We start from the raw sequence: 57671 nt of genomic DNA on the forward strand, positions 1-57671 counted from the left end.
GATCATGGAGCCCCACTCGGGCGTCGGCTGCCGCACGCCGATCCCGAGGAAGCCGAGCGAGGCGCCGAGCAGCACGTTGCCGACGGCGTCGACCATGGCGAAGACGATCACCAGCGGCGCCACCGACGGCAGCACGTGCCGCAGCAGGACCCGCGGCGTCGAGTAGCCGAGGACGTTGGCCGCGACGACGTAGCCGTAGCGCCGGGCGGCGAGGGTCTGGCCGTGCGCGATCCGGGCGTAGCCGACCCAGCTCGCCACCCACAGCGCGATGAACATGTTGCGCAGGCTCGGGCCGAGCGAGGCGACGATCGCGATCACCAGGACGATGAACGGGAAGGCGAAGAAGAGGTCGACGACCCGCATGATCACGGCCTCGACCCAGCCGCCCACGTACGCGGCCAGCATCCCGACCGCCGTGCCCACGACGAGGGTGACGATGGTCGCGCCGAAGGCGATGGCCAGGTCGTAGCGCCCGCCGTAGAGCACGCGGGCCCACAGGTCGCGGCCGAAGGCGTCCGTCCCGAGCGGGTGACCGGGCGAGGGCGGGGCGAGCGGGTTCAGCGGGTCGATGTCGAGCGGCGACGCCGAGGTGAAGAGCGGCGCGCCGAGGCACAGCACGGCGATGGCCAGGAGCAGCACGATGCCCGCGACCAGCGAGAACTTCCCGCGCAGCACCTTGGGCAGCGGCAGCCGCAGCCACCGGGCCCGGCTGAGGCCGCGCACGTCGCCCAGCTGGGCGGGGTCGACGAGCGTCGTCATCGGGTCACCGCCACGGCGAGGCGGGGGTCGAGGAGCCGGTGGACGACGTCGGTGAGGACGTTGACCAGCAGCACGAAGACCGCGAGCACGAGGGAGACGGCCTGCACGACCGGGTAGTCGCGGGTGGCGACCGCCCCGACCAGCAGGCTCCCCATGCCGGGGATGGAGAAGACGTTCTCGATCACGACCGTGCCGCCGACGAGGAAGGCGAGGTTCACGCCGAACACCACCGCCACCGGGGCGATCGCGTTGCGGAGCACGTGCCGGGCCAGGACGGCCCAGCCGGAGATGCCCTTGAGCCGCGCGATCGTGACGAAGTCGGACTCCAGCACGTTGATGGTGCTGGCCCGCAGCGACCGGACGAGCACGGTCGAGAACGGGATCGCGAGCGTGATCGCCGGCAGCACCAGGTGGTAGAGGTGCTGGCCGAGACCGGTGCCGTAGCCGCCGATCGGGAACCAGCCGAGCTTGAGCCCGAAGACGAGGATCAGCACGATGCCGATGAGGAAGGCCGGCAGCGCGTAGCCGAGGGTGAAGAAGATCCGCGTCCCCTGGTCGAGCGCCCCGCCGCGCCTGACCGCCGCCAGCACCCCGAGCGGGAGGCTGATCAGCGTGCAGAGCGCGGCGGTGACCGCGACGAGCAGCAGGGAGGGCCCCACCCGGTCGACGAGGAGCTCGCCGACCGGGCGGTGGTACTGGTACGACTCGCCGAACGAGCCCGAGACCGCCGAGCGCAGGAAGATCCCGTACTGGGTGAGGATCGAGTCGTTCAGGCCGAGCGAGTTGCGGATCTGCTCGGCCGCCTCGGGCGTGTAGCGGTTGCCGAGGATCTGGGTCGCCGGGTCGCCCGGCACCAGGCGGATGAGCACGAAGCTCACCAGCGTGATGCCGAACAGCACCGGGACCAGGTTCGCCAACCGGGTCCAGCTCAGGCCGAGCGCGCGCATGCTCAGTGCGTCCCGACGGTCAGGCTGAGCAGGGAGTCGTTGTAGTTGCCGAGCGGGGAGACCTGGAAGCCCTGGACCCACGCGCCGGAGGCGTAGCGGAAGGGCGCGTAGGCCAGCGGGATGAACGGTGCCTGGTCGGCGATCGTCTGCTGGACCTGCTCGTAGAGCTCGCCCCGCTTGGTCTCGTCGGTCTCGGAGCGGGCGTCGTTGATCGCCTTGCTCGTGGCCTCGTCGCCCCAGTAGGAGCTGAACGTGTTCGCCCCGCCCTTGATGTCGGCGCCGAAGGTCGCGACCTCGTCGGGGTCGATGATGTCGTTGGTCCAGTAGCGCAGACCCAGGCCGTTGGTGCCCGACCGCTCGTTCGTGTAGGCGGTGGACTGCTCGTAGGACTGGATCGTCACGTCGATCCCGATCTTGGCGAGGTCGTCCTTGATCACCACGGCCTGCGCCTGGCCGGCCGCGTCACCGCTGACGGTGATCAGGTCGGTCTTGAAGCCGTTCGGGAAGCCGGCCTCGGTCAGCAGCTGCTTCGCCTTGTCCAGGTCGGGCTTGGGCGCCGGGATCGACTCCGCCCAGTGGAGCATCTTGTAGGGGAAGAAGGTGTTCGCCGGGACCGCGTTGCCCTGGTAGGCCAGCGTGTTCATGGCGTCGAGGTCCAGCGCGGCCTTGACGGCCTGGCGGACCCGGACGTCCTCGAACGGCTTCGACTTCAGCGGCACCTGCAGGAAGTCGACACGCGTCGAGGGGAAGAGGTCGACCTTGAGCTTGGGGTTGGCCGAGAGCTGCTTGACCAGGTTGCCCGGCGGGTTCTCGATCACGTCGACCTGGCCGCCCTGCAGCTGCAGGACGCGGGTGTTGTCGTTCGTGACGACGCTGACCTCGACGGTGGTGATCTTGGGCTTCGGGCCCCAGTAGCTGTCGTTGCGGGTCAGCACCAGCTGGCTGTCGGGCTCGAGCTTGGTGACCTTGAAGGGGCCGGCGCCGTACGGGGTCTTGCTGAAGAAGTCCTTGTCGGCCTCGACCGCCTTCTGCGGCAGGATCCCGTACGCGTACATCGCGAGGTCGGCCAGCAGCGGAGCGTGCTTGGTCTTGAGCTTGATCACCACGGTCTGGGGGTCGCTCGCGGTGATCGAGGTGACCGGCGTGATCAGGAAGCCCCAGCCGCCCTCGAGGGCGCGGGCGCGGTTGATCGACCAGGCGGCGTCGGACGCGGTGACCGGCGAGCCGTCGGCGAACTTGGCGTCGGGGTTCAGGTGGAACGTCCAGGTCAGGCCGTCGGCGCTCTGCTCCCAGGTCGACGCCAGGTCGGGGACGATCTTGGTCCCCGTCGGGTCGGTCTGCACGAGCCGGGCGTAGATGTTCTGGTCGAGCCAGATGCTCTCGTTGGCCGCGTTCTCGGCGGGGTCGAGCGTGTCGATGGCGACGCCGTTCGCGATCTTGAGGGTGTCGACCTCGCTGGTCGCGGCCGGGGCGGAGGCGGCGCCGGGATCCGTCGCGGACGAGCCCCCTCCCCCGCAGGCGGCGAGGACGAGCGCGGCGGCGGCCAGGCCGGAGAGCCCGGTCAGGCGCAGCCGGCGCAGGGCCGATCGGGGCTGGACAGGGTGGGCGGGGTGGGGCACGGGCGTCATCGGGTTCCTCCAGGGGACGGGGTGGGGTGCGAGACGGCGGCAGCGCCGTTGACGGGGTGGGCGTGGGGGGTGACGTCGGGGGTCGTCGTGGGCGTCGAGCCCGGGTAGAGGTGGCAGGCGACCTGCTGGCCGGCCGGGGTGGTCGTCATGAGCGGGACGACCTCGCGGCAGACCGCCATGGCGGCCGGGCACCGCGGGTGGAACGTGCAGCCCGAGGGCGGCGTGATCGGGTTCGGCAGCTCGCCCGCGACCGCGCTGGTCGTCGAGCGGCGGCGGCCGAGCTTGGGGGCGGCGGCGAGCAGCGCCTGCGTGTAGGGGTGGGCGGGGCTCGCGAACAGCGCCGCGGCGGGTCCGGACTCGACGACCCGGCCGAGGTAGAGCACGGCCACGTCGTCGGCGATCCGCTCCAGCACGGCCAGGTCGTGGGTGATGAAGAGGTAGGCCAGCCCGAGCTCGGACTGCAGGCGCTGGAAGAGGTTCAGGACCTGCGCCTGCACGGAGACGTCGAGGGCCGACACAGGTTCGTCGGCCACCAGCAGCCGCGGTCCGACGGCCAGGGCGCGCGCGATGCTCACCCGCTGCCGCCCCCCGCCGGAGAGCTGGCCGGGCTTGCGGCCGGCCCAGCCGGACGGGAAGCCGACCTGGTCGAGCAGCTCGGCGACGCGGCGCGGCCGGTCCGCGGCGGGGACGCCGCCGGTGACCTTGAGGACCTCGGCGATGGCGGTGCCGACGGTCTCGTGGGGGTTCAGGGAGGTGTACGGGTCCTGCAGCACCACCTGGACGTCGCGGCGCAGACGGTGGCTCATCGCGCCGCCGCCGGAGGCGACGTCCTGGCCGTCGAGCAGGACCTGCCCGGCGCTGGGGCGCTCCAGGCGCAGCACGAGGCGACCGAGGGTGCTCTTGCCCGAGCCGGTCTCGCCGACGACGCCGAGCGTGCGGCCCGGCATCACCGAGAGGCTGACGTCGTCGACCGCCCGCAGGACCTCGCCCGGCTCCCGGCGGAACCAGGCCCGGGTGCTGCGCTGCAGCGCGTAGTGCTTGCTGAGCCCGCGGGTCTCGAGCAGCGGGGTCCGCATGGTCGCCGCGAGCTCAGCCGCGAGGGCCGTCATGCGCCCACCGCCGCCGGCTTCGGCTCGCCCGGCATCCGGAACCGGCCGGCGCTCGAACCGCCGTCGACCGCGATGACGGCCGCGTTGACGTGGTCGCTCTCGGGCAGGCAGAGGAAGCGGACGGCGTTCGCGATGTCGGCCGGCAGGCCCGCGCGGCCCGTGGGGATCGACGCGGTGAGCGAGGCGCGCAGGTCGTCGCTGGCGCGGTCGGGGTTCGCGTCGCTCGCGCCGCGGACGTCGATGTAGCCGGGGGCGACGACGTTGCTCGTGATGCCCAGCGGGCCGAGCTCCATGGCGAACGTCGCGGAGATCGTCTCGACGGCGGCCTTGGACGACGCGTACGCCGCCCCGCGCGGCCGGGGGCTGCGGGCCGAGCCGGTCGAGATGCTGACGATCCGGCCCGAGGTGAGGCCGGCGTCGACGTAGCGCTGCACGAAGGACCGGCAGGCCAGGAACATGCCGGTGACGTTCACGTCGAACACGTGGCGCCACGCGGCCGGTGTCATCTCGAGCAGCCCGGCGGTCGGGTAGTCGGCCGCGTCGTTCACCAGGATCGAGGCCGGGCCCCAGCGCTCCTCGAGCGCCGCCAGGGCGCCGTCGACCGCGCCCTCGTCGGCGACGTCGGCGACGACGGAGAGCACGTCGGGCCGGTCCAGCGGGAAGGGCGACAGGTCGAGCACGCCGACCTTCGCGCCGCTGTCGGCGAGGGCCGTCACGATGGCCCGGCCCAGCCCGTTCGCGCCGCCGGTGACCAGCGCCACCGAGCCCTCGAGCGCTCCTGCGACCACTGCTGCTCCTCGTGTCCTGGGGCCCCGGAACCGGTGCCCGCTTCTCGTCGGTTGTCGACAATCGACGATGTTGCACCGAGCGGGTGACTGTCAAGACCTCCTGAGGAACGGCCGTGTAACGGTCAGGAGACGGTCGGGAACGGCTGTTCCGGGGGCGGTGCGCCGCTCTGGACGGAGGCCCGTCCGAGGGTCTACGTTCGGTCGACAATCGACGATCCGTTCCGCAGACCCCCCGGGAGCGCCGTCGGTCCCCCCACCCCGGACCAGCCCGGACCCTCACGTCCGGCGCTGGTCCGGGCCCCCGACCACGGACGCCACCGGCGCCCCAGAGGAGCCTCCAGACCGTGCCCGGAACCACCGTGCTCATCGCCTCGCCGCTCGAGCCGGAGCTCGTCGAGCGCCTGGCCTCGGCGGTGCCCGAGGTCGAGGTGCTCTTCGAGCCCGACCTGCTGCCGGTCCCCCGCTACCCCTGCGAGCACGGCGGCACGAAGCCCGAGCTGGACGAGGCCCAGGCGCAGCACTGGTCCGACCTGCTGGCCTCCGCCGAGGTCACCTTCGACTTCGACTGGCGCGAACCGGCGTCAACGGCGAAGAACGCCCCGCGGCTGCGCTGGGTGCAGGCCACCAGCGCCGGCATCGGCGGCTTCATGACGCGCACCGGCCTCGACCAGACGCCGATCACCTTCACCACGGCCGCGGGGGTGCACGCCGTGCCGCTGGCCGAGTTCGCACTCACCGGCGTCCTCGACCTGGCCAAGGGCGTGCCGCACCTGCGCGCCCAGCAGGCCGCGCACCGCTGGGAGCGCTACGCGACCTCCTCCGTCCGCGGTCGCCGCGCCGTGGTCGTCGGCCTCGGGTCCATCGGCCGCGAGACCTGCCGGCTGCTCGACGCCGTCGGACTGGACGTCGTCGGCGTCGGACGGCCGGGGCGGGCGTACGACGTCCCCGCCGGGGTGCGGGTCGTCAGCACCGACGCGCTGGACGACGTGCTCCCGTCCGCCGAGGTCGTCGTGCTGGCCACGCCGCTCACCGACGAGACGACCGGCCTGCTGAGCCGGGCGCGCATCGCCGCGCTGCCCGCCGGCGCGATCGTCGTCAACGTCGCCCGCGGCCAGGTGGTCGACGAGGCCGCGCTCGTGGACGCGCTCACCTCGGGCCACCTCGGCGGCGCCGCCCTCGACGTCTTCGAGGTCGAGCCGCTGCCGACGTCGTCCCCGCTGTGGGACCTGCCGAACGTGATCGTCTCGCCGCACTCGGCCTCCACGCTGGTCAGCGAGAACGCCGCGCTGGTCGACCTGTTCGTCGACAACCTGCGCCGCTACCTCGGCGGGCGACCGCTGCGCAACACCTACGACGCGACGAAGGGCTACTGAGGATGAGGGACGAGAGATGACGACGACGACGGACGGAGCACCCGTGCCGGGCCGGCAGGCGCTGGCCGGCGGGACCTGGTGGATCGCCCCCACGCCCTTCGCGGCGGACGGTTCCGTGGACGGCGACGCCCTCGAGCACGCCGTCCGCACCGCCGTGGGCTGGGGGGTCGACGGCGTGACCGTGCTCGGCGTGATGGGCGAGGTCACCTCCCTGTCCGACGCCGAGCGGGACGTCGTGCTGGGTGCCGTGTCGCGCGGCGCCGGCGACGTGCCCTTCGCGGCCGGCTGCAGCGCGGCTTCGGCCCCGCTCGTCGCCGAGCGCGCCGCCCGCGCGCAGGAGCACGGCGCGGTGGCGGCCATGGTCGCCGCCCCTCCCCTGGTCCGCGACGCCGACACCGTCGTCTCCTTCTTCGGCGCGGTCGGCGAACGCTCGCCGCTGCCGGTGCTGCTGCAGGACGAGCCCGTCGCGACCGGCGTGCAGCTCGCCGTCTCGACGCTCGTGGAGGCGCTCGGGCGCAGCGGCGCCGTGGCGGTCAAGCTCGAGGACGCCCCGACCCCGCCCAAGATCACCCGCCTCCTCGCGAAGGTGCCCGACCTCACCGTCTACGGCGGCCTCGGTGGCGTCTCCGCGTTCGCCGAGCTGTCCCGGGGGGCGGCCGGGACGATGACCGGCTTCGCCTACCCCGAGGTCCTGCGCGCGGTGCGGCTGGCGCTCGCCGCCGGCGACCGGGTGCGCGCCGCGCAGGTGTTCGACGCGTTCCTGCCCCTGATCGCCTTCGAGGGCCAGCCGGGCTACGGCCTGGCCATCCGCAAGGAGGTCCTCCGCCGCCGCGGTGCGCTGGTGTCCGGAGCGATGCGCGGGCCGGTCCCGTCCGCCGGGATCGACCCGGTCACCGCGGCCGAGCTCGACGAGGTCCTGCGCCGCGTGGGGCTCGACCCGTCGCCCGACCGCTTCGACGTGGACGCCTTCCTCGGGGCGGAGGTGGGCGCGTGAGCACCACGACCGACCGCCGGGTCGCCGTCGTCGGCGGCGCGACCTCCGGGCTCGGGGCCGCCTCCGCCCGGGCCCTCGCCGAGTCCGGGCACGACCTGCTGCTCTGGTCGCGCGACCAGGGCCGCCTCGAGGCCACCGCCGCGGAGCTCGAGGCACCGGGCCGTACGGTCCGCACCGTCGTCGCCGACGCGTCGGACCCGGAGGCGGCCGCGACGGTCGCCGCGGCCGCGCTCGACACCTTCGACCGGGTCGACGTCCTCGTCCTCAACGCGGGCGGCCCGCCGGTCGCGCGGGCCGACGAGGTCACGGCCGACGGGATGCGGGCCGCGTTCCAGCTCCTGGCCGTCACCCCCGTCGACCTCGCGAACCGGCTGCTGCCGCAGATGCGCGAGCGGGGGTCGGGCCGGGTCCTCGCGATCATGTCGTCCGGCGTCCGGGAGCCGATCGACACCCTCGCCTACTCCAACGCCGGCCGCGCGGCGCTCGCCGCCTGGCTGAAGACGCTCGCGCGCACGGTCGCCGCCGACGGGGTGACGGTCAACGGCGTGCTGCCGGGCCGCATCGCCACCCCGCGCGTCGCCTCGCTCGACGCCGCCGCGGCGAAGCGGACCGGCCGCGAGGTCGAGGACGTGAGCCGCGACAGCGCGGCGTCCATCCCGGCCGGGCGCTACGGGCGACCGGAGGAGCTGGCCGCCGTGGTCGCGTTCCTGGCCTCCGACGCCGCCTCGTACGTCACCGGCACCACGATCGCCTGCGACGGCGGTGCGTTGAGGTCGCTCCCGTGACCGCGCCCGCCTTCTCGGTCGGCTCGGCCGCAGCGGCAGCGATCGCCCCCTCCGGCATCCGGGCGGTCGCCGACCTGGCCTGGCGCACCCCCGGGACCCTGCAGCTCCAGCTCGGCGAGCCGTCGCACCCCACGCCGCCGCACGTCGTCGACGCGCTGGCGCAGGCGGCGCGGGACGGCAACACCCGGTACGGCCCGACGCCCGGCGTGCCCGCGTTCCGCGAGGCCGCCGCGGCCAAGGTCGTCCGGGTCAACGGCCTGGCCGTCTCCCCCGACGAGGTGACCGTCTGCGCCGGCGGCGTCGAGGGGCTCGGGGCCACCTACCGCGCGCTGCTCGACGTCGGCGACGAGGTGCTCGTGCCCGACCCGGGCTGGCCCAACCTCGGCACCCTGGCCGTCGTGTGCGGCGCCGTCCCCGTCGGCTACCCGCTGCTCTCCGGGGACCGGCCCGGCCCCGACCTCGACGCCCTCGAGCGCCTGGTCACGCCGCGTACGCGGGTCCTCGTGGTCAACACGCCCTCGAACCCCACGGGCGGCGGCTTCGACGCCGGCACCCTCGCCGACGTGCTCGGCTGGGCCGCACGGCACGGGCTCTGGGTGGTCGCGGACGAATGCTACGACGAGATGTGGCTCGACGACCCGCAGCCGTGCGCGGCCCTGGTGGGGCAGCACCTGCGCGAGACCGGCCGGCCCGCGCCCGAGGTCGTCAGCGTCTTCTCGCTGTCCAAGACCCACGCCATGACCGGCTTCCGGCTGGGCTACGTCTGCACCCCGCCCGCACTGACCCCGGTGGTCCGCCGCGTGCAGGAGACGACGCTGTCCTGCGTCAGCACGCCGACGCAGTGGGCCGGTGTCGCCGCGCTGACCGGTCCGCAGGACCACGTCGAGGAGATGCGCGCCAGCTACCGGTCGCGGCGCGACCTCTGCGTCGAGCGGCTCGCGGACCAGGACGTCCTGACCCTGGCCACGCGGCCGTCCGGCGCCTTCTACCTCTGGCTCGCGTACGCCACCGGTGAGCCGAGCACCGACCTCGCGCGCCGGCTGGTCGTCGACCACCAGGTCGCCCTCGCACCCGGCCGGGCGTTCGGTCCCGCGGGCGAGGGCCACCTCCGGGTGTCGCTGGCCTCGGCCGACGACGTCCTGGTCGAGGGGCTGGCGCGCGTGGTCGCCGCCCTCGGCGGCACGTCCTAGCGGAACCGCACCACTAGGGTCGGCGGATGGTCGTCGCCCTGGTCGCCGCCGCGCTCGCCGCGGTCCTGCACGTCTCCATCTTCGTGATGGAGTCCGTGCTCTGGACCACGCCGCGCGTCCGCGCGACCTTCGGCATCACGAGCGACGCGCAGGCCGAGCACACCCGGCCGCTGGCGTTCAACCAGGGCTTCTACAACCTGTTCCTGGCGATCGTGACCGGGGTGGGCGTCGTGCTCGTCGCGACCGGGGGCGACGGTGGCGGCCAGCGTGGCCCCGGGCTCGCGCTCCTGGTCGCCGGCACCGGCTCGATGCTCGCGGCGGCCCTGGTCCTGATCCTCAGCGACCGCAGCAAGGCCCGCGCCGCCACCGTGCAGGGCACGTTCCCGCTGGTGGCGCTCGTCGCGCTGCTGGTCGCCGCGCTGACGCAGCCGTAGAGGGCATGTCGGCGAAATGTTCTTACGTTCGATCCTGATGAGGCTTCTGGCCCAGATGAGCAGGCGACGCCGTATTAGCGCAACTCCTGGCCCATTCTTGGTTCACGAACGGGAGCGAAATAACCAGGATTTGGCCCCCCTTGCGGGTGAGCCCGGACGAGTAGTCGAGGCGCAGTTCCTCGACCTCCCTAACGCGACCGGGTCATACCTGCCCCAGCGAGGCGGCAAGGCCAGATCACATCGCCTACCTAGAGCAAGGACCCTACCCGAGACGGCGAAGAACATCCACAAGGTCGGAGACATCGTCCGCCCCCGGCGCTTCGTGAGACTTTCCTTGCTCTTAGAAGCCTCGCTCCGCTGCGGGGCGAACACCGCTGCGCTCTCCTATCGGGGGCTCTCGCTGTCTCCCTGGTGCCACCCCTCTGTTTCGCCTCGGCGAGCGACTCGCGAGAATGCACCACCCGTGTATGCGGCGAAGTGATCGCGAACGTCGTCATGGCGGAATTGGTATGCGAGACCGGATGGCCGAGTAAGACCAAGGCGACTATTCCGCCTAAGCATCGCAGCCGGGCGTAATGGCACGCTAAGCGGAGAAGATATTATCAGGGCAACGTATCTTCGCCACAGGGCAGACGCCACCAGCTCTCCAACCAGTAGGCAGTACAGCAATGCGCTGACGAGACCAACTCGAAGACCCCACGTCGAGATAAAGCCGGCAGCAAGTAACGGGAGCACCACAATCGCGGATAGCCGTGAGATTGTATGTTCATGTTGCAGTACCGCCTCTGGCCCCATGACTCGGGCTTGATTGTCGGTAGTCAGCGTTTGACCAAACCCAACCGTTAGTCCAATCGCTAGCCAGGCGGTCAGGAAGGCTGATACGCCAATTGGTGGCGACAGAACCCAGGTTGCCACGATTCCAATTAGTAACGCAGCGCCGAGCTGAGGGAGCATTACCCTTGGTTGGGCAAGGCGCCCCCAGTCTGGAGTTGCCGGCCGAACCCACGCCTTCGTACTGGTTCGAACCAGAAGACCAGCCCAGAGTGCGGCTCCAACGACGATGCTAACTCTAGCTACCGGGCCACGACTCCAGAAGAACGGAAACGCCCATACGAACCCTGGAACCGAGAACAAGGCGCACAACATGAAGTCAAAAAGTCGCGGCTTAATGCGCCCTCCGATCGGCCAGAACCTATGCAGCACGATATTTCGCGACGATAGCGGCTGTCCCTCGAGCGAAGCCTCGCCGATAGAATTGGTTACCAGATACTGAGCGATCAGACTGAGGCGCCAGACATCGATTGAACACCGTAATCGGACCCAGATAGCGCCGCTCGAAGGCAGTGACGCTTGCACGAACTCGCTCACCAGCCGTCCGGTACTGACCGTCTGTACAACTGCCTCCCGAAGTTCCGCGTTGAGCTCACCTTCCGCTGCCCTAAGCGTGCCGGCGACGCGTGCGATCATCGCCGCACTCCATGGAGCTGCAATGACGCCTCGGAGACCTCTCGCCAGGAGGAGCTCGACCAGTTTCGATGCCTCCTCAGATTCATCTCGACCATTCAAGGTCCGTGAGATGTATGCGGTGACCGCGTCAATACTCACTGGCTGTATCTGATAAGGGATAACACCTTCGTGTTCGCGCAGATCTTCCGGTAGCGCGTCCCAGGTGTCTGTCCGAGTTGTAAGTAGAACTGGAACAGGTCGAGCCAATTCTCGCCATCGAAGCAAGGCATCAATAAAATCCGCCGCGGCCTCTCGGTCGCTATCTGTTTCCACTTCAAGCTCGTCTAGACCGTCAATTATCGGCACGACTTTTTGAGAACCAATGAGGTCAGCACTCGTGCCAGGCGATACGTTAAACTGTTTCTCCACATACTCGCGAAACCATGCTCCAACCTCGGGCCGCCCATCCCACTGGCTAGCGGGCACAATCACAGGCATCCTTCCGATGTCGGCCAGTGCTAAGCGGAGCGCCGCATCGGTTGCGGCATAAGACTTACCCGATCCAGCTCGTCCTACTAGTACGACTTGTCCACTGGAGGCCAGCAGACGACGAATCAGTTGCTCTAACGACGCATCCCCTCCTCCTCGCATGCTGCGGAATGTAAGTGGCATCGAGGTCCGTTGCTCCTGATTAAGTATCGCCATCCTTCTGGCAATCTCGGATCGCTGAGTTTCGGCCACCGAGGCTAAAGCGCTTGCCGGTCGCTTACGGACCAGTCGCCAAGCGATACCGAGAAGTGCCGCCGAAGCGGTTAGGCCAGCGAGGAGTGCACCTAGATATGTGGCGCCGTTAGCCGAAGTGGGATCATTAATCAAAGGAGGAACGTACACGAGGGTTGCAACACCGCAACCAATTCCGATTGACGCAACAATCGCGCCTGCGATCCACCTCAAAACACCTCTCACGCTAGTAGCGTAGAGGACAAGCACCCCTCTGCGGAAGTGGCCTCCGACTGTTCCTGATTACGAGCCTTTGATGCGCATTCGCTGTGACAATAATCCCTCGATGCAGCAGCTCGATAGCTGTCGCTCGCAGGCTAAACCTTATGCACACGGAGGCCTGATGGCGGCGGCTTCCTAACACGCACCAATAGCACGATTTTAATTGCCGTCAGTCCGCCCATGAAGAACGCACCTCGGCGGGGCACCACTCAAACTTTGGCCTCGGACAGGAGCCCGGCTGGTCCTATAATTCGACGATGCGGAGTTCAGTATCTTCGCGACTGCGAGGTCCTGGATGCGGGAGGCGAAGGAGTAGGCGGCAGGGTCGCCTCTCGGGCGCCCAACTAACACGTCCACTTCGACCTGGTCATCGCTTAGGACCCCGGAGCTGCCACCGCCACCTATATCGTTCGTCGGACGGTTCACAGTTAAGCGCCTTAGGCCCGGCGAGACGGTTCCCTACCTCCGAGTGCGCCGCTGAATGTCGCAGGTCCGTCGAAGCGGCGGTCAGCCGGCAGGCTGGAGGTCGGCCCGCAGGACCGCGTACAGGTGGCCGTCGTGGTAGGCGCCGTCCCGCCACTGGGCGCCGCGCGTGGTGCCCTCGCGGGTGAAGCCGGCGGCCTCGAGCGCGCGCTGCTCGGCGACGTTCTCGACGTCGGTGTGCGCCTCGACCCGGTTGGCGCGGGTGTGGGTGAAGAACATCTCGACCAGCCGACGCTGGGCGAGCCGGCCGAGCCCGCGGCCACGGTGCTCGGGACGGAGCCAGATGCCGATCATCGGGCAGCGGGAGCCCGCGTTCGGGCCCCAACCCCGCCAGTGCCAGCTGATGTCGCCGACGACCTGGCCCGCCTCGTCGACGACCGTCAGCGCACCGGCGTCGTCGAGGCGGGACGGGGCCGGGTGCGTGCCCACCGCGATCGGGCCGAAGTCGTCGAACGGCGAGTCGCCGCCCACCAGCAGGGGCAGGTCGGACGGGCGCTGCGGCCGCAGCGTCACGGCGGGATCGGGCACGGGCGGATCGTAGTCGGTGTGCACAGACGAAACGCCCCCTGAGGTCGTCGAAGGGCCTCGAAGAGGTCGGCGCTCCTGCACGGCACTGGTGCCGACGCTGGACCGACCCGTTCCGGGCCCTTCGACGAGCTCAGCGGGCGTTCTCGTCGGACTGGGCTCAGACGTTGAAGCCGAGGGCCCGGAGCTGCTCGCGGCCGTCGTCGGTGATCTTCTCCATGCCCCACGGCGGCATCCAGACCCAGTTGATGACGAAGCGCTCGACCAGGCCCTCGAGGGCCGTGTCGGTCTGGTCCTCGATGACGTCGGTCAGCGGGCAGGCCGCGGACGTGAGCGTCATGTCGATGGTCAGCGAACCGTCGTCCTCGAGGTTGAGGCCGTAGATGAGGCCGAGGTCGACGACGTTGATCCCGAGCTCGGGGTCGACGACGTCCTTCAGCGCCTCCTCGATGTCCGCGATCGTCGCGCGGGCGGCCGGGGAGTAGTCACCGGCACCGTTCACGTCGGGCAGGTCGTCCTGCACCAGCTCGGACGGGCGCATGCCCTGCTGCGGGGTCTCCGTGGTCAGCTCGCTCGTCATGCCGCTCCTTCGGTGGTGTGCTGCTCGTGCTCGGAAAGGGCCCGTGCGGCCGCGTCCTTGAACGCCGACCAGCCCAGCAGGGCGCACTTCACGCGCGCCGGGAACTTGGCCACGCCCGCGAAGGCGATGCCGTCCTCGAGCCGGTCCTCGTCGGGCTCGACGGTGCCGCGCCCCTGCATCAGGGTCAGGAACTCGGCGTGCAGGTCGAGACCGTCGGTCACGCTGCGCCCGATGACCAGGTCGCTCATGACCGAGGTCGACGCCTGCGAGATCGAGCAGCCGAGGCCCTCGTACGAGACGTCGGCGACCGTGTCGCCCTCCAGGTGCAGCCGGAGGGTCACCTCGTCGCCGCAGGTGGGGTTCACGTGGTGCACCTCGGCCTCGTACGGGTCGCGCAGGCCGCTGTGGTGCTTGGCCCGGTAGTGGTCCAGGATGATCTCCTGGTAGAGGTCCTCGACGTTCACCGCGCACCTCCTTCGGTGGTGGTCCGGCCACGACGCGCGGGGCGGGTGCCGGCGGGACGGCTGAAGAAGCCGACCGTGTGGTTCAGGGCGTCCACCAGGACGTCGATCTCCGAGGTCTTGGTGTAGAGGTAGCTCGACGCGCGCGTCGAGGACTGCACCCCGAAGCGCTCGTGCAGCGGCCGCGCGCAGTGGTGCCCGCCGCGGACGGCGATCCCCCGGGCGTCCATGAGCTGGCTGACGTCGTGCGGGTGGATCTGCTCCCCCGCGTGCGTCTGCATCGTGAGCGAGATGGCCCCGCCGCGGTCGGCCGTGGTCGTCGGGCCGAGGATCCGCAGACCCCGGACCGTGCTCAGGCCCTCCAGCATGTACGCGGTGATCAGGCGCTCGTGCGCCGCGACCTGGTCCATCCCGAGGGCGGTGAGGTAGCGCGCCGCCGCGGCCAGGCCGACGGCCTGCGCGATCGGCGGCGTCCCCGCCTCGAAGCGGTGCGGCGGCGGGGCGAAGGTCGACCCGGTCATCCGGACCGTCTCGATCATCTCCCCTCCACCCAGGAAGGGCGGCAGCGACGCGAGCAGGTCGTAGCGGCCCCAGAGCACGCCGATGCCGGTCGGGCCGACCATCTTGTGCCCGGTGAAGGCGACCAGGTCGGCACCGAGCGCCTGCACGTCGACGGGCATCTGCGGGACGGACTGCGAGGCGTCGACCACGACGGTCGCCCCGTACGCGTGCGCCGCCGCGGCGACCTGCGCGACCGGGTTCACGGTGCCCAGGACGTTCGAAACGTGCACGAGCGAGACGATCCTGGTGCGCTCGTTGATCAGCCCGGACGCGAGCCCGCCCTCGACGTCGAGGCGGCCCTCCTCGGTGACGTCGAACCAGCGCAGCGTGGCGCCGGTCCGCTCGGCGAGGAGCTGCCACGGGACGATGTTCGAGTGGTGCTCCATGACGGAGACGACGATCTCGTCGCCCGGCCGGAGCGCGGCACCGAGCGTGTGGGCGCAGAGGTTGAGCGCCTCGGACGCGTTCTTGGTGAAGATGATCTCGTCGCTGGACGTGGCCCCGACGAACTCGGCCAGCACGGCGCGCGAGGACTCGAACGCCTCGGTCGCCTCGGCACCGAGCAGGTGCATGGCGCGCGCGACGTTGGCGTTGTGGCTGAGGTAGTGGTCCTCGATCGCCTCGACGACGCACCGCGGCTTCTGCGAGGTGTTCGCGCTGTCGAGGTAGACCAGCGGCTGCCCGTCGGCCGTCGTGCGCTCGAGGATCGGGAAGTCGGCCCGGATCGCCTCGACGTCGAAGGGGATCGGCTCGTCCGTCCCCGCGAGCGACTCGGCGCCGTCGAGCTCCCGGGGCTCGATGACCTCCGGGTACTCGGCGGCGCTCGACGAGCGCCCGTCCAGCTGCGTGGTCATGGTCAGACCGCCGCCGCGGCCGCGCGCACGTACTTGTCGTAGCCCTCGGCCTCGAGCTGCTCGGCCAGCTCCTGGCCGCCCTGCTCGGCCACCTTGCCGGCGACGAACACGTGCACGAAGTCCGGCTTGATGTAGCGGAGGATCCGCGTGTAGTGCGTGATCAGCAGCACGCCGCGGTCGCCCTGCGCGGAGAAGCGGTTGACGCCCTCCGAGACGATGCGCAGCGCGTCGATGTCGAGGCCGGAGTCGGTCTCGTCGAGGATCGCGAACTGGGGGTTCAGGAGCTCGAGCTGGACGATCTCGTGGCGCTTCTTCTCGCCACCGGAGAAGCCCTCGTTGACGCTGCGGTTCGCGAACTCGCGGTCCATCTGGACGCGGTCCATCGCCTCGTTGACGTCCTTGACCCAGGTGCGGAGCTTGGGCGCCTCGCCGTCCATGGCCGTCTTGGCGGTGCGAAGGAAGTTCGCGACGCTGACGCCGGGCACCTCCACCGGGTACTGCATCGCCAGGAACAGGCCGGCGCGGGCGCGCTCGTCCACGCTCATCGCGAGCAGGTTCTCACCGTCGAGCGTGACGCTGCCCGAGGTGATCTGGTACTTGGGGTGGCCCGCGATGGAGTAGGCCAGCGTGGACTTGCCGGACCCGTTCGGGCCCATGATCGCGTGCACCTCGCCGCTGGCGATGGTGAGGTCGACCCCCTTGAGGATCTCCTTGGCGCCGGACTCGGTGTTGACCGAGACGTGCAGGTCGCGGATCTCGAGAGTGGACATGCGTTACTCCTGGCTGAGGGTGCGCGGGGTCGTCCCCGCAGCGGATGTGGTGGTCGGTGCGGCGCCGGTCGAGGCCGTGTCGTCGGGGTCGGGTGCGGCGCCGAGGTCGACCAGGACGTCGTCGCCCGAGACGCGGCAGCGGTAGACCGGCACGGGCTCGGTCGCGGGCAGCCCGAGGGGCTCACCCGTACGGAGGTCGAAGCGCGAGCCGTGCAGGTAGCACTCGAGCGTGCACCCCTCGACGTCGCCCTCGGACAGCGGCACCGCCGCGTGCGAGCACTCGTCGGCGATGGCGTAGAACCGGTCGCCCGTCCGCACGATCGCGACGTCGGTCCCGTCGACCTCGACGGCGAGGGCCGTCTCGGGGGCGACGTCGGCGACGGAGCAGACCCGGACCAGGCCGGTCTCGCCCGACGCGACGGCGCTCACGACTGCTGCCTGGCGATCGCCGCCAGGTCGTCGTCGGCCGCGAAGGCGTGGTGGCCCGCGTCGTCGGCGTCGCGGCCCTCGATCTGCTCCGGGGCGACGATCGGCGCCTCGGCGTCGGTGCCGGCCTCGGTCGCGTCGTCCCCGGCGCTCAGGCTGGACGACGCCGGTGCGCCCACGGTCACGGCGAGCTCCGCCTCGACCGCGGCGAGGAGCCGGGACTCGACGGCCGGCACGCCGATGCGGCGGATGATGTCGGCGAAGAAGCCGTGCACCACCAGGCGGCGGGCCTCGACCTCGTCGATGCCGCGGCTGCGCAGGTAGAAGAGCTGCTCGTCGTCGAAGCGGCCGGTCGTCGAGGCGTGGCCCGCCCCGGCGATCTCGCCGGTCTCGATCTCGAGGTTGGGCACGGAGTCCGCGCGGCAGCCGTCGGTGAGGACGAGGTTCCGGTTGGACTCGTACGTGGTGATGCCCTCGGCGACCTTGCGGATGAGCACGTCGCCCACCCAGACCGAGTGCGCGCCCGCGCCCTGCAGCGCCCCGCGGTAGTCCACGTTGCTCGTCGTACGCGGCGCGTTGTGGTCCACGAACAGCCGGTGCTCGAGGTGCTGGTCGGCGTCCACGAAGTAGAGGCCGAGCTGCTCGATCTCGCCGCCGGGTCCCGCGTAGTCGGCCGTCTCGACGAGACGGACTAGGTCGCCGCCGAGCGAGGCGGTGAGCGTACGGACGTGCGCGTCGCGGCCGACGCGGATCCCGACGTGGCCGGCGTGCACCGCGTCGTCGTCCCAGAGCTGGAGACCGGCGAGGTCGACCCGCGCGCCGTCGCCGACGAGCAGGACGACCGAGCTGCCGAGCACCGCGGAACCGTGGTGCTCGAGCACGATCGTCGCCTTCGCGAAGGCCCCGACCCGGACGACGAGGCTGCGGAACGCCGCGGCGTCCGTGCCCTGCCCGGTGACCGTGATCATGATCGGCTCGTCGAGCTCGACCTCGGCCGGCACGTCGACGAGCGTCGTCTCACCGGCGTTGGCCACGGCCAGCGCCGCGATCCGGTCGACCGGCGCGGGCCCGCCGAGCGAACGGGCCTCGGCGCCGTCGATGGTCGAGACCCGGACCTGCTCGGGCGCGTCGACGGTGACGTCGATCGCGCCGGAGGGCAGGTCCTCGGCGTCGAGCAGGCCGCGGAGCCGCTTCACCGGCGTGAACCGCCACACCTCCTCGCGCCCGGTCGGGCGGGGGTGGTCGGCGAGGTCGTACGAGGCGACCGGGTGCAGGTGGGACGAGATCGTCTCCACCGCACCGGCCACCGCCGCGACCGAGTCGTCGGGGGCAGCGTCCGGCACGACCTCGAGGGGCGCGTCGATCTGGACGGACAAGTCAGGTTCCTTCGGGTGGTTCGGCAGGGACGGGGGCGGCGGTCAGCCGACCGCGCCCTCCATCTGCAGCTCGATGAGCCGGTTGAGCTCGAGGGCGTACTCCATGGGGAGCTCCCGGGCGATCGGCTCGACGAACCCGCGCACGATCATGGCCATCGCCTCGTCCTCGCCCATGCCCCGGCTCATCAGGTAGAAGAGCTGGTCGTCGCTGACCTTCGAGACCGTGGCCTCGTGCGCCATCGACACGTCGTCCTCCCGGACGTCGACGTAGGGGTAGGTGTCCGAGCGGCTGATGTTGTCCACCAGCAGCGCGTCGCACTTCACGATCGACGCCGAGTGGTGCGCGCCGTCCTGGACCTGCACGAGGCCGCGGTAGGACGTGCGGCCACCGCCGCGGGCGACGGACTTCGAGATGATCGAGCTCGACGTGTACGGCGCGCAGTGGACCATCTTGGAGCCGGCGTCCTGGTGCTGGCCCTCGCCCGCGAAGGCGATCGACAGCGTCTCGCCACGGGCGTGCTCGCCCATCAGGTAGACGGCCGGGTACTTCATCGTGACCTTGGAGCCGATGTTGCCGTCGATCCACTCCATCGTCGCGCCCTCCTCGCAGGTGGCGCGCTTGGTGACGAGGTTGTACACGTTGTTCGACCAGTTCTGGATGGTCGTGTAGCGGCAGCGCGCGCCCTTCTTGACCACGATCTCGACGACCGCGCTGTGCAGCGAGTCGGACGAGTAGATCGGGGCGGTGCAGCCCTCGACGTAGTGCACGTACGCGCCCTCGTCGACGATGATCAGCGTGCGCTCGAACTGGCCCATGTTCTCGGTGTTGATCCGGAAGTAGGCCTGCAGCGGGATCTCGACGTGCACGCCCTTGGGGACGTAGATGAACGAGCCGCCCGACCAGACGGCCGAGTTGAGCGCGGAGAACTTGTTGTCGCCGACCGGGATGACCGTCGCGAAGTACTCCTGGAAGAGCTCCGGGTACTCCTTCAGCGCGGTGTCCGTGTCGAGGAAGATGACGCCCTGCTTCTCGAGCTCCTCGTTGATCTTGTGGTAGACCACCTCGGACTCGTACTGCGCGGCCACGCCGGACACGAGGCGCGCCTTCTCCGCCTCGGGGATGCCGAGCTTGTCGTACGTGTTCTTGATGTCGGCGGGCAGGTCGTCCCAGGTCGCCGCCTGCTTCTCCGTCGAGCGCACGAAGTACTTGATGTTGTCGAAGTCGATGTCGTTCAGCTCCGCGCCCCAGGCCGGCATCGGCTTGCGGTCGAAGAGCTTGAGGCCCTTGAGGCGGAGGTCGAGCATCCACTGCGGCTCGCTCTTGAGCGCGGAGATGTTCTCCACGACGGCGGTGCTCAGACCGCGCTTGGCGATCGAGCCGGCGGCGTCGGAGTCGGACCAGCCGAAGCGGTAGCGACCGAGGGCGTCGAGGTGCTCGTCCTGGCTCTGGCCGGTGCCAGGAGCCACCGGGGCGGTGGTGGTGGCGGTCTCGTCAAGGATGTCGGTCATGTCGCGTGCTCCTCGTGGTCGGGGCCATGCATAAGTGCGTGCGTCTTCAGGTTCAAGCCGACGGCGGGACCGGATGTTCCGGTCGTCGCCTGTGATGTCGGCCCGGCTGCCCGTGGTGGCGGAGCCGGTGGTGGTGGAGCCGGCGGTGCGGCCGTCTGTGTGCTTCGGGGGATGTGGGTCGTGCAGACGCCGTCCCCGTGCGCGATCGTCGCCAGGCGCTGGACGTGGACCCCGAGCTGGCGCGAGAACGCCTCGGTCTCCGCGTCGCACAGCTGCGGGAAGCGCTCGGCCACGTGCGCGACCGGGCAGTGGTGCTGGCACAGCTGCTCGCCAGCTCCGGCGGGCCGCAGCGAGGCCGCGTAGCCCTCGGCGGACAGCGTCCGCGCCAGCGTCTGCGTGGCCGACTCGGTCGGCTCCGCCGTGCTGAGCGCCTCGCGGTAGTGCTCCTCGAGGGGAGCGAGCCGGGCCTGGGCGAAGCGGTCCACCGCGTCCGCCCCGACCGTCGACGCCAGGAACTCCAGCGCCTGCACGGCGAGGTCGTCGTAGCCGGCGGTGAAGGTGCCGCGGCCGACGTCGGTGAGGACGAAGACGCGGGCCGGGCGACCGCGGCCGCGGGTCCCGTAGACCCGCTGCTCGCGCGAGGTCAGCAGGCCCTGCTCGGCCAGGCTGTCGAGGTGGCGCCGGACGCCCGCGGCCGTCAGGCCGAGACGGGTCGCCAGCTCGGCCGCCGTGGACGGACCGTGCTCGAGGATCGAACGGGCGACGCGCTGCCGCGTCGGGGCGTTCGGGTCGACGTCCGACTGGCTGCCGGACACCTCCCGGGTCGCCTGATCCGCTGAATACACAATGCCAGTGTGCTCTTATTCGGCAGGTGATCAAGCGAGGCGAGCCTTACCCCGCCCCGGGGCCTCGTGCCGGAGGCGACCTGGTCGTAGTGTCCGATCAGGCACCCCCCGTTCGTCCTGTGGGTAGACCGGGCGACGGGCCCGGCAGGATCCCAGGAGGAACGCATGACCCAGTACGCGCTGCTGATCTACGGCCGGGACGTCGACTGGTCCCAGCCGGAGTACGCGACGGAGATGAAGGACTACGACACCTTCGGCCGCGAGAACGGCGCCTCGTTCCGCGGCGGTGCCGCCCTGCACCCCACGAGCACGGCCACGACCGTCCGGGTCACGGGGGCGCGCGGCGGCGACGTGGTGACCACGGACGGGCCCTACGCGGAGACCAAGGAGGCCCTGACCGGCTTCTACCTCGTCGAGGCGGCCGACCTCGACGGCGCCCTCAAGATCGCGCAGGAGTGCCCCGGCGCCTGGGACGGCGGGGTCGAGGTGCGCCCGGTGCTCGAGCTCGGTGCCTGAGCGAGCCGAACCGGCGTGAGGGGCACGGGCGAGCAGGTCGCCGAGGTGGTGCGGCTCGAGGGGGCCAGGGTCCTGGCCGTCCTCGTGCGCCACCTCGGCGACTGGTCGCTCGCCGAGGAGGCCGTGCAGGAGGCGGCCCTCGCCGCGCTCCAGACCTGGCCGGAGCGAGGCGTGCCGGACGAGCCGCGGGCCTGGCTGACCGTCACGGCCAGGCGCAAGGCGATCGACCTGCTGCGACGCGAGCGGGCGCGCGGCGACAAGGAGCGGGCCTCGGTGGCGCTGGCCGCGCTGTCCCGGCCCGAGCCGCCGGAGGGCGACGAGGAGGAGGCCGTGGACGACGACCTGCTGCGGCTGGTCTTCACCTGCTGCCACCCCAGCCTGGCGCCCGAGGCGCGGCTGGCGCTCACGCTGAAGACGCTCTGCCAGCTCACGGTGGCCGAGGTCGCGGAGGCGCTGCTGACCACCGAGACGGCGATGGCCCGCCGGCTCACCCGCACCAAGCACAAGATCGCGGCGGCCCGGATCCCCTACCGGACGCCGGGCGCCGCCGAGCTGCCCGAGCGGCTGACGAGCGTCTGCAGCGTGGTCCACGCGATGTACACCGCCGGGCACGCGCCCCACGGCGGGGAGCTCGTGGTGGCGACCGACCTGTGCGCCGAGGCGGTCCGGCTGGCCCGCCAGCTGGTCCGCCTGATGCCCGGCGAGGCGGGCCCCGCCGCCGTGCTGGCCCTCCTGCTGCTCACCGAGGCCCGCCGTCCGGCCCGGGTCGACGCGGTCGGCGACCCGGTGCTGCTGGCCGACCAGGACCGCAGCCGCTGGGACGCCCGCCTGGTGGCGGAGGGCACCGCGCTGCTCAGCACGAGCCTGCGCCGCAGCGACGGCATCGCCGACCCGTTCCAGCTGCAGGCGGCCGTCGCTCTGGAGCACGACCGGGCGCCGAGCTACGCCGGCACGGACTGGACCGAGGTCGTCCGGCTCTACGACCTGCTGGTCTCGGTGGCGCCCAGCGCTCCCGCCCGGCTCGCGCGCGGCGTCGCCGTCGCCGAGCGCGACGGACCCGAGGCCGGGCTGCGCGCGGTCGCCGACCTCCCGGCTGACGTACGCGTCCGCGGGGTCCGCAGCGAGCTCCTGGCCCGCTGCGGGCGCTACGGCGAGGCCCTCGCCGCCCTCGAGCCCCGACCCGGTGACGTCCTCACCGAGCCGGAGCGGCGGTTCCGCGACGCCCGCCGCCGGACCTGGACCGAGCAGGTCCGGTCGGGCGGCACCTGACGGTGCCGCCTCGCCGGACGTCCAGGCCGAGCGGTCGCCTCAGCGGTCCTGCGGGACGTCCTGGGGGCTCGAGCCCCAGTCGCGGTCGGGCTTGCTCCCGACCCTGATCTCGAGCTTCCCGCCGCGGTTCAGCAGGGACGCGGGGGCCCAGGAGCGGGTCCAGGTGCGACCGTCCAGCTCGGCGCCGCGGACGTAGACGGCCTTCGCCGAGGCACCGGGAGCGGTCACCGTGGTGGTGGGTCCCCCGGCGCGCTTGATCCAGACCTTGCGGAAGGTGGGGCTCGACAGCAGCATCTCGCCGCGGCTGGGGGTCTGCGGGTACATCCCGAGGGCGCCCCAGACGTACCAGGCCGACATGGTCCCGAGGTCGTCGTTGCCCGGCAGCCCGGTCGGCCCGGTGCCGTAGACCAGGTCCATGTAGGTCCGGACGGTCTCCTGGGTCTTCCACGGCCGGCCGAGCGCGTTGTAGAGCCAGGGGACGTGGATGCCCGGCTCGTTGGTCGGGTCGTAGCCGTCCGGGGTCGGCGTCACGGCCCAGGACCCGTCGTCGGCGCGGAAGAAGTCGTCGAGCCGCGCCGCGGCCACCTTGTCCCCGCCCATCAGGGCGGACAGCCGGTGCACGTCGTGCTGGACCATCCAGGTGTAGGTCGCCGAGGTCCCCTGGGCGAACCCGACCCCGTCCGCCAGGTCGAAGGGCTCCGACCAGGAGCCGTCCGCGAGCCGGGGCTGCTGGTAGCCGGCGTCCGGGGTGGCCTCCGGGTTGAAGGTGTTCTGCCAGTAGCCGGCGCGGGCCGTGAACAGCCGCGCCTCGTCGTCCCGGCCGAGCTTCTTCGCCCACTGGGCGAGGGCGTAGTCGGCGGTGGAGTCCTCGAGGGTCTCGCCCGCACCGCCCCAGCAGTGGCACTCGTCCTGGGGTGCGTAGTGCAGCCGCTCGTACGCCGCCAGGTTGGGCCGCATCCCGGCGCACTGACCCGGGCACCCGTAGTCCGACAGCCCGGCCGGGTTCGGCACGGTGGCCTGCCGCACCAGCGAGTCGAAGGCCGCGTCGACATCGAAGTTGCGCACGCCGAGGGCGTACAGCCCGGCCACCGTGACGGCAGCGGGGTCGCCGGCCATCACCCGCGTCGGGCTGTTGACCTGCAGCCACCGGTCCCAGACCCCGCCGTTCTGACGCGAGGCGTTGAGCATCGACTGGGCGAAGTCCCCCGCGATCCCGGGCTCCAGCAGGGCCAGCAGCTGGGTGTGCGCGCGGTACTGGTCCCAGCCGGAGAAGTTGCCGTACTGGGCCCCCTGGCCCGGGGCGAGCCGGTGGACCTGCTGGTCCGGCCCGCGGTAGGTGCCGGCGACGTCGCTGTTCACGTTCGGCTGCAGGAAGGCGTGGTACATCGCGGTGTAGAAGGTGGTGAGCGTGTCGCGACGACCGCCGGCGACGTCGATCCGCCGCAGCTGCGCGTTCCAGACCTTCCGACCCGCGGCGGCGGTCTTCTTCACCGTGTCGCCGGGGCGCAGCTCGGCGGCGAGGTTGGCCTCGGCCGCCTCGCCGCTCGTGTACGACAGCCCGATCCGCATGGTCACCGGCTGGTCGGAGGTCGTGGCGAAGCCGACGTAGCCGCCCGAGCCCCGGCCGGCGCGGGCCGCCCCGGTCTCGTAGCCCTCGCCGCCGCTGGCCGTCGTCGTGCCGGGCCGGACGGTGCCGTCGACCCAGGTGCCGGTGCGGACGAAGGCCTGGTCGAAGTGGGCGGTGAAGAAAAGCCGGTAGGAGGAGAACTTGTTGCTGCCCCCGCCGTTCGCGCGCCGGCCGCAGAAGCCGCCGGTGAGGACGGAGCCGGAGACGGTGCGGGTCGCCGGGTCGATCGTGACGTCGGCGTCCTCGCTGCCGTTCAGGGAGTTCGAGGTGCGGAAGAGCAGGTTCGCGGTCGATCCGCGGGGGAAGGCGACGGTGCCGATACCGGCCCGCGTGGTGGCCGCGAAGTCGGTCTTCACCCCGTTGGCCAGCCCCAGGCGGTAACGGCCGGGCTCGGCCACCTCGTCGGCGTGGCTGAAGTCGCTGGCGTAGACCTCGTCCTTGGTGTCCGCGCTCGGCGAGGTCGCGACGTCGCCCACGTGCGGGAAGATCGGGACGTCACCGGCGGCCCCGGGGAAGCAGCCCGCTCCGTTGACGTGGGTGAGCGAGAAGCCCCGGATCCGGGTGGTGTCGTAGGCGTAGCCGTTCGAGGCCCCGGTCCCGGTCTGGTCTCCTTGGGTCGAGGTCGGCGACCAGGAGAGCATCCCGAACGGCCGGACGGCCCCGGGGTAGGTGTTGCCCCCGTTGGCCGTGCCGATCAGCGGGTCGACGTAGCGCACCACGTCCTTGTGCGGCTTGAGCGACGCGGCGTCCACCGGCAACGCCCCCAGGGGGCCGACCAGCCCCACGGTCAGGATCCCGGCCAGCACCCAGCGTCGCATCGACATCGATTCGTTCCCCTCGACCCCCGCGCCGACCGGCGCGGACCCGCATTGTGCGCACAGGCCACTGACAGGTCGACGAACAGGTGGTGAACGGGGCGCGCGGGCCTCAGCCGCCCGACGGGGCCCGCAGCACGTCGGCGAGGTCGTAGCTCACGACCTCCTCGAGCTGCTCGTACGTGCACGAGCGCGGGTCGCGGTCCGGGCGCCACCGGTTGAACTGCGCGGTGTGACGGAACCGCTCGCCCTCCATGTGCTCGTAGCGGACCTCGACGACGAGGTCGGGACGCAGCGGGGTGAAGGACAGGTCCTTGCCGTTGTTCCAGCGGCTGTAGGCCGAGCTCTGCGGCGTACGGGCGCCCTCCTCCTGCTTGGCCCAGGCCCAGGGGTGGTCGTCGAAGGTCGTGACCAGCGGCTGCAGCTCCGCGAAGAGCTCCTTGCGGCGGGCGGCGGGGAACGCGCCGATCACGCCGACCGAGACGAGCGAGCCCGCGTCGTCGTACAGGCCGAGCAGCAGCGAGCCGATGCTGTCGGGCCCGCTCTTGTGCACCCGGTAGCCGGCCACGACGCAGTCCGCCGTCCGCTCGTGCTTGATCTTGAACATCACGCGCTTGTCCGGGGAGTAGCGCAGGCCGTTCGGCTTGGCCACCACCCCGTCCAGGCCCGCGCCCTCGAACTGGGTGAACCACCGCGTCGCCACTGCGGCGTCGTCCGTCACCCGGGTCAGGTGGATCGGCGCGCGCGCGTGCGCCAGCGCCTCCTCGAGCGCGGCCCGGCGTTCCGCGAACGGGCGCGGCGTCCAGTCCTCGTCGCCGAGGGCGAGCAGGTCGAAGGCCACGAAGCTCGCGGGCGTCTCCGCGGCGAGGCGGTTCACGCGGCTGACGGCCGGGTGGATGCGCTGCTGCAGGGTCTCGAACTCCAGCCGCTCGCCCGCCGGGTCGACGACGACGATCTCGCCGTCCAGCACCGCGCGCTCGGGGAAGTTCGCGCGGACCGCCTCGACGACCTCGGGGAAGTAGCGCGTCATCGGCTTGCCGTTGCGGCTGCCGATCTCGACGTCGTCCCCGTCGCGGAAGATGATCGAGCGGAACCCGTCCCACTTCGGCTCGTAGGTCAGGTCGCCGGTCGGGATGGTCTTGACCGCCTTCGCCAGCATCGGCGCGACCGGCGGCATCACAGGCAGGTCCATCCGAACATTGTGGGTGCCGCCCCGCCCACGACCGTGACGACCCTCACGCCGTCGTCCGGGGACGCTCCGGCGACGGTCCGCGACCTAGACTCCACCCGTGCCCAGCCCGACCCCGTCAGCGCTGGAGGTGCGGGACCTGACGGTCCGCCTCGGCGGGACGCCGGTGCTCGACGGGCTGAGCCTGACCGCCCGTACGGGTGCCCTCACCGCCCTGCTCGGACCCAACGGGGCCGGCAAGACCACCCTGCTGCGCTGCTGCACCGGCCTCGTGACGCCGGACGGCGGCGCGGTGCAGGTCCTCGGCCGCGCCCCCGGCTCGCCCGAGGTGACGGCCGCGGTCGGGCTGATGCCGCAGAGCACCGGCGCCTGGTCCGGGATCCGCGCCGGCGAGCTCCTGAACTACCTCGCCTCCCTGTACGCGCACCCGCTCGACGTGCCCGCGCTGATCGCGCGCCTCGGCATCGGCTCGTACGCCCGCACCCCCTACCGCCGGCTCTCGGGCGGGCAGCAGCAGGCCGTGAACCTCGCGGGCGCGCTCGTCGGTCGACCGGAGCTGGTGTTCCTGGACGAGCCGACGGCCGGCATGGACCCGCACGCGCGCCGCGCGACGTGGGACCTGCTGCGCGAGCTGCGGTCCGCCGGCGTCTCCGTGGTGCTGACCACCCACGCGATGGACGAGGCCGCGGCGCTCGCCGACCAGGTCTGGATGATCGACCGCGGCCGCGTCGCCGCGTCCGGGACCGTGGCAGAGCTGACCGCCGACGGCGAGAGCCTGGAGAGCGTGTTCCTGGCCCGCACGCACGGGGTGCTCGGATGAGCACCCCGAGCCTCGGCGCCACGCTCGACCTCAGCCCCGCCCCGGGTGCCGCCCCGGCCGGCCGGCGGGTCGTCCGGCACGCGCTGACCGAGGTGCGCCTGCTCGTCCGCAACGGCGAGCAGCTCCTGCTCGCCCTCGTCATCCCGCTCGCGATCCTCGTCCTGGCCGCCGCCACCCGCGGCCGGTTCGTCCCCCTCGCCTCGGCCGCCCCGTCGGTCCTCGGGCTGGCCGTCTGGTCGTCGGCGTTCACCTCCGTGGCGATCGCCACCGGCTTCGAGCGCCGCTACGGCGTGCTCGAGCGGCTCGCGGCCACCCCGCTCGGCCGCGGCGGGCTTCTCGCGGGCAAGGCGCTGGCCGTCGGCCTGGTGCTGCTCGGCCAGCTCGTCGTGCTGGTCGTCGCCGCCCTGCTGCTCGGCTGGCGACCCGCGTACACGGCCGGCTCGCTGCTCGCGAGCCTCGCCCTCGTGGTGCTCGCGGGCGTGACGTTCGTCGCCCTCGCGCTGCTGCTGGCCGGCCGGCTTCGCGCCGAGGCCACGCTCGCCGTGGCGAACCTGGTCTACGTCGTGCTGCTCGTCGCCGGCGGCCTGGTGATCGGCGTGTCCCGCTACCCCCGGGTGCTGCAGCCCGTCGTGGAGGCGCTGCCGACCGCTGCGCTGGGCGAGGGGCTGCGGGTCGCGGCGAGAGGAGCGGTACCCGGCTGGCCGTTCGGCGTGCTCGTCGTCTGGTTCGTCGTGGCCGGCCTGCTCGCCCGACGCACCTTCCGCTGGACCGCATGATGGACGCCATGAGGAGCCGACCGTGACCACGCAGACCCCGGTCCGACCGACCCCCGACGAGCGACCGGCCGCGCCGCCCTGGGCCCCGCTGCTGCGGGTCGTCACGGGGCCGGTGGCCCTCCGTCGCTGGGCCGTCGCCGCGCTCGCCATCAACATCCTCATCGTCGTCACCGGCGGGCTCGTCCGCCTGACGGCGTCCGGCCTCGGCTGCCCGACCTGGCCCCGCTGCAGCGAGAACTCCTTCGTCAGCCACCCCGAGCTCGGGGTGCACGGGGCGATCGAGTTCGGCAACCGGCTGCTGACCTTCGTGCTCGTGGCCGTCGTCGCCCTCACCTGGATCACGGCGCTGCGGTTCCGGGACGCGACCCGCGCCGACGTCCGCGACGGTCGCCGCCGGGACGTGCGCTGGCTCGCCGGCGGACTGCTGCTCGGCATCCCCGCCCAGATCGTCATCGGCGGGATCAGCGTGCTGACGCACCTCAACCCGTGGGTCGTCGGCCTCCACTTCGTCGTCTCCATGGCCCTGGTCGGGCTGGCCGTCGGCCTCGTCCGCTCCACCTGGGCCACGCCGGTCGTCCGGGTGGACCGGCAGGTCACCGTCGTCTTCGCCCGGGTCGCCTTCGCCGCCATGGTCGCGGCCGTCTGGCTCGGCACCGTCGTCACCGGCAGCGGACCCCACGCCGGCGACCTGAACGCTGTCCGCAACGGCCTCGACGGCGGTGTGGTCGCGCACGTGCACGCCGCCGCCGTCTGGGTCACCATCGCCTTCACGCTCGCGACGCTGGTCCTCTGCCGGAGCCGGGCCGTGGTCCTGCTCCTCGCGGTGGAGGTCCTGCAGGCCGTCCTCGGCCTCGCGCAGTACCACCTCGGCGTGCCCGTCGGGCTCGTCGCGCTGCACCTGCTCGGGGCGTCGATCTCGGTCGCCGCCGCGACGAACGTCCTGCTCGCCGTCCGGCGTCGTCGCGTCCCCGTCGCCGCCTGAGCGGCCGTACGGGCGGCTGACTCAGGTCTTCGGGTTGCGGGCCCAGACCAGGCAGAAGACGCCGAACGCCGCGAAGCCGAGGGCCAGCGCGGTCAGCAGGACCGCGCCCGCCGGCTGCGAACCCACGGTGTGGAGGGCCTCGTCGAGGCCGCCGGCCTTGTCGGCGTCGTAGCTCAAGGCGGCCCAGCCGAAGAGGCCCGCGACCACCGCGAGGGCCACCCCCTTGGCCACGTAGCCGACCGTGCCGAGCACCCGCACGGCGAGCGTCCGGTCGCCGCTCAGGTCCTCCGTGAACTTCTGCCGCACCCCGCGGACCACCTGGCTGACCGCGACGGCCAGCACCGCGGCGGCCACGAGCGCGACGAGCACCCGGCCGAGCGGCGCCTCCATCAGGCGCGAGGTCACGCCCTCCTCCTGGCCGCCCGACGAGCCGGCGCCGAGGACGAGCCGCAGGGCGCTGACGCCCAGCGCCAGGTAGACCAGGGCACGTCCGGCCGAGCTCAGCCGCTTGAGGGTCCGGCGCCGTTCGTCGTGCTGCTCGGCGACCCGGCCCTGGCCGAACGCCGCCTCCGCCGCCTGCCACACGGTCAGCGCGAACATCCCGACCGCGACGACCGCCAGCAGGACGGGGCCCGCCCCGGTCCGCGCCAGCGTCTTCAGCGCCCCCTGCTGCAAGGCGTCACCGCCTCCGCCCCAGGCGACGCGGAGCGCGAGCCAGGCGATCAGCAGGTGCACCGCGGCCCAGCAGACCAGCCCCGTGCGCACCAGCGCGCGGTAGCCGCGCGTCCCCCGCAGCCGCTGACCCTGCTGGCGGACCTCCGCCCCTGCGCCCGAGGCGCCGGCCCCCGCGTCGACCATCCGGTCACTCTAGGGTCGCGGGCCGCCCCGCGGACCCCCTTCGAGCCAGGGCCGCAGCCGGGCGGTGACGAACGGCAGCACCACGTACGTCATCACCGGCGTCAGGACGATCGTGGTGATCAGCACCCGCAGCGCCAGCGGCACCGCTCCCCACACGGGCAGCAGGGACACGAGCAGGGTGAAGACCAGGTTCGTGGGGAAGAAGCCGAGCCAGATGGTCACGGCCTGCTTCCACCGGGGCGGCGCCTGCCCGGCCGCCGGCGGCTCGTCGACGTCGAGCAGCGACGACGCCGGGACGTCGAACCAGCCCTCGATGCCCGTACGCCGCTCGACGCGCGCGTCGTGGACGAACTCCTCGCCGGTCCGCAGCCACCAGTGCCGTTCGGCCGACGACTCCCACGCGGCGAGGGAGCCGGCGTCGGCGAAGCGGTAGAGCGTGTACCAGAGCGACGACGACCCGCTCGCCCGCACCCAGCCCGAGCCGAGGTAGCCCGGCATCCGGCTGGCCAGGCTCGTGCCGGTCTGCACCCAGGCGAGCGCCTCCGCCTGCCGGTGCGCGTCCACCCGCCGCTCGATGGCGACGGTGATGGGCTCCTGGGACGTCTCGTGGTCGTGCTGCACACCCCCAGTGAAGCGCCGGCAGATGACGGCCGCGTGACTCCGGAGAGGTGGTTGCTGCTTCAACAGCACATCGACCCGCTATGATGAGGACATCAGCTTGCTTTCGCTCCTGCCGCAAGCAGTCCGTACGTCGTAGCCCACCGTGGCTCCGTGCGTGGCGCCTCCGAGAGACCTCGGCCGGTGTCGGCGGGACATCATGGACGGAACTCCTTGACCCAGCACGACTTCAGCACGCTCGGCGTGCCCGCTTCGCTCGTCGACGTCCTCGCGGCGCGCAGCATCACCGAACCCACCCCCATCCAGGCGGCCACGCTGCCCGACGCCCTCGCCGGGCGCGACGTGCTCGGCCGCGGCCGCACGGGCTCCGGCAAGACGTACGCGTTCCTGCTCCCCCTGGTCGCCCGCCTCTCCGCGACCTCGCCCCGTCGCCGCCCCGGTGCCCCGCGGGCGCTGATCCTGGCCCCGACGCGTGAGCTCGTCGGCCAGATCGAGGCGGCCCTCGCACCGCTCGCCGCCACCACCGGCCTCACCTCGCGCACGATCTTCGGCGGCGTCGGCCAGGGCCCGCAGGTCTCGGCGCTGCGTCGCGGCGTCGACATCGTCATCGCCTGCCCCGGGCGCCTCGAGGACCTGATCAAGCAGGGCCACGGCAACCTCGGCTCGGTCGAGATCACGATCATCGACGAGGCCGACCACATGGCCGACCTCGGCTTCCTCCCGGTCGTCCGCCGCCTGCTCGACCAGACCCCGCGCGACGGCCAGCGGCTCCTCTTCTCCGCGACGCTCGACGCGCAGGTCGACGTCCTCGTCCGCCGCTTCCTCACCAACGCGGTCGTGCACGAGGCCGACTCGGCGCAGTCGCCCGTCTCGACGATGACCCACCACGTGCTGCACGTCGAGCGCGACCAGCGCCTGCCGGTGCTCGTCGACCTGGCCAGCGCGCCGGGCCGCACGGTCGTCTTCACCCGCACCAAGCACGGCGCCAAGGCGCTGGCCCGCCAGCTCAACGCCAAGGGCATCCCGACGGTCGACCTGCACGGCAACCTGAGCCAGGGCGCCCGTACGCGCAACATGGACGCCTTCCACAGCGGCAAGGCGACCACGCTCGTGGCCACCGACATCGCCGCGCGGGGCATCCACGTCGACGACGTCGCGCTCGTCGTGCACGCCGACCCGCCGGTCGAGCACAAGGCGTACACGCACCGGTCCGGCCGGACCGCCCGTGCGGGCAGCGACGGCACCGTCGTGACCCTCGCGACCGCCGACCAGCTGCGCGAGGTGCGTTCGCTGACCAAGGCGGCCGGGATCAACCCGACCACCACGCGTCTGCAGGGCATGTCCGACCCGGTCCTCACCACCGTCGCCCCCGGCACGCGCGAGCTGCCCGGCGGCCTCGAGACCCCCGCCCCTTCGCAGGGCTCCGGCTCCGACGGCGGCGACTCCCGTCCCCGCAACGGCGGTGCCGGTCGGCGCCGTGGCGCGGGTTCCGGGACGGGCACCAAGGCCCCGGCGCAGGCCGACGGTCGTACGGGCTCGCGCGGCGGCGGTTCCGGTCGCGGTCGCGGCCAGGGCCCGGCCACCAAGTCGGGTCGCGGCCCGGCCCGCCCGGCCAACGGTCGTCGCCCCTCGGGCGGCGGCGGTGGCGGCAACTCCCTCGCCTACTCCACGAGCACCTCGGGCGGCGCGGCGACGGGCAGCCACTCGGCCGCCGGCTTCAGCACCGGTCGCCGCTGACCCCAGCCGTCCACCGGCTCAGGCCTGGTGACCCGGTCCGACGAACCGCTCCTCGGGGGCGGTTCGTCAGGCCAGGTCCCAGGCCTTCTTCACGTCCCCGTCCCAGCGCCGGCAGACCCGGCTCGTCGCGCTGACGTCGGGCACCGCGCCTAGAGTCCCAATCACCGCTCCGAGCTGGTCGACGGCGACCCGGCGGGCGACGGTGACGTGCGGGCTCCAGCGGCCCGCCGCGAAGTGGCTGTCGGCCTGCGTCCCGCAGAGCGTCGCGACGCGCGCCTGCAGGTCGAGCAGCGCAGCGCTGGCCACGACCTGACGCACGAGGACCACCTGGCCGCGCCGGGGCCCGAAGACCAGCAGGGACCCGAGCAGCAACGGCAGGTCCAGCCCGGCGACCACCGCCGGGAGCGTGGCGTCCACGTCGGCCGGGATCGCCGGGCCCGCCCAGAGCGTGACGTGCGGCCGGTGGGTGGGGCTCGGCACGATCCGCTGCTCGGTCGGCAGACCGGCCTCCGCCAGCCGCGCCCACTCCCCCAGCACGACCGCCTCGGACGCCTCGTCCAGCAGCAGCTCGACGGACTGGGTCACGGGGTCATCCTCGCTCGCGCACCCGCGCGAGGGCCTGCGGGAACGACCGCGCCGGCGTCAGCGCAGGAGCGGGTCCACCGCGGCGGCGACGAACACCAGCGCGAGGTACGAGTTCGACCAGTGGAAGAGCCGCATCGGCCGCAGGGCGGCGTCGGTGAGGCCGGCGCGGGCCCGGGCGTAGAGCTGCACGGCCTCCACGAGGAACACGAGCCCCGCGACGCCGGCGACCGAGGGGTAGAGCCACCCGGTGTGCGCGACCGGCCACAGGGCCAGGGAGACGGCGACGGTGACGACGCTGTAGATGAGGATCTGGCGCGCGACGACCGGGGCCGAGCGGACCACCGGCAGCATCGGGACCTGGGCGGCGGCGTAGTCCGCGCGGTAGCGGAACGCCAGCGCCCAGGTGTGCGGCGGCGTCCAGAAGAACACGATCGCGAACAGCACGAACGGGGCCAGCGCGATGTGCCCGGTGACGGCCGTCCAGCCGATCAGCGGGGGGAAGCAGCCGGCGATGCCGCCCCACACGATGTTCTGCGAGGTGCGGCGCTTGAGCAGGAGCGTGTAGACGAAGACGTAGAAGGCGTTGGCGCCGAGCGCGAGGAACGCCGACAGCCAGTTGACGCCGTACCCGAGGACGAGGGTCGCGGCGACGCCGAGGACCGCGCCGAACGCGGTCGCCGCGCGCGGACCGACCATGTGCCGCGGGAGCGCCCGACGACGCGTACGCCGCATCTGCTCGTCGATGTCACGGTCGAGCACGCAGTTGAAGACGTTCGCGCTCGCGGCCGCGAAGCAGCCACCCACCATCGTCAGCAGCACGAGGAGCAGGGGCGGCACGCCACCCGCGGCCAGGAACATGGCGGGCACCGTCGTGACGAGCAGCAGCTCGATGATGCGGGGCTTGGTGAGGTTGACGTACGCCGAGACGACGTCGCGGGCCGACACCGCGGTGCCGGTCCGTTCGTCCGTCGCTGTCCCACGGTCCGCCGCTGAGGCGTCGCCGGTCAGGTCCAGGGCGGTCACAGGCTGCACTCTCTCACGTCGGGCACCTCGGGCCCAGCGACGAGCGCGGGGCGCGCTGCGGCTGCGCGGGGGTGCGACCTCCAGGCTAGTGCGCGCCCGCCCGCGGACGGTCGTGGCGCCGCGTGACCCGCGTCCCACGACGCCCGGACGCACGCGTATGTGACGCCGACGTGAATGGTCGGTGCCCACCACGGGTAGGCCCTGTCGGGGAGCACGCTCCGCTCGATAAGGTCAAGAGGTCGGAGCCGTCGGCGCAACCGCGGTCGGCGCTCCCCGCCTGCACCCCGGAAGGACTGCCTGTGACCAGCTCTGCGACCACCTCCCCCACCGAGGACGACGTCTTCCCCGAGGGGTGGACCGACCTCGACACCAAGGCGGTGGACACGGTCCGCGTCCTCGCCGCCGACGCGGTGCAGAAGGTGGGCAACGGCCACCCCGGCACCGCGATCAGCCTGGCGCCCGTCGCGTACCTGCTGTTCCAGAAGGTCATGCGCCACAACCCGGCCGAGCCGCACTGGCCGGGCCGCGACCGCTTCGTGCTCTCCTGCGGCCACTCGAGCATCTCGCTCTACCTGCAGCTCTACCTCGGCGGCTGGGGCCTCGAGATCGAGGACATCGGCGCGCTGCGCACCTGGGGCTCGAAGACCCCGGGCCACCCGGAGTACGGCCACACCGACGGCGTCGAGATCACGACCGGCCCGCTCGGCCAGGGCATCGCGAACGCGGTCGGGATGGCGATGGCCGCCCGCCGCGAGCGTGGCCTGCTCGACCCGGACGCCCCCGAGGGCGAGTCGGTCTTCGACCACCAGATCTACTGCCTCGCGTCGGACGGTGACATCGAGGAGGGCATCAGCTCCGAGGCGTCCTCCCTCGCCGGCACCCAGCGGCTGGGCAACCTGACGCTGATCTACGACCGCAACTTCATCTCGATCGAGGGTCACACCGACATCGCGCTGACCGAGGACACCGCGGCCCGCTACGCCGCGTACGGCTGGCACGTCGCGACCGTCGACTGGCTCGAGGGCGGCGAGTACAAGGAGAACGTGAAGGCCCTGCTGGACGCGATCGAGGAGGGCAAGCGCTACACCGACCGCCCCACCTTCATCCAGCTGCGCACGATCATCGCCTGGCCCTCGCCCACCAAGCAGAACACCGAGGGTGCGCACGGCAGCGCCCTCGGCAAGGACGAGGTGGCCGCGCTCAAGAAGGTCCTCGGCTTCGACCCCGACAAGAGCTTCGACGTCGACCCCGAGGTGCTGGCCCACACCCGTGGCCTCCGCGACCGCGGTGCGGCCGCCCAGGCCGAGTGGCAGAAGGGCTTCGACACCTGGGCCTCCACGCGCTCGGACGAGAAGGCCCTCTACGACCGGATGGTCGCCGACGAGCTGACGCCGGGCTGGGAGGAGGCGCTGCCGACCTGGGACGCCGACCCCAAGGGCGTCGCCACCCGCGCCGCCTCGGGCAACGTGCTCACCGCGCTCGCCCCGAAGCTGCCCGAGCTCTGGGGCGGCTCGGCCGACCTGGCCGGGTCGAACAACACGACCCCCAAGGGGCAGCCGAGCTTCCTGCCGTTCGACCGGCAGAGCGAGGAGTTCCAGGGCAGCCCGTACGGCCGGGTGCTGCACTTCGGCATCCGCGAGCACGCCATGGGCGCCATCCTCAACGGCATCAAGGTCCACGGCGGGACGCGTCCCTACGGCGGCACCTTCCTCACCTTCTCCGACTACATGCGCGGTGCGGTGCGGCTGTCGGCCCTGATGCGGGTGCCGGTCACCTACGTCTGGACCCACGACTCCATCGGCCTGGGCGAGGACGGCCCGACCCATCAGCCGATCGAGCACGTCTCGTCCCTCCGGCTCATCCCGGGGCTCGACGTCGTCCGTCCGGCCGACGCGAACGAGACCGCGGCCTCCTGGGCCGCGATCCTGCACAACAGCGACCGGCCGGCCGCGCTGATCCTCAGCCGGCAGAACCTGCCGATCGTGCCCCGCGGGTCCGACGGCTACGCCACCACCGAGGGCGTGGCCAAGGGCGCGTACGTGCTCAAGGACTTCGGCGACGTCGGCTCGGAGAAGACCGTGATCATCGTCGCGACCGGCTCCGAGGTCCAGCTCGCGGTCGCCGCCGCCGAGGCGCTGGCCGGCGAGGGCGTCGCGACCCGCGTGGTCTCGATGCCGTGCCGCGAGTGGTTCGACGAGCAGGACGACGCCTACCGCGAGTCGGTCATCCCGGCCGCCATCAAGGCGCGGGTCAGCGTCGAGGCCGGGGTCTCCGGCAGCTGGCGCGACATCGTCGGCGACGCCGGCCGCGTCGTCAGCATCAACCACTACGGCGCCAGCGCCGACGGGGCGCTGCTCTTCAAGGAGTTCGGCTTCACGCCCGAGACCGTGGCCGACGCGGCCCGGGAGAGCCTGGCCCACGCGGCCGAGACGGGTGCCCCGCTGCACGCGGCCGCCGCCGGTCCGAAGAACACCGGCGACCACACGCCCGACGCCGGCGCCACGATCAGCTGAGCACCACCCACCACCCATCTAGGGAACGAAGGACGACCATGAGCGATCGACTGAAGGGCCTCTCCGACGAGGGCGTGTCCATCTGGCTGGACGACCTGTCCCGCGAGCGCCTGAACACCGGCAACCTCGAGGGCCTGATCAAGGACTCGTCGGTCAGCGGTGTCACCACCAACCCGACGATCTTCGCCTCCGCGCTGTCCAACGGCGCGGCGTACAACGACCAGGTCCGCGAGCTCGCGGCCCGGGACACCGACGTCGCCGACGCCATCAAGGCGCTGACCTCCGACGACGTCCGCAACGCCTGCGACCTCTTCAAGGGCGTCTACGAGGCCACGAACGGCGTCGACGGCCGCGTCTCGATCGAGGTCGAGCCGGGCCTGGCCATGGACACCGAGGGCACCAGCGCCCAGGCGACCGACCTGTGGAAGATCGTCGACCGGCCGAACGTGCTGATCAAGATCCCGGCGACCAAGCCCGGCCTGCCGGCGATCACGAACGCGATCGGCGAGGGCATCAGCGTGAACGTGACGCTGATCTTCTCCCTCGAGCGTTACCGCGCCGTCATGGACGCCTACCTGAGCGGGCTCGAGCAGGCCGCGGCCAACGGCCACGACCTGAGCCGCATCCAGTCGGTGGCGTCGTTCTTCATCTCCCGCGTGGACTCCGAGGTCGACAAGCGCCTCGACGCGATCGGCAGCGACGAGGCCAAGGCGCTCAAGGGCAAGGCGGCCATCGCCAACGGCCGGCTCGCGTACGCGGCGTACGAGGAGGTGTTCGCCTCCGAGCGCTTCGCGGCGCTGCAGGAGAAGGGCGCCAACCGGCAGCGTCCGCTGTGGGCCTCGACCGGGGTCAAGAACCCCGACCTGCCGGACACGCTCTACGTGACCGAGCTCGTCGTCGCCAACACGGTGAACACCATGCCGGAGAAGACCATGCAGGCCTTCGCCGACCACGGTGAGCTCCTGGGCGACCGCGTGAGCGGCGCCGAGGAGGAGTCGGCCGAGGTGTTCTCGCAGCTCGAGGCCGTCGGCGTCGACCTCGACGACGTGTGGGACGTCCTGGAGAAGGAGGGCGTGGACAAGTTCGACGCCTCGTGGGCCGAGCTCGTCGACACGGTGCAGACCGCGCTCGACGACGCCAAGAAGGGCAAGGAGCCGGGCGAGTCGACCGACGTCGACGGGCCGGGCGACCAGATCTCCTGATCCTCACGAAGCACCACCGTCCGGCCGGGCGCACCTCCGGGTGCGCCCGGCCGTGCGCGTTCTGCCCCGGCACCGCCGGACCCGTCCACGAAGGAGCCCCACCGCATGCCCACCCCCGCTGAGATCGTCGTCCACGACGGCCCCGACGACGTCGCCGAGGCCCTCGCCGCCCGGCTGACCGCCACGCTCGCCGACGTCCAGGCCCGCGGGCGCACCCCGCAGGTCTGCCTGACCGGCGGCGGCATCGCCACCAAGGCGTACGCGCGTCTCGCTCAGGACGGCCCGGGCGACGTCGACTGGTCGCGGGTCGACCTGTGGTGGGGCGACGAGCGGTTCGTGCCGACCGGGGACGCCGAGCGCAACGCCGACCCGACGCTGGCGGTCCTGCGCGGCCCGCTGCGTCTCGACGACGCGTTCGTGCACGTGATGCCGGCCTCCGACGCCGGCCTCGACCTGGACGAGGCCGCCGCGGCCTACGCCAGCGAGCTCGGCGACACCGTCTTCGACGTCTGCCTGCTCGGCATGGGGCCCGACGGCCACGTGGCGTCGCTCTTCCCCGGGCACCCGGACCTGGCGACGCCCGGCACGGTCATCCCCGTCCGGAACTCCCCCAAGCCCCCGCCGGAGCGCATCAGCGTCACGATGGACGTGATCAACCGGTCCCGTCAGGTCTGGTTCTGCGTGAGCGGTGCCGAGAAGGCCGAGGCGGTCGCCCGGGGCGTCCTGGGCACCGGGGCCGAGCCCGTGCCGGCCGCGCTGGCGTCCGGGACCGAGGCGACCGTGTGGCTGGTCGACACGGCCGCGGTCGCGGACCTGACGGACCGCGTCGAGAGCGACGAGGCCGAGGTCTAGACCTCGACCGGGAGGCGCGAGGGCCGCAGGCGCCGGTCGAGGTGGCGGAACGCGACCGCGAACAGGAGGGCCAGGACGATCACCAGGCTCGTGACGCCGATCGCCCTCGGGTAGCCGAGCGTCGCCGCGTCCATGAACGGGTACGGGTACCAACCGGTGACCGCGCCCCGGACGAACGTGTAGACGACCCAGGCGATCGGCCACACGAACGCCCACGCGATCGCACCCCAGCTGATGCGCGGCCGCGGCCCGACGAGCAGCCACACGCCCACCGTGGCGACCGGCGACACGATGTGCAGGGCCGCGTTCGTCCAGAGCGCGAGGCCCTCCACGTGCACGAGGCGCGCGAGCAGGGTGTTGTAGACGACGCCCGTCACCGCGATCGAGAGCAGGGAGTCCAGCCGCAGCACCCGCCACACGCGTCCGTCCCGCGCCGGGGCGACGAGCAGCGTGAGCGAGGCGGCCAGCACCAGGACGTTGCTCTGGATCGTGAAGTAGCTGAACAGCCGCACCAGACGGGTCCCGACCGGGACGTCGGCCGCGCTGTCCCCCGTGTTGACGTCCGTGCCGCCGACCAGGATCAGCACGAGCTGGGTGATCAGGGCGACCCCCACCACGAGGGCGACGGCTCCGTGCAGGTAGCGGCCCAGGGCGTACGGCCGGGCCGGGATCGTGTCGTTCAGCGCAGGTCCACCCCGTCGAGGAGCTCCCGCACGGTGCGGTAGGGGTCGGGCGAGCCGAGCACGCCCTCCCCCCGCTTGAGCAGGCAGCAGACGGTCCGGGCGTGGTCGCCGCCCGTCGTCCGGGTGGAGGCGATGCGCGTCTGCTCCCAGACGCAGACGCTCTCGAGCACGTACGGCTGCAGCAGCTGCCACGTGCGCGGCTCGACCGTGCCCAGGAGGCCCGTGTTCAGCGGGACCCCGGCCAGCCAGGCCACGACCTCGTCGACCCGGCCGCCGTCGCGCACCGGCGCGCCGACGGTCGCGCCCGCGAAGACGGAGAGGAAGGAGGCCGTCGCCAGCTCGACGGCGTCCGCCCGGTAGAGACCCTCGAACCCGGCGTAGCGCGGAGGTTGCGCCGGCGCGGTCAGTAGATGACCTCGCCGCGGGCCCGGCGGTCGCGCAGCGACTGGAGCGCCTCGCTCAGGATGGTGGCGGCCTCGTGGTCGCTGCGCCGTTCCTTCACGTAGGCCAGGTGCGTCTTGTAGGGCTCGATCTTCGGCGGCGGGGGCGGGTTCTTGGCGTCGAGGTTCGACGGCATCCCGCAGCGCGGGCAGTCCCACACGGCCGGGACCGCGGCGTCGGCCGCGAAGGCCGGACGGGTCTCGTGCCCGGACGAGCAGAAGTAGGAGACGTAGACGCGGAGCGCGGTGTCCCCGCGCTCGGCCTCGCCCATCGGACCTGCGCCGACCCGGCTACCCCGGATCGCACTTCCTCCACCAGCCACCGTCTGATCCCCCGATCATTGCTTGCCAGGCGAGCACATCGTGCACGTCGTACGACCGTGCACATCTTCAGGTGTGCAGTTGTGAGACTCCCCGCCGACGCGCCGCCGCCGGGGCCGTCGACCTAGGAACCGAGCTTGTAGAGCAGACCCAGGGCCACGATGCAGGCCAGCCAGATCACCGCGATGATGATCGTGAGCCGGTCGAGGTTGCGCTCGGCGACCGAGGACCCGCCCATCGAGGAGGAGATGCCTCCACCGAACAGGTCCGAGAGGCCGCCGCCGCGACCCTTGTGGAGCAGCACGAACAGCGCGAGCGCGACGCTGGTGATGACCAGCACGATCGTGAAGATCAGGATCGGGGTGGTCATGAGGGGCACGAGCACAGGCACGGGCTGAAGTTTAACCCCAGCCCGTGCGGATGCAGACCCGTCGAACCGCCTCCGCCGCTCCCCGCCTCGGCCTGCCCCGCCGTAAGCCCGCGGCTCAGGCGCCCCAGGTCTTTCACGTAAACGTGAAAGACCCCTGCTCTGCACGGCAGATCTGCCGTGGTGAGTAGAGGTCTTTCACGTAAACGTGAAAGTCCTGGGACAGGAGGGACGGGCGACCGGCGCCCGTCCCCTGCCGGTCAGGACTGGAGGCGGAGGGTCAGAGGCTCGGCAGGTCGTAGAACCGGGCCACGGCCGCGAACTCGTCGACCTTGAGGCTCGCGCCGCCGACGAGGGCGCCGTCGACGTCGGGCTGGGACATGATCCCGGCGACGTTGTCGGCCTTGACCGAACCGCCGTAGAGCACGCGGACGGCGTCGGCGACGCTGTCGGAGTAGAGCTCGGCGACGACGCCGCGGATGGCGGCGCAGACCTCCTGCGCGTTCTCCGGGGTGGCGACCTCGCCGGTGCCGATCGCCCAGACCGGCTCGTAGGCGACGACGACGGTCGAGGCCTGCTCGGCGGTCACGTCCGCGAACGCCGCGTGCACCTGCGCGACCACGTACGCGACGTGCTCGCCGGACTGGCGGACGTCGCGGCCCTCGCCGACGCAGACGATCGGCGCGATGCCGGTCGCCAGCGCCTTGCGCGCCTTGAGGTTGACCAGCGCGTCGTCCTCGTGGTGGTAGAAGCGGCGCTCCGAGTGGCCCACGGTGACGTAGCGGCAGCCGAGCTTGGCCAGCATGCCCGCGGAGATCTCCCCCGTGTACGCGCCCGCGTCGTTCGCGGAGACGTCCTGCGCGCCGTAGACGAGCTTCAGCCGGTCGCCGTCGATCAGCGTCTGCACCGAGCGGAGGTCGGTGAAGGGCGGCAGCACGACCACCTCGCAGCGCGCCGGGTCGTGCTTCTTGTCCTCGAGCGTCCAGGCCAGCTTCTGCACGAAGCCCACCGCCTCGACGTGGTTGAGGTTCATCTTCCAGTTGCCGGCCATCAGCGGCGTGCGGGGCACAGGGTTCCTTCTTCTGCTCAGCTCGGGTGGTGCGTGGGTGCGTGCGGTGGTGGAGCGGTGCTGCGGTGCCGACGGCCTCAGCCGAGGACGTCGAGGCCCGGCAGGGTCTTGCCCTCGAGGTACTCGAGGCTGGCGCCGCCGCCGGTGGAGATGTGGCCGAAGTCGTCGTCGGCGAAGCCGAGGTCGCGCACGGCCGCGGCCGAGTCACCGCCGCCGACGACCGACAGCCCGTCGACCTCGGTCAGCGCCTGGGCCACCGCACGGGTGCCCTCCGCGAAGGCCGCCCACTCGGCGACACCCATCGGACCGTTCCAGAAGACGGTCTTCGCGCCGCGGACGACCTCGGCGAACGCGGCCGCGGACTCCGGGCCGATGTCGAGGCCGAGCTGGTCGGCCGGCATCGCGTCGGCGGCGACCACCGTCGGCGGGGCGTCGGCCTTGAACTCCGGAGCCACGACGATGTCGGTGGGCAGCACGATCCGCTTGCCGGTGGACTCCGCCTGCTCGAGGTAGCCGCGGACGGCGTCGATCTGGTCGCGCTCCAGCAGGCTGGTGCCGACCTCGTGGCCCTGGGCCGCGAGGAAGGTGAAGAGCATCCCGCCGCCCACGACGAGGGTGTCGGCGGTGCCGAGAAGGTTGGCGATGACCGCGAGCTTGTCGGAGACCTTCGCGCCGCCGAGGACGACCACGTACGGGCGCTCGGGAGACTCGGTGAGGCGGCGGAGCACCTCGACCTCGGCCAGGACGAGCCCGCCGGCCGCGTTCGGGAGCAGCTGGGCCACGTCGTACACGCTGGCCTGCTTGCGGTGCACGACGCCGAAGCCGTCGGAGACGAAGACGTCGCCGAAGGAGGCGTACTTCTGGGCCAGCTCGGCGCGCTCGGCGTCGACCTTGGACTCCTCGCCCGGCTCGTAGCGGACGTTCTCGAGCATCGCAATCTCGCCGTCGCCCAGGCCGGCGACCAGCTCGGCCGCGGAGGGGCCGACCACGTCGGCCGCCAGCCGGACCTCGGAACCCAGCAGCTCGCCGAGCCGCTTGGCCGCGGGGGCGAGGGAGTACTTCGGGTTCACCTGGCCCTTGGGGCGGCCGAGGTGCGCCATCACGACGACCCGGGCACCCGCGTCGCGCAGCTGGGTCAGGGTCGGGACGGAGGCGCGGATCCGGCCGTCGTCGGTGATCGTCTCCCCGTCGAGGGGGACGTTCAGGTCGCAGCGGACGAGGACGCGCTTGCCGCGCAGGTCCCCCAGGTCGGCGACGGACTTCATCGGGACTCTCCTTGGATGGCGTGCTCGATGGTGCGTGGGGTGCCGGACGTGGCCTGAGCCCGCCGAAGGAGGTCCTTCGACGGGCTCAGGCTCGACGTGCTCGGGTCAGAGCGACTTGCCGACCAGCGTGACGAGGTCGACGAGGCGGTTGGAGTAGCCCCACTCGTTGTCGTACCAGCCGACGACCTTGACCTGGTTGCCGATGACCTTGGTCAGGCCCGAGTCGAAGATGCAGGAGCTCGGGTCCGTCACGATGTCGGACGAGACGATCGGGTCGGCGGTGTACTTCAGGAAGCCCTTGAGCGGACCCTCGGTGGCCGCCGCCTTGAAGGCCGCGTTCACCTCCTCGACGGTGGTCTCGCGGCCGACCTCGACGGTCAGGTCGGTGGCCGAGCCCGTGGGCACCGGCACGCGCAGCGCGTAGCCGTCGAGCTTGCCCTTGAGCTGCGGGAGCACGAGCCCGATCGCCTTGGCGGCACCGGTCGACGTCGGCACGATGTTCAGGGCCGCCGCGCGGGCGCGACGCAGGTCGGAGTGCGGGCCGTCCTGCAGGTTCTGGTCCTGGGTGTACGCGTGGATCGTCGTCATAAGGCCCTTGACGATGCCGAACTCGTCGTCCAGGACCTTGCCCAGCGGCGCGAGGCAGTTCGTGGTGCAGGACGCGTTGCTGATGATGTTCTGGGTGGCGGGGTCGTAGTCGCCGTCGTTGACGCCCATGACGACGGTGAAGTCGTCGTTCTTGGCCGGCGCCGAGATGATGACCTTCTTGGCGCCGCCGTCGAGGTGCGCCTTGGCCTTCAGGCCGTCCGTGAAGAAGCCGGTCGACTCGATGACGACGTCCGCACCGATCTCGCCCCAGGGCAGGTTCGCGGGGTCGCGCTCGGCGTAGGACTTGATGACCTTGTCGCCGACCTTGATACCGCCGTCGACGACCTCGACGTCCTGGCCGAGGCGGCCGAGGATCGAGTCGTACTTGAGCAGGTGGGCCTGGGTGGCGTCGTCACCGAGGTCGTTGAAGGCCACGACCTCGATGTCCGCCCCGGAGGTCTGGACGGCGCGGAAGAAGTTGCGCCCGATCCGGCCGAAGCCGTTGATTCCGACACGCACGGTCATGAAGCGATCTCCTCATCGATGGTCCTCAGCCCCTCGACGGGGCCACACGCCACGATAACGAAGTCGACGCACGCCCGTTACGACCGATCGCAGACTGGTCTGATACCAGTACGACCAGTGGTTTACGTCGCCGTAACGCAGGGCGGCCTTCAGCGTCGGATTATAACGGGGCTCGTCTTTAAAGGTGCGGGCTTGCTCAGGTCCTGACCTGAACCTGGGAGACGGGCAGCGGTGCTGAGCGACTCCTGACCGTTCGCCGCCCTCGTTGCTTGGGCGGTCCCGCGCTGGTCGACCGAGGGTGGTGCCTCCCCCGAAGAAGGACCCAGAACATGCTCAACAGCTCCTCCCCCGGCCTCGGCGCCAGCCTCAGGGCGCACGTCACCGCGTGGGTCAGGCGTCACCTCGTGGACGTCGACCCGAACCCCCTGCCGTCCCGGCTCGACCTCCTGGACCGCCCGGCCAGCGGCGCGACCGGTCGGGCCCTCCCGCACCGCGACCGGGACCGCCAGCCGGTGGAGGGCTACCAGGACATCGCTTCCTGAGGCCTCAGTCGTCGAGCATGTCCGAGGTCAGCGAGGCCTCGGTGCTCGGGATGCCGAGCTCGGCGGCCTTCTTGTCGGCCGTCGCCAGCAGCCGCCGGATCCGGCCGGCGACCGCGTCCTTGGTGAGCTGCGGCGTGTGCAGCTGACCCAGCTCCTCCAGGCTCGCCTGCTGGTGCTCGACCCGCAGGGTGCCCGCGATGCGCAGGTGCTCGGGGACGTCCTCGCCGAGGATCTCCAGCGCACGCTCGACCCGCGCGCCGGCGGCGACCGCCGCGCGGGCCGAGCGCCGCAGGTTCGCGTCGTCGAAGTTGGCGAGCCGGTTGGCGGAGGCGCGCACCTCGCGGCGCATCCGGCGCTCCTCCCAGGCCATCAGGGAGTCGTGCGCCCCGAGGTGGGTCAGCAGCGCGGCGATCGCGTCGCCGTCGCGGACGACCACGCGGTCGACCCCACGGACCTCGCGGGCCTTGGCCGGGATGCCGAGCCGGCGGGCGGCGCCGACGAGGGCCAGCGCGGCCTCGGGCCCGGGACAGGTGACCTCGAGGGCCATGGACCGGCCGGGCTCGGTGAGCGAGCCGTGCGCGAGGAACGCGCCCCGCCACGCCGCGATGCAGTCGCACGTGCCGCCGCTGACGACCTGGGCGGGCAGCCCGCGGGCGGGACGGCCGCGGGAGTCCACGAGACCGGTCTGGCGGGCCAGGGCGTCGCCGTCCTTGACGACGCGGACGACGTAGCGCGTCCCGCGGCGCAGACCGTTGCCGTTCACCACGACCAGGTCGCTGCTGTGCCCGAAGACGTCGGCGATGTCGGTGCGCAGCCGGCGGGCGGCCGCTCCGGTGTCGAGCTCGGCCTCGATCACGATCTTGCCGCTCACCACGTGCAGCCCGTTCGCGAAGCGCAGCGTGGAGGCCACCTCGGACTTCCGGCAGCAGGGCTTCGTGACCTTGATGGTCGCGAGCTCAGCCTTGACCTGCGCCGTCATCGCCATGCTCGGAATGATGCCACGCGTGTCACGCACCCCCTGGTGCTCCGGAGGGCGTGAACGTCGACCGGAACCGGCTCAGGACCTGCTACGGGCGGAGCCCGCAGGCCTCGGGGTCGGCTCCGCTCACACGCCCATGATCTCGGCGTACGCGGACGCCAGCCGCAGGGGGTCGTGGCGCGGGGAGCCGTCGCGGGCGGCGAGGTCGGCGACGGCGAGGTCGGCACCGAGGGAGTCGGCCCAGGAGACCAGGTGCGGGTCGTCGGAGGCGAAGGCGCTGTCGGCCAGCACGACGTCCAGGCGCAGCTTGGGCGCGTGGTCGGCGAGCAGCTCGATGTGCTTGGCGGCGGAGAAGCCGGCGGTCTCCTCGGCCGGCTCGAGGTTGAGCACGAGGATTCGCCTGGCCGTGGTCGCCTCGATCGCGTCGGCGAGCTGCGGGACCAGCAGGTGCGGGATCACCGAGGTGAACCAGGAGCCCGGGCCCAGCACGACCCAGTCCGCGTCCAGCACGGCCTCGACGGCCTCCGGGCTGGCCGGCGGGTCCGTCGGGATCAGCCGCACCGAGGAGACCTCGCCGGTCGTCTTGGCGACGCGCGCCTGACCGCGTACGGACGAGATCTCGTCGGGCCGCTCGGGGGCGGCGCCGATGACCTCGGCCTCGATCTCCAGCGGCACCGACGCCATCGGCAGGACGCGCCCGGTGCAGCCGAGCAGCCGGGCGACCATGTCCAGCCCGGCCACGGGGTCCCCGAGGCGTTCCCACAGGCCGGCGATGAGCAGGTTCCCGATCGCGTGGTCGCCCAGGGGGCCGGGTGAGACGAAGCGGTACTGCAGGACGTCGGCCCACGTGCGGCCGGACTCGTCGTCGCCGCAGAGCGCCGCGAGCGCCATCCGCAGGTCACCGGGCGGGAGGCAGCCGAGCTCGTGCCGGAGCCGCCCCGACGAACCGCCGTCGTCGGCCACGGTGACGACGGCCGTGAGCCGGTCGGTCACGCGACGCAGGGCCGAGAGCGAGGCGGACAGGCCGTGCCCGCCGCCGAACGCCACCACCGCCGGGCGCACGTCCACCATGGGACGGCCCTGCAGGCGGATGGGCGTCCGCGCCTCGCCGGACGGCCTCATTCGCGCCCGAGGTCCCGGTGCAGGACGGTCGTCGGCAGCCCGTCGGCGCGCAGGCGGCGCGCGAGCTCCTCGGAGATGGCGGTGCTGCGGTGCTTGCCGCCGGTGCACCCGATCCCGATGGTCGCGAAGCGCTTGCCCTCCTGCAGGTAGCCGGAGGCGACGGTGGTGAGCACCTCCTCGACCGAGGCGAGGAAGGGCGCCGCGCCGGGCTGGCCGAGCACGTACGCGCTCACCGGCGCGCTCAGCCCGGTCTGCGGGCGCAGCTCGGGCACCCAGTGCGGGTTGGGCAGGAAGCGGACGTCGAAGATCATGTCGGCGTCGAGCGGGATGCCGTTCTTGAAGCCGAACGAGAGCACCGTGACGCGCAGGGCGTGGTCCGGGCCGCCGTACGCGTGGCTGATCCGCGAACCCAGCTGGTGGACGTTGAGCGAGGACGTGTCGATGACGAGGTCGGCGGCGGCGCGCAGCGTGGCGAGCTGCTCGCGCTCGCGGTCGATGCCGTCGAGCAGGCGGCCGTCGCCCTGCAGCGGGTGCGGCCGGCGGACCGACTCCTGGCGGCGCACGATCACCTCGTCGGACGCCTCGAGGTAGACGATCTCGGGCAGCGTCCCGGAACGCTTGAGCTCGGCGAACATCGCCGGCAGCTGCTCGAAGAACGAGCGCGTCCGCACGTCCAGCACGACGGCCAGCTGGCGGATGCCCGTGCGCCGGGCCTCGTCGCAGACGTCCGGCAGCACGCTGGGCGGGAGGTTGTCGACGACGTACCAGCCGAGGTCCTCGAGGTTGTCCGCGGCGGTCGAACGACCGGCGCCGGACATGCCGCTGACCACGACCACGCGCAGGGGCGGCACGGGGACGGCGGTCGCGTCGACCTCCTCCTCCGTGGGCTCGGGGGCGGTGGGCGTCGTCGGGGCGGTGGCGTCGAGGTCGTCGACGGGCGGCGTGGGGGCGGTCGCCGTCTCGGTGGTCACGCGGCCATTATCCGCAGGCGGTCCCAACCGCGCAGGCGGACGACCCCGCGAGCCGCTCTCCGGTGTCCTCGCAGGGGTGCGTGCCGGGCCGTCGGCACCGGTCCGGCGGCGGGTCCCGGCGGGTCCGCGGCGCTGGGGTTCAGCGCGCGAGCTCGTCCTCGACGAACGCGGGCCGCGACAGCGTGACGGCCGGGACGAGGGCCACCAGGGCGACGGCGAGCAGGAACAGCAGCGGCAGGGTCCACCCGCCGCTCGCGTCGTGCAGCACCCCGACGAGGAACGGGCCGAGCGCCCCGAGCCCGTACGCCACGCCCTGCGCGAAGCCGCTCAGCGCGACCGTGCCGCCGGGGGTGCGCGTGCGGGCGTTGATGAGCACGAGGCTGACCGGGAACAGGATCGACCCCGACCCGATCAGCAGCACCCACAGGAGGGTGAGCGTGCCGGGCGCGAGCAGCAGCCCGAGGTAGCCGAGCACGAAGCCCGCCACCCCGGCGGCGACCAGCCACCCGACGTTCCGCAGGCGCGGGACGAGCAGGGGCGCGACGAGGGCGCCCGGCACGCTGACGAGACCCGTCACCGCCAGCAGCAGCCCGCCCTCGGTCGGCGTCGACCCGGCGACGTCGCCGAGGATCTCGGGCAGCCAGGCGAACCCCGCGTAGGTGCAGACCGCGCTGGTCGAGAAGAGCACGGTGATCGACACGGCCGTCCGGGAGCGCCAGAGGCGCCCGACGAGGGCGGGCGGTCGTGGCCCGGCGCCGACCGCGACGGCCGGGGAACGACGTCGACGCCGCTCCCGCGCGATCACGAGGAGCCACGGGACGAGCGCGGCGGCCGAGGTCAGGGACCAGACGCCGAGCGAGAAGCGCCAGCCGAGCCGGTCGGCCACCGGTGCCGCGAGGGCGGCGGGGAGCGCGGTGCTCACGCCGACGATGCACGCGTAGACCGCCGTGAGGAGGGCGACGCGGTCGGGGAAGTACCGCCGGACGACGGACGGCAGCAGCACGTTGCCGATGCCGGTGCCGGCGAAGGCCACGACGCTGCCGAGGAGCAGCACCGCGAACCCCGGGGCGAAGGCGCGGACGAGGTGACCGGCGGTGATGAGCACCAGGGCGAGCACGATGCCGCCGTCGAGCCCGGTGCTCCGGGCCACCCGCGGCGCGAGGAACCCCGACACCGCGAACAGGACCGGCGGCAGGGTGCCGAGCAGCCCCACGCCGATGATGGGGACCGGGACGTCCACACGGATGGCGTCGAGGATCGGCGAGACCGCCGCGACGGCCTGGCGCAGCGTGAGGGCCACGAGCACGATGCCGACCAGCGCGGCCCCCCGTCCGGCCCAGACGGGGAGGCGACGAGCATCGAGCACCCGGCGAGCCTAGGGCCCGGCCCCGGGCTCAGCGCTCGGCGAGGACCTCACCGGTCGCCATGTCGATCGCGTCGCCCGCGGGCTTGGCGTCGAGCGCGATCTTGACCGCCAGCGCGGTCTTGGTCCCGAACCCCGGGACGGCCGCGATCTCCTCGACCGTCGCCGCCCGGAGCTTGCGCAGCGAACCGAAGTGGTTGAGCAGCGTGCGGCGCCGCACCTCCCCCAGCCCGGGCACCTGGTCGAGCACGGACTCGACCATGGACTTGCTGCGGCGGCCGCGGTGGTGCGTGATGGCGAAGCGGTGCGCCTCGTCGCGGACGCGCTGCAGGAGGTAGAGGCCCTCACTCGTGCGCGGCAGGATGACCGGCACCTCGGAGTCGGGCAGCCAGACCTCCTCGAGCCGCTTGGCCAGGCCGCAGAGGGCCACGTCGTCGACGCCGAGCTCGTCCATCGCCTGCGCGGCCGCCGCGACCTGCGGCGGTCCGCCGTCGACGACGACGAGCTGCGGGACGTACGCGAACCGTCGCGGCGCGCCCGTGTCCGGGTCGATGAGCAGAGGCCCCTCGCCGTCCGCCCCGTCGGTCGCCGTGGTGGCCGCCCTCCGGTCGTCGATCATCCGGCGGAACCGTCGCGTGATGACCTCGTGCATGGACGCGACGTCGTTCTGGCCCTCGACGCCCCGGATGACGAAGCGGCGGTACTCGCTCTTGCGCGGCATCCCGTCCTCGAAGACGACCATCGACGCCACGACCTCGGTGCCCTGCAGGTTGGAGATGTCGAAGCACTCGATCCGCAGCGGCGCCCCCGGCAGCTCGAGCGCTTCCTGGATCTCCTCGAGCGCCCGGTTGCGGGTCGAGAGGTCGCTCGCCCGGGTCGTCTTGTGGCGGATCAGCGCCTCGCTGGCGTTCTTGGCCACCGTCTCCATGAGCGTCCGCTTGTCGCCGCGCTGCGGGACACGGATACCGACGTGGGAGCCACGGCGCTCGCTCAGCAGCTCGGTCAGCGAGTCGAGCGACGTCGGCAGCTGGGGCACGAGGATCTCGCGGGGCACGGCGTCGCGCGGGTCGGGCTCGTCGTCGGCCTCGGCGTAGAGCTGGAGGAGGAACTGCTCGACCAGCTCGGGCGTGCCGCCCTCGTCGAAGCGGTCCGCGACCCAGCCGCGCTCGCCACGGATGCGGCCGCCCCGGACGTGGAAGATCTGCACGGCGACCTCGAGCGGGTCCTCGGCCAGCGCGATGACGTCGGCGTCGGTGCCGTCGGCGAAGACCACCGCGTTCCGCTCCAGCGCCCGCTGCATGGCCTGGGCGTCGTCGCGCAGCCGGGCGGCGCGCTCGAAGTCCATCTCGTCGCTCGCCGCACGCATCTTGCGCTCGATCGAGCGGATCATCGGCGTCGCCTGGCCGCCCATGAACTGGCAGAAGTCGTCGACGATCTCGCGGTGCTCCTCGGGGCTCACCTTGCCCACGCAGGGCGCCGAGCACTTGTCGATGTAGCCGAGCAGGCAGGGCCGGCCGAGCAGCTGGTGGTTGCGGAACACCCCGGACCGGCACGAGCGCATCGGGAAGACGTGCAGCAGCTGGTCGACCGTCTCGCGGATCGCCCAGGCGTGCGAGTACGGGCCGAAGTAGCGGTTGCCCTTGCGCTTGGCGCCCCGACCGACGGTGACCCGCGGGAACTCCTCGCTCAGCGTCACCGCGAGCCAGGGGTACGACTTGTCGTCGCGGTACTTCACGTTGAAGCGCGGGTCGTACTCCTTGATCCAGGAGTACTCCAGCTGGAGGGACTCGACCTCCGTCTGGACGACGGTCCACTCGACCTTGGTGGCCGTCGTGACCATCTGCCGGGTGCGCTCGTGCAGCCCACGCGGGTCGGCGAAGTAGGAGTTCAGCCGCTGGCGCAGGCTCTTGGCCTTGCCGACGTAGATGACCCGGCCGTTCTCGTCGGAGAACCGGTAGACACCGGGCTGCTCGGGGATCGATCCGGGTGCCGGGCGGTAGGACAACGGCGCGCGCCGCGTACGAGAAGGTGGCACGCGCCCCAGGTTAGGTGCCGCCTCCGACAGAACCCGGCTCCGCGCTGCGCCCTCCCCCACCCCCGCCGGAAAGTGGTCGCTCCGGGCGGTTCCGGAGGTCTCCGGAGGCGCCGGGGTGACCACTTTCCGGAGAGGAGGGAGGAGACCAGGCGGGGTCAGCCGGTGACGTAGACCTTGGAGCCGGAGACGGTGGTCGCCGACTCCGCCAGGGGCTTGCTCGCCGGCGACTTCTTGACCGAGCCGTCCTCGATCGAGAACTGGCTGCCGTGGCACGGGCACCTGATCACGCCGTCGGCGACCGACCCGACGGGGCAGCCGGCGTGGGTGCAGATCTTGCTGAACGCCTTGTACGTGCCCTTGGTCGGCTGCGTCACGACGTAGTCGGCGTCGGCGAGGATCACGCCGCCCCCGACGGGGACGTCGGCGGTGGCGACGCTCGGGCCGCTCGGCGCCTTGCTGCCGGCGGCCTCGGACGGCGACGCCGAGGCGCTGGCGGAGCTGCTCGCGCTGGGCGAGGCCGACGCCGCGCTGCTGCTCGGGGCGGCCGACGTGGGGACCGGGTCACCAGCCTGGCCCTCGGCGCCGCAGGCCGCCAGGGTCAGCGCCGCACCACCGGACAGGGCGACGATGCCGGCGGTCCGCAGGACACCGCGACGGGTGGGCTGGCCGCCCCGGCCGCTCGGGGGTGCCGGGGTCTGCGCGTCGGTGAGGGTCGGGTTCATCGTGCCTCCGGGGGTTCGCACGACGGCGGGAGCCGGTCGTTGAACGGCCAACGACCCGCTGCGGCCGCCGGTTCCCTCGCGGCCCTGCCCGGCCGGACCTCAGTGCGCGGCGGCGACCCGGCGCGCGACGTCGTCGAGGGCGGTGGCGACGAGCTCGTGCACCCCGTGGGCCCGCACGTACGTGCGGACCTGCTCGTTCAGGCCGCCGGGGGTCGCGTGATCGCTCGCCAGCAGCGCCAGCTCCCGGTCGGGCTCCTCGGCGAGGGCGTCGCTCAGCCCCCGGATGAGCTCGCGGACGTAGGCGCTGGCGTCGGGGGCGGGCACGCCGCGACCGACGAGCCAGGCCTCGACGGTGGCCAGGAGGTCGAGCTGGGTGGCGGCGAAGGCCGAGGCCGCGCTGAACGAGTCGAAGGCGGTCTCGTCGTCGAGCGCGACGACCGCCCCCAGCTCACGGAACATCGCCAGCGCCGCCGGCTGCGGCGGGAACACCGGAACCAGCCCCTGCCGCGCGGCGACCGAGGGCAGCGGGATCGCGCGGGCGACCTCGTGAGCCGGCGCGACGGCGCCGGTCAGCTCCGCGACGGAGAGGCCGGCGACCACGCTGACGACGACCTGGTCCTCGCCGAACGTCAGGTCCGCGAGCACCGTACGGGCGTCGTCGGGCCGGGTGGCCAGGACCACGCAGGCGGCGCCGTCGACGACGGCCTGGTTGTCGGCCGCCACCCGGACGTTGCCGAAGCGCGCGGTTAGGCCCGCGCTGACCGCCGCGCTCCGCGGCGACACCACGATCTCCGGGGCCGGGTCGGCGGCGCTCAGCCCCTCGACCATGGCCCGGGTGATCGCCCCGGTCCCGACGAACCCGTACGCGGCACGCCTGCTCGGGACGCCGACCTCGTCGAGGCCCTTCGACAGGCTCAGGGAGCGTTCCTCAGCCGCCATGAGGGTCAGCTCGCCTTGCGGGCGGCCGCGACGGCCTTCTTGGCCACGGCCTTCTTCGCCGGTGCCTTCTTGGCCGGCGCGCGGCCGTTCGTCGGGATCTCGCCCGGCAGGCGCTTGTTTGCCGCGGCCTTCTCCGCCTGGGCGGCGCGCTTGACCGCCGCCTTGGTCATCGGCGCGGCCACCCGGGCGGCGAACGCCTCCTGGACCAGCCCCACCGGGACCTCGCGGCCCTCGAGGAGCGGCTTCAGGAACTCGCCCGTGTACGACTCGGGCGTCGCCGCGATCTGCTCCGGCGTACCCTCGGCGACGAGCGTCCCGCCGCGCGAACCGCCCTCCGGGCCCATGTCGATGAGCCAGTCGGCCGTCTTGATCACGTCGAGGTTGTGCTCGATGACGACGACGGTGTTGCCCGCGTCGACGAGCCGCCCGAGCACGCCCAGGAGCTTGCGGATGTCCTCGAAGTGCAGACCGGTCGTGGGCTCGTCCAGGACGTAGAGCGTGCGGCCCGTCGAGCGCTTCTGCAGCTCGCTGGCGAGCTTGACGCGCTGCGCCTCGCCGCCCGACAGCGTCGGGGCGGACTGGCCCAGGCGGACGTAGCCGAGGCCCACCTCCTTGAGCGTCACCAGGTGCCGCGCGATCGCCGGGATCGCCTGGAAGAAGTCGGCGGCCTCCTCGATCGGCATGTTCAGCACGTCGGCGATCGTCTTGCCCTTGTAGTGCACCTCGAGCGTCTCGCGGTTGTAGCGGGCGCCGTGGCAGACCTCGCACGGGACGTAGACGTCCGGGAGGAAGTTCATCTCGATCTTGATCGTGCCGTCGCCCGCGCAATTCTCGCAGCGACCGCCCTTGACGTTGAACGAGAACCGGCCCGGCTGGTAGCCGCGGACCTTCGCCTCCGGCGTCTCCGAGAAGAGCCGGCGGACGTGGTCGTAGACGCCGGTGTAGGTCGCGGGGTTGGACCGCGGCGTCCGACCGATCGGCGACTGGTCGACGTGGATGATCTTGTCGATCTCCTCCGCGCCGGTGATCGAGCGGTGCCGGCCGGGCACCTCGCGGGCGTTGTAGATCTTCTTGGCCAGCGCCGTGTACAGGATGCTGTTGACGAGCGTCGACTTGCCCGAGCCCGAGACGCCGGTGACGGCGATGAGCTGCCCGAGCGGGAAGCCGATCGTGACGTTCTGCAGGTTGTGCTCGGTCGCGTTGTGCACGACGATCTCGCGGCCCTTGACCCGCGGGCGGCGCAGCGCCGGCATCGGGATGGACCGACGGCCCGACAGGTAGGCGCCGGTGATCGACTCCTCGCTCTCGAGCAGCTCGGACACGGGTCCGGACACGACGACGTGGCCGCCGTGCTCCCCCGCCCCCGGGCCGATGTCGACCGCCCAGTCGGCGACGCGGATGGTGTCCTCGTCGTGCTCGACGACGATCAGGGTGTTGCCGAGGTTGCGGAGCCGGATCAGCGTCTCGATGAGGCGCCGGTTGTCGCGCTGGTGCAGCCCGATGCTCGGCTCGTCGAGCACGTAGAGCACGCCGACCAGGCCGGAGCCGATCTGGGTGGCGAGCCGGATGCGCTGGGCCTCGCCGCCGGAGAGGCTGGCGGTGGGCCGGCTGAGCGAGAGGTAGTCGAGGCCGACGTCGAGCAGGAAGCGCAGCCGCTCGTTGATCTCCTTGAGGACCCGCTCGGCGATCTGCAGCTCGCGCTCGTTCAGCTCGAGCTCGCGCAGGAACGTGGCGGCCTGGTCGATCGACAGCGCCGCGATCTCGGCGATGTTCAGCCCGCCCAGCGTGACCGCGAGCGAGGTCGGCTTGAGCCGGGCGCCCTTGCAGGTCTTGCAGGGGACCTCGCGCATGTAGCCGGCGAAGCGCTCGCGGGAGGTGTCGGTCTCGGCCTCGGAGTGGCGGCGCTCGATGTAGGCGACGACGCCCTCGTACTTGGCGTTGTAGCTGCGCTCGCGGCCGTAGCGGTTGCGGTAGGTGACGTGCACCTGCCCGGGGACGCCGAAGAGCAGCAGCTTCTGGATCGTCGCCGGCAGCCGGTGCCAGGGCGTGGTCGTCTTGAAGCCGTGCTCGGCCGCGAGCGACTCGATCAGCCGCTGGAAGTAGTCGGCGACGTGCGCCGACGCCCAGGGCGCGATGGCCCCCTCGTCCAGGCTCTTCTCGTCGTCGGGGACGACCAGCTCGGGGTCGACCTCCATGCGCGTGCCGAGGCCGGAGCAGACCGGGCAGGCGCCCCAGGGGCCGTTGAAGGAGAACTGCCGCGGCTCGAGCTCGTCGATGGCGATGTCGTGCCCGTTGGGGCAGGCCATCTTCTCCGAGTAGGTCCGCTCGCGCTCCGGGTCGTCGGTACCGCGGTCGACGTAGTCGACCGTGACGATGCCCTGCGCCAGCCCGAGCGCGGTCTCGATCGAGTCGGTGAGGCGCTGCTTGATGGTCGCCTTGACGGCGATGCGGTCGACGATGACGTCGATCGAGTGCTTGTACTTCTTGTCCAGCACCGGCGGGTCGGTCAGCTGGACGATCTCGCCGTCGACCCGGGCGCGGCTGAAGCCCTGCGTCGCCAGCTGGCGGAACAGGTCGGCGTACTCGCCCTTGCGGTCGCGGATCATCGGCGCGAGGACCTGGAAGCGGGTGCCCTCCTCGAGCCCCATCAGCCGGTCGACGATCTGCTGCGGCGACTGCTTGCTGATCGGCTCGCCGCAGACCGGGCAGTGGGCGCGGCCGGCGCGGGCGTAGAGCAGCCGGAGGTAGTCGTAGACCTCGGTGATGGTGCCCACGGTCGAGCGCGGGTTGCGGCTCGTCGACTTCTGGTCGATCGACACCGCGGGCGACAGGCCCTCGATGAAGTCGACGTCGGGCTTGTCCATCTGGCCCAGGAACTGGCGCGCGTACGCGGACAGCGACTCGACGTAACGGCGCTGGCCCTCGGCGAAGATCGTGTCGAAGGCGAGGCTGGACTTGCCCGACCCGGACAGGCCCGTGAAGACGATGATCGCGTCGCGGGGCAGGTCGAGCGAGACGTTGCGCAGGTTGTGCTCGCGGGCACCCCGGACGACGAGACGGTTCTCCGGAACAGGCACGGACGAAAGACTAGATGTGCTCACTGACAGTTCCGAACGGCGCGAGACCGGGCCGTTATTCCCCGGCCGACCGCGTCCGGGCGGGCGCGTCGCACGAACGCGCGGGAGTCGCGACGGGGCGCCGCCACTACCTTGAGCCGGTGAGCGAACCCTCCCCCGACGCCCGCCTCGCCGAGCTGCGCGTCCTGCTGACCACGGCGACGCAGCGGCTGCTCGGCAGCACGATCGTCGTGACCGACGCGGAGTGGGCCCTGCCCAGCCGGCTGCCGGGCTGGAGCCGCGCGCACGTCGCCACCCATGTCGCGCGCCAGGCCGACGGGTTCGCCCGGCTGGTGGAGGGTGCGGCCGCCGGCGAGCGCCGGGCCATGTACTCCTCGCCCGAGGCCCGGACCGCCGAGATCGAGGACGGCGCCGACCGCACCGGGCTCGAGCTGCAGACCGACCTCGACACCAGCGCCGAACGGCTGACGGAGGCCTTCGACCGGCTCGACCAGCTGCAGGTCGGCCAGCTGCAGGGCGGCCAGGGGCAGGGCGGCCAGGGGACGGGCGACGGCCCGGGGACGGGCTGGTCCGCCGCCGTCGAGCTGCGCGGCGGGCTCGTCGTGCCCGCTCGGCTGCTGCCGCTGGGCCGGCTCTTCGAGGTGGAGCTGCACCACGTGGACCTCGACGTCGGCCTGGACGTCGAGCAGATCGAGCCCGAGGTCGCGGAGTGGCTGATCGAGTGGGTCGCCTTCCGGGCGCGGCTCCGTGACGAGTTCCCCCGCGTCGAGCTGCACGCCGACTCCGGCTTCAGCACGACCGTCGGCCAGGTCGGCGACGGGCTCGTCGTGCACGGCACGGCCCCGGCCCTGGTCGGCTGGCTCACCAACCGGCTGGAGCCCGACGCCGTCGCCGGCACCCGCGGTCTCCGCCTGCCCAGCCTCTGAACCCCGCCCGGCCGCGCACCCCGGCCGGGCCGGGGGCGCGAGACCGGTGAGACTGGACGGGTGCCCGGAACCCACCACGTCACCCGCGGCGGCGCGCCGCTGACCTTCGCCCTGTCGCCCACCGTCACCGCCACGAAGGTGTCGGTCGGTCCCGGTGACAACAACGCCTACCTCCTCGACGGCGGCGGTCCGCTGCTGCTCGTCGACGCCGCGGACGACGCCGCGACGCTCCTCGACCTGCTCGGCGAACGGCCGCTCGGCACCGTCGTCACCACCCACCGCCACCGCGACCACTGGCAGGCCCTCGCGACCCTGGCCGAGCGCGCCGACCGGCTCGTCGCGGGCCGCCCGGACGCGGAGGCGGTCGCCGAGGGCGCCGGCGTGCGGACGCCGGACGGGGTCTGGGACGGCGGCGCCGTCGACTTCGGCGAGGAGCGCCTCGACGTCGTCGGCCTGGTCGGGCACACGCCGGGCTCGATCGTGCTGGCCTACCGCGGGCCCGAGGGCCCGACGCACCTCTTCACCGGCGACAGCCTCTTCCCGGGCGGGCCGGGCAAGACCTGGAGCCCGGAGGACTTCGAGTCGCTGATGGACGACCTGGAGGCCAAGGTGTTCAACCGCTTCGCCGACGACACCGTCGTGCACCCGGGCCACGGCGACGGGACGACCATCGGCGCCGAGCGCCCGCACCTGCAGGAGTGGCGCCAGCGCGGCTGGTGACGCTCGACGGGGCTGACCGGTGCCGGCTCAGGCCGAGACCGGTCCCCCCGTACGCCGCGGTGACGCCGCCGCGCGGAGCAGCCCGACGAGCTCGTCGACGCGCCCGGGCTCGAGGTTGCTCACCGTGACGCGGACCGCCGACCCCACCCCCTGACGGAACCGCTGCCCCGGCGCCACCGCCCAGCCGGCCGCGAGGAGCTCGGCGACGACCCGGGCCTCGTCGGGCACGGGGACCCAGACGTTCAGCCCGGTGGCGCCCAGCGCCGGCAACCCGGCCGCCACGAGCCCGGTCCGGAGCGCCTCGCGGCGGACGTCGTACGCCTCGGCGGCCGCGGTGACCACGTCCGTGACCTCCAGATCGGTCCACAGCGCGACCGCCGCCCGCTGGAGCAGCGTGCTGACCCAGCCGGACCCGATCCGCAGCTGACCCTCGACCCTCGCCACGGTCGCGCCGTCGCCGGCCAGGACGGCGAGCCGCAGGTCCGGCCCGTACGGCTTCGAGAGCGAGCGGACGAACGCCCAGGCCTGCGTCGCACCGGCCAGCGGCGCGAGGGGGACGCCGGCCAGCTCGGCCGCGTGGTCGTCCTCCACGACGACGACGTCGGGGTGCCCGGCGAGCACGCGCCGCAGGGCGGTCGCCCGCTCGGCCGTGACGTACGCGCCGGTCGGGTTCTGGGCGCGCGACGTGACGACGACGGCCCGGGCGCCGTTGCGCAGGGCCGCGGCCAGGGACGCGGCGTCCGGACCGGCCTGGTCCACCCGCACCGGCACGGCCCGGAAGCCGGACGAG

Annotated in this window: 54 protein-coding genes (2 of these 54 cut by a window edge); 17 read left to right on the forward strand and 37 right to left on the reverse strand. The window is 72.4% G+C overall.

Going from position 1 to position 57671, the window contains the following annotated elements:
* The 5 genes in view from ABD665_RS07485 to ABD665_RS07505 are tightly spaced (at most 2 nt apart) and all read right to left on the reverse strand, a layout consistent with a single transcriptional unit that may run on beyond the window.
* A protein-coding gene (locus tag ABD665_RS07485) for an ABC transporter permease subunit (protein WP_204911532.1) crosses the window boundary here: on the reverse strand, window positions 1-759 show its 5' portion. Its footprint begins 132 nt before the window's first position; only the first 759 of its 891 coding nucleotides appear in the window; its start codon is at window positions 757-759; its stop codon lies off the left edge, out of view.
* A complete protein-coding gene (locus ABD665_RS07490; protein WP_204911531.1) occupies window positions 756-1706 on the reverse strand; it encodes an ABC transporter permease subunit in 951 nt (316 codons plus the stop codon). The genes ABD665_RS07485 and ABD665_RS07490 overlap by 4 nt, the downstream gene beginning before the upstream one ends.
* Before the next feature lie 2 nt (window positions 1707-1708).
* Entirely contained in the window at window positions 1709-3334 is a 1626-nt protein-coding gene (locus ABD665_RS07495) for an ABC transporter substrate-binding protein (protein WP_344741645.1), read from the reverse strand.
* On the reverse strand, window positions 3331-4443 hold the full coding sequence (locus tag ABD665_RS07500; RefSeq protein ID WP_204911529.1) for an oligopeptide/dipeptide ABC transporter ATP-binding protein: 1113 nt from the start codon (window positions 4441-4443) through the stop codon (window positions 3331-3333). The genes ABD665_RS07495 and ABD665_RS07500 overlap by 4 nt, the downstream gene beginning before the upstream one ends.
* Window positions 4440-5231, reverse strand: coding sequence for an SDR family oxidoreductase (locus ABD665_RS07505; RefSeq protein WP_204911528.1), 792 nt, complete (start codon window positions 5229-5231; stop codon window positions 4440-4442). Before ABD665_RS07505 ends, ABD665_RS07500 begins: the two co-directional genes overlap by 4 nt.
* Before the next feature lie 344 nt (window positions 5232-5575).
* On the opposite strand from ABD665_RS07505, the gene ABD665_RS07510 reads away from it, so the two are divergent.
* The 5 genes from ABD665_RS07510 to ABD665_RS07530 are packed head-to-tail and all read left to right on the forward strand — an operon-like array spanning window position 5576 to window position 10007.
* A complete protein-coding gene (locus ABD665_RS07510) occupies window positions 5576-6604 on the forward strand; it encodes an NAD(P)-dependent oxidoreductase (RefSeq protein ID WP_204911527.1) in 1029 nt (342 codons plus the stop codon).
* A gap of 16 nt (window positions 6605-6620) precedes the next feature.
* Complete coding sequence (locus ABD665_RS07515) at window positions 6621-7598, forward strand: dihydrodipicolinate synthase family protein (protein WP_204911526.1); 978 nt, start codon at window positions 6621-6623, stop codon at window positions 7596-7598.
* Entirely contained in the window at window positions 7595-8383 is a 789-nt protein-coding gene (locus ABD665_RS07520; RefSeq protein ID WP_204911525.1) for an SDR family oxidoreductase, read from the forward strand. Before ABD665_RS07515 ends, ABD665_RS07520 begins: the two co-directional genes overlap by 4 nt.
* Window positions 8380-9573 (forward strand): aminotransferase class I/II-fold pyridoxal phosphate-dependent enzyme, encoded by a 1194-nt coding sequence (locus ABD665_RS07525; protein WP_204911524.1) that lies wholly within the window; start codon window positions 8380-8382, stop codon window positions 9571-9573. Before ABD665_RS07520 ends, ABD665_RS07525 begins: the two co-directional genes overlap by 4 nt.
* A 26-nt stretch (window positions 9574-9599) precedes the next feature.
* Window positions 9600-10007, forward strand: a complete 408-nt coding sequence (locus tag ABD665_RS07530; RefSeq protein WP_204911523.1) for a DUF1304 family protein — start codon at window positions 9600-9602, stop codon at window positions 10005-10007.
* A 384-nt stretch (window positions 10008-10391) separates the two neighbouring features.
* Here the strand turns inward: ABD665_RS07530 and ABD665_RS21655 are convergent, their stop codons facing one another.
* From ABD665_RS21655 to ABD665_RS07575, 10 genes are all read right to left on the reverse strand, one after another.
* Entirely contained in the window at window positions 10392-12158 is a 1767-nt protein-coding gene (locus tag ABD665_RS21655; RefSeq protein ID WP_425562117.1) for an NACHT domain-containing protein, read from the reverse strand.
* Window positions 12159-12962: 804 nt separating this feature from the next.
* Complete coding sequence (locus ABD665_RS07535) at window positions 12963-13466, reverse strand: GNAT family N-acetyltransferase (RefSeq protein WP_204911521.1); 504 nt, start codon at window positions 13464-13466, stop codon at window positions 12963-12965.
* Between the two features lie 157 nt (window positions 13467-13623).
* Entirely contained in the window at window positions 13624-14043 is a 420-nt protein-coding gene (locus tag ABD665_RS07540; protein WP_344741650.1) for a metal-sulfur cluster assembly factor, read from the reverse strand.
* Window positions 14040-14507, reverse strand: a complete 468-nt coding sequence (gene sufU / locus ABD665_RS07545) for a Fe-S cluster assembly sulfur transfer protein SufU (RefSeq protein WP_204911520.1) — start codon at window positions 14505-14507, stop codon at window positions 14040-14042. The genes ABD665_RS07540 and sufU overlap by 4 nt, the downstream gene beginning before the upstream one ends.
* On the reverse strand, window positions 14504-15811 hold the full coding sequence (locus tag ABD665_RS07550; RefSeq protein WP_204914024.1) for a SufS family cysteine desulfurase: 1308 nt from the start codon (window positions 15809-15811) through the stop codon (window positions 14504-14506). Before ABD665_RS07550 ends, sufU begins: the two co-directional genes overlap by 4 nt.
* Before the next feature lie 110 nt (window positions 15812-15921).
* Window positions 15922-16689 (reverse strand): Fe-S cluster assembly ATPase SufC, encoded by a 768-nt coding sequence (gene sufC, locus ABD665_RS07555; RefSeq protein ID WP_204911519.1) that lies wholly within the window; start codon window positions 16687-16689, stop codon window positions 15922-15924.
* A 3-nt stretch (window positions 16690-16692) separates the two neighbouring features.
* Window positions 16693-17088, reverse strand: a complete 396-nt coding sequence (locus tag ABD665_RS07560; RefSeq protein ID WP_204914022.1) for a non-heme iron oxygenase ferredoxin subunit — start codon at window positions 17086-17088, stop codon at window positions 16693-16695.
* A gap of 26 nt (window positions 17089-17114) precedes the next feature.
* Entirely contained in the window at window positions 17115-18491 is a 1377-nt protein-coding gene (gene sufD / locus ABD665_RS07565; protein ID WP_344741654.1) for a Fe-S cluster assembly protein SufD, read from the reverse strand.
* A 42-nt stretch (window positions 18492-18533) separates the two neighbouring features.
* Complete coding sequence (sufB, locus tag ABD665_RS07570; RefSeq protein WP_344741656.1) at window positions 18534-20000, reverse strand: Fe-S cluster assembly protein SufB; 1467 nt, start codon at window positions 19998-20000, stop codon at window positions 18534-18536.
* Window positions 19997-20845, reverse strand: coding sequence for a helix-turn-helix transcriptional regulator (locus tag ABD665_RS07575; protein ID WP_425562118.1), 849 nt, complete (start codon window positions 20843-20845; stop codon window positions 19997-19999). The genes sufB and ABD665_RS07575 overlap by 4 nt, the downstream gene beginning before the upstream one ends.
* 165 nt (window positions 20846-21010) lie before the next feature.
* Here ABD665_RS07575 and ABD665_RS07580 point away from each other — a divergent pair, with 165 nt between their 5' ends.
* A complete protein-coding gene (locus ABD665_RS07580; RefSeq protein ID WP_204911518.1) occupies window positions 21011-21361 on the forward strand; it encodes a YciI family protein in 351 nt (116 codons plus the stop codon).
* Between the two features lie 15 nt (window positions 21362-21376).
* A complete protein-coding gene (locus ABD665_RS07585) occupies window positions 21377-22630 on the forward strand; it encodes a sigma-70 family RNA polymerase sigma factor (protein ID WP_204911517.1) in 1254 nt (417 codons plus the stop codon).
* 39 nt (window positions 22631-22669) lie between these two features.
* Here the strand turns inward: ABD665_RS07585 and ABD665_RS07590 are convergent, their stop codons facing one another.
* A complete protein-coding gene (locus tag ABD665_RS07590; RefSeq protein ID WP_344741660.1) occupies window positions 22670-25081 on the reverse strand; it encodes a GH92 family glycosyl hydrolase in 2412 nt (803 codons plus the stop codon).
* Between the two features lie 103 nt (window positions 25082-25184).
* Complete coding sequence (locus ABD665_RS07595) at window positions 25185-26264, reverse strand: ATP-dependent DNA ligase (RefSeq protein ID WP_204911516.1); 1080 nt, start codon at window positions 26262-26264, stop codon at window positions 25185-25187.
* A gap of 97 nt (window positions 26265-26361) precedes the next feature.
* On the opposite strand from ABD665_RS07595, the gene ABD665_RS07600 reads away from it, so the two are divergent.
* From ABD665_RS07600 to ABD665_RS07610, 3 genes are read left to right on the forward strand one after another with little or no spacing between them, the layout of a single operon-like run.
* The gene (locus tag ABD665_RS07600) at window positions 26362-27081 is read left to right on the forward strand and encodes an ABC transporter ATP-binding protein (RefSeq protein WP_204911515.1); all 720 of its coding nucleotides are present in this window, start codon (window positions 26362-26364) and stop codon (window positions 27079-27081) included.
* A complete protein-coding gene (locus ABD665_RS07605; protein WP_204911514.1) occupies window positions 27078-27857 on the forward strand; it encodes an ABC transporter permease in 780 nt (259 codons plus the stop codon). The genes ABD665_RS07600 and ABD665_RS07605 overlap by 4 nt, the downstream gene beginning before the upstream one ends.
* 22 nt (window positions 27858-27879) lie before the next feature.
* Window positions 27880-28839: a COX15/CtaA family protein gene (locus tag ABD665_RS07610; protein WP_344741664.1), complete on the forward strand. Its 960-nt coding sequence runs from the start codon at window positions 27880-27882 to the stop codon at window positions 28837-28839.
* 21 nt (window positions 28840-28860) lie between these two features.
* Here the strand turns inward: ABD665_RS07610 and ABD665_RS07615 are convergent, their stop codons facing one another.
* The gene (locus tag ABD665_RS07615) at window positions 28861-29697 is read right to left on the reverse strand and encodes a DUF1206 domain-containing protein (RefSeq protein ID WP_204911513.1); all 837 of its coding nucleotides are present in this window, start codon (window positions 29695-29697) and stop codon (window positions 28861-28863) included.
* A 9-nt stretch (window positions 29698-29706) separates the two neighbouring features.
* Window positions 29707-30318, reverse strand: a complete 612-nt coding sequence (locus ABD665_RS07620; RefSeq protein WP_204911512.1) for an antibiotic biosynthesis monooxygenase — start codon at window positions 30316-30318, stop codon at window positions 29707-29709.
* A gap of 210 nt (window positions 30319-30528) precedes the next feature.
* Here ABD665_RS07620 and ABD665_RS07625 point away from each other — a divergent pair, with 210 nt between their 5' ends.
* Window positions 30529-32052 carry a DEAD/DEAH box helicase gene (locus ABD665_RS07625; protein WP_204911511.1) on the forward strand — a complete coding sequence of 508 codons (1524 nt, stop codon included), beginning with the start codon at window positions 30529-30531 and terminating at the stop codon, window positions 32050-32052.
* Window positions 32053-32118: 66 nt separating this feature from the next.
* Here the strand turns inward: ABD665_RS07625 and ABD665_RS07630 are convergent, their stop codons facing one another.
* Both ABD665_RS07630 and ABD665_RS07635 read right to left on the reverse strand, forming a co-directional pair.
* Window positions 32119-32637: a 2'-5' RNA ligase family protein gene (locus ABD665_RS07630; protein ID WP_204911510.1), complete on the reverse strand. Its 519-nt coding sequence runs from the start codon at window positions 32635-32637 to the stop codon at window positions 32119-32121.
* A gap of 57 nt (window positions 32638-32694) precedes the next feature.
* Window positions 32695-33645: a heme o synthase gene (locus ABD665_RS07635; RefSeq protein WP_425562133.1), complete on the reverse strand. Its 951-nt coding sequence runs from the start codon at window positions 33643-33645 to the stop codon at window positions 32695-32697.
* Between the two features lie 314 nt (window positions 33646-33959).
* On the opposite strand from ABD665_RS07635, the gene tkt reads away from it, so the two are divergent.
* The 3 genes from tkt to pgl all read left to right on the forward strand — a co-directional run bounded on the left by tkt (window position 33960) and on the right by pgl (window position 38227).
* On the forward strand, window positions 33960-36173 hold the full coding sequence (tkt, locus tag ABD665_RS07640) for a transketolase (protein WP_204911508.1): 2214 nt from the start codon (window positions 33960-33962) through the stop codon (window positions 36171-36173).
* A 38-nt stretch (window positions 36174-36211) separates the two neighbouring features.
* Window positions 36212-37375, forward strand: coding sequence for a transaldolase (gene tal, locus ABD665_RS07645; protein ID WP_204911507.1), 1164 nt, complete (start codon window positions 36212-36214; stop codon window positions 37373-37375).
* A gap of 105 nt (window positions 37376-37480) precedes the next feature.
* On the forward strand, window positions 37481-38227 hold the full coding sequence (gene pgl / locus ABD665_RS07650) for a 6-phosphogluconolactonase (RefSeq protein WP_204911506.1): 747 nt from the start codon (window positions 37481-37483) through the stop codon (window positions 38225-38227).
* On the opposite strand, the gene ABD665_RS07655 is transcribed toward pgl, so the two are convergent.
* From ABD665_RS07655 to gap, 7 genes are all read right to left on the reverse strand, one after another.
* Complete coding sequence (locus ABD665_RS07655; protein ID WP_204911505.1) at window positions 38224-38844, reverse strand: Pr6Pr family membrane protein; 621 nt, start codon at window positions 38842-38844, stop codon at window positions 38224-38226. The genes pgl and ABD665_RS07655 overlap by 4 nt on opposite strands.
* A 62-nt stretch (window positions 38845-38906) precedes the next feature.
* Window positions 38907-39194 (reverse strand): hypothetical protein, encoded by a 288-nt coding sequence (locus ABD665_RS07660; RefSeq protein WP_204911504.1) that lies wholly within the window; start codon window positions 39192-39194, stop codon window positions 38907-38909.
* 119 nt (window positions 39195-39313) lie between these two features.
* Window positions 39314-39673, reverse strand: a complete 360-nt coding sequence (locus ABD665_RS07665) for an RNA polymerase-binding protein RbpA (protein ID WP_204911503.1) — start codon at window positions 39671-39673, stop codon at window positions 39314-39316.
* Window positions 39674-39795: 122 nt separating this feature from the next.
* Complete coding sequence (gene secG / locus ABD665_RS07670) at window positions 39796-40041, reverse strand: preprotein translocase subunit SecG (protein WP_204914010.1); 246 nt, start codon at window positions 40039-40041, stop codon at window positions 39796-39798.
* A 277-nt stretch (window positions 40042-40318) separates the two neighbouring features.
* Window positions 40319-41089 carry a triose-phosphate isomerase gene (gene tpiA, locus ABD665_RS07675; protein ID WP_204914008.1) on the reverse strand — a complete coding sequence of 257 codons (771 nt, stop codon included), beginning with the start codon at window positions 41087-41089 and terminating at the stop codon, window positions 40319-40321.
* A gap of 95 nt (window positions 41090-41184) precedes the next feature.
* Window positions 41185-42372, reverse strand: coding sequence for a phosphoglycerate kinase (locus tag ABD665_RS07680; protein WP_204911502.1), 1188 nt, complete (start codon window positions 42370-42372; stop codon window positions 41185-41187).
* Between the two features lie 105 nt (window positions 42373-42477).
* Window positions 42478-43485 (reverse strand): type I glyceraldehyde-3-phosphate dehydrogenase, encoded by a 1008-nt coding sequence (gap, locus tag ABD665_RS07685; protein ID WP_204911501.1) that lies wholly within the window; start codon window positions 43483-43485, stop codon window positions 42478-42480.
* Between the two features lie 329 nt (window positions 43486-43814).
* Between gap and ABD665_RS07690 the strand changes: the two genes are divergently transcribed.
* A complete protein-coding gene (locus ABD665_RS07690) occupies window positions 43815-44027 on the forward strand; it encodes a hypothetical protein (RefSeq protein WP_204911500.1) in 213 nt (70 codons plus the stop codon).
* A gap of 4 nt (window positions 44028-44031) precedes the next feature.
* Here ABD665_RS07690 and whiA read toward each other — a convergent pair whose 3' ends face one another.
* From whiA to uvrA, 8 genes are all read right to left on the reverse strand, one after another.
* Window positions 44032-45012 (reverse strand): DNA-binding protein WhiA, encoded by a 981-nt coding sequence (whiA, locus tag ABD665_RS07695; protein WP_204911499.1) that lies wholly within the window; start codon window positions 45010-45012, stop codon window positions 44032-44034.
* Between the two features lie 120 nt (window positions 45013-45132).
* Window positions 45133-46077 (reverse strand): uridine diphosphate-N-acetylglucosamine-binding protein YvcK, encoded by a 945-nt coding sequence (locus ABD665_RS07700; RefSeq protein ID WP_204911498.1) that lies wholly within the window; start codon window positions 46075-46077, stop codon window positions 45133-45135.
* Between the two features lie 47 nt (window positions 46078-46124).
* Window positions 46125-46979, reverse strand: a complete 855-nt coding sequence (rapZ, locus tag ABD665_RS07705) for an RNase adapter RapZ (protein WP_344741954.1) — start codon at window positions 46977-46979, stop codon at window positions 46125-46127.
* A gap of 259 nt (window positions 46980-47238) precedes the next feature.
* Window positions 47239-48465, reverse strand: a complete 1227-nt coding sequence (locus ABD665_RS07710) for an MFS transporter (RefSeq protein ID WP_204911497.1) — start codon at window positions 48463-48465, stop codon at window positions 47239-47241.
* Window positions 48466-48493: 28 nt separating this feature from the next.
* Window positions 48494-50497 carry an excinuclease ABC subunit UvrC gene (uvrC, locus tag ABD665_RS07715; protein WP_204911496.1) on the reverse strand — a complete coding sequence of 668 codons (2004 nt, stop codon included), beginning with the start codon at window positions 50495-50497 and terminating at the stop codon, window positions 48494-48496.
* 155 nt (window positions 50498-50652) lie between these two features.
* A complete protein-coding gene (locus ABD665_RS07720; RefSeq protein ID WP_204911495.1) occupies window positions 50653-51219 on the reverse strand; it encodes a Rieske 2Fe-2S domain-containing protein in 567 nt (188 codons plus the stop codon).
* A 99-nt stretch (window positions 51220-51318) separates the two neighbouring features.
* Window positions 51319-52158 (reverse strand): NAD(P)-binding domain-containing protein, encoded by an 840-nt coding sequence (locus ABD665_RS07725; RefSeq protein ID WP_204911494.1) that lies wholly within the window; start codon window positions 52156-52158, stop codon window positions 51319-51321.
* 5 nt (window positions 52159-52163) lie between these two features.
* Complete coding sequence (gene uvrA, locus ABD665_RS07730) at window positions 52164-55235, reverse strand: excinuclease ABC subunit UvrA (protein ID WP_204911493.1); 3072 nt, start codon at window positions 55233-55235, stop codon at window positions 52164-52166.
* Between the two features lie 140 nt (window positions 55236-55375).
* On the opposite strand from uvrA, the gene ABD665_RS07735 reads away from it, so the two are divergent.
* Window positions 55376-56161, forward strand: coding sequence for a maleylpyruvate isomerase family mycothiol-dependent enzyme (locus ABD665_RS07735; RefSeq protein WP_344741682.1), 786 nt, complete (start codon window positions 55376-55378; stop codon window positions 56159-56161).
* Window positions 56162-56221: 60 nt separating this feature from the next.
* The gene (locus ABD665_RS07740) at window positions 56222-56881 is read left to right on the forward strand and encodes an MBL fold metallo-hydrolase (RefSeq protein WP_344741685.1); all 660 of its coding nucleotides are present in this window, start codon (window positions 56222-56224) and stop codon (window positions 56879-56881) included.
* Between the two features lie 27 nt (window positions 56882-56908).
* Here ABD665_RS07740 and ABD665_RS07745 read toward each other — a convergent pair whose 3' ends face one another.
* Window positions 56909-57671, reverse strand: partial view of an aminotransferase class I/II-fold pyridoxal phosphate-dependent enzyme gene (locus ABD665_RS07745; protein ID WP_204911491.1) — the 3' portion only. The gene runs 560 nt beyond the window's last position; only the last 763 of its 1323 coding nucleotides appear in the window; the start codon falls outside the window, past its right edge; it ends in the stop codon at window positions 56909-56911.

Origin of the sequence: Microlunatus spumicola (assembly GCF_039536445.1) — a bacterium.
In the GTDB taxonomy this organism is placed as follows: domain Bacteria; phylum Actinomycetota; class Actinomycetes; order Propionibacteriales; family Propionibacteriaceae; genus Microlunatus; species Microlunatus spumicola.

What these genes read in the sequence shown, in the direction of transcription:
- ABD665_RS07490 (WP_204911531.1), bottom strand. Translation starts at nt 1,706, where the DNA reads ATGCGCGCGCTCGGCCTGAGCTGGACCCGGTTGGCGAACCTGGTCCCG.
- ABD665_RS07495 (WP_344741645.1), bottom strand. Translation starts at nt 3,334, where the DNA reads ATGACGCCCGTGCCCCACCCCGCCCACCCTGTCCAGCCCCGATCGGCC.
- ABD665_RS07500 (WP_204911529.1), bottom strand. Translation starts at nt 4,443, where the DNA reads ATGACGGCCCTCGCGGCTGAGCTCGCGGCGACCATGCGGACCCCGCTG.
- ABD665_RS07515 (WP_204911526.1), top strand. Translation starts at nt 6,621, where the DNA reads ATGACGACGACGACGGACGGAGCACCCGTGCCGGGCCGGCAGGCGCTG.
- ABD665_RS07530 (WP_204911523.1), top strand. Translation starts at nt 9,600, where the DNA reads ATGGTCGTCGCCCTGGTCGCCGCCGCGCTCGCCGCGGTCCTGCACGTC.
- ABD665_RS21655 (WP_425562117.1), bottom strand. Translation starts at nt 12,158, where the DNA reads ATGGCGATACTTAATCAGGAGCAACGGACCTCGATGCCACTTACATTC.
- ABD665_RS07540 (WP_344741650.1), bottom strand. Translation starts at nt 14,043, where the DNA reads ATGACGAGCGAGCTGACCACGGAGACCCCGCAGCAGGGCATGCGCCCG.
- sufC (WP_204911519.1), bottom strand. Translation starts at nt 16,689, where the DNA reads ATGTCCACTCTCGAGATCCGCGACCTGCACGTCTCGGTCAACACCGAG.
- sufB (WP_344741656.1), bottom strand. Translation starts at nt 20,000, where the DNA reads ATGACCGACATCCTTGACGAGACCGCCACCACCACCGCCCCGGTGGCT.
- ABD665_RS07580 (WP_204911518.1), top strand. Translation starts at nt 21,011, where the DNA reads ATGACCCAGTACGCGCTGCTGATCTACGGCCGGGACGTCGACTGGTCC.
- ABD665_RS07590 (WP_344741660.1), bottom strand. Translation starts at nt 25,081, where the DNA reads ATGTCGATGCGACGCTGGGTGCTGGCCGGGATCCTGACCGTGGGGCTG.
- ABD665_RS07595 (WP_204911516.1), bottom strand. Translation starts at nt 26,264, where the DNA reads ATGGACCTGCCTGTGATGCCGCCGGTCGCGCCGATGCTGGCGAAGGCG.
- ABD665_RS07605 (WP_204911514.1), top strand. Translation starts at nt 27,078, where the DNA reads ATGAGCACCCCGAGCCTCGGCGCCACGCTCGACCTCAGCCCCGCCCCG.
- ABD665_RS07615 (WP_204911513.1), bottom strand. Translation starts at nt 29,697, where the DNA reads ATGGTCGACGCGGGGGCCGGCGCCTCGGGCGCAGGGGCGGAGGTCCGC.
- tal (WP_204911507.1), top strand. Translation starts at nt 36,212, where the DNA reads ATGAGCGATCGACTGAAGGGCCTCTCCGACGAGGGCGTGTCCATCTGG.
- pgl (WP_204911506.1), top strand. Translation starts at nt 37,481, where the DNA reads ATGCCCACCCCCGCTGAGATCGTCGTCCACGACGGCCCCGACGACGTC.
- secG (WP_204914010.1), bottom strand. Translation starts at nt 40,041, where the DNA reads ATGACCACCCCGATCCTGATCTTCACGATCGTGCTGGTCATCACCAGC.
- tpiA (WP_204914008.1), bottom strand. Translation starts at nt 41,089, where the DNA reads ATGGCCGGCAACTGGAAGATGAACCTCAACCACGTCGAGGCGGTGGGC.
- ABD665_RS07680 (WP_204911502.1), bottom strand. Translation starts at nt 42,372, where the DNA reads ATGAAGTCCGTCGCCGACCTGGGGGACCTGCGCGGCAAGCGCGTCCTC.
- gap (WP_204911501.1), bottom strand. Translation starts at nt 43,485, where the DNA reads ATGACCGTGCGTGTCGGAATCAACGGCTTCGGCCGGATCGGGCGCAAC.
- ABD665_RS07690 (WP_204911500.1), top strand. Translation starts at nt 43,815, where the DNA reads ATGCTCAACAGCTCCTCCCCCGGCCTCGGCGCCAGCCTCAGGGCGCAC.
- whiA (WP_204911499.1), bottom strand. Translation starts at nt 45,012, where the DNA reads ATGGCGATGACGGCGCAGGTCAAGGCTGAGCTCGCGACCATCAAGGTC.
- ABD665_RS07700 (WP_204911498.1), bottom strand. Translation starts at nt 46,077, where the DNA reads ATGGTGGACGTGCGCCCGGCGGTGGTGGCGTTCGGCGGCGGGCACGGC.
- ABD665_RS07720 (WP_204911495.1), bottom strand. Translation starts at nt 51,219, where the DNA reads ATGAACCCGACCCTCACCGACGCGCAGACCCCGGCACCCCCGAGCGGC.
- ABD665_RS07725 (WP_204911494.1), bottom strand. Translation starts at nt 52,158, where the DNA reads ATGGCGGCTGAGGAACGCTCCCTGAGCCTGTCGAAGGGCCTCGACGAG.